46 protein-coding genes, 1 tRNA gene, 3 rRNA genes and 1 other annotated feature (2 of these 51 cut by a window edge) are annotated in these 57,671 nt (G+C 52.6%); of the genes, 23 read left to right on the top strand and 27 right to left on the bottom strand.

The features are described 5' to 3' along the window. The 6 genes from lepA to rseD all read right to left on the bottom strand — a co-directional run. Positions 1-1,740: the 5' portion of a translation elongation factor 4 gene (gene lepA / locus WHR59_RS06105; RefSeq protein WP_043017221.1), read on the bottom strand. 60 nt of this gene lie to the left of the window's left edge; only the first 1,740 of its 1,800 coding nucleotides appear in the window; the start codon lies at positions 1,738-1,740; the stop codon falls past the left edge of the window. Positions 1,741-2,010: 270 nt separating this feature from the next. Beyond that, complete coding sequence (gene rseC, locus WHR59_RS06100) at positions 2,011-2,475, bottom strand: SoxR-reducing system protein RseC (protein WP_043017222.1); 465 nt, start codon at positions 2,473-2,475, stop codon at positions 2,011-2,013. Then, a complete protein-coding gene (rseB, locus tag WHR59_RS06095; RefSeq protein ID WP_043017223.1) occupies positions 2,472-3,428 on the bottom strand; it encodes a sigma-E factor regulatory protein RseB in 957 nt (318 codons plus the stop codon). Before rseB ends, rseC begins: the two co-directional genes overlap by 4 nt. After that, positions 3,428-4,078 (bottom strand): anti-sigma-E factor RseA, encoded by a 651-nt coding sequence (gene rseA, locus WHR59_RS06090; protein WP_003037574.1) that lies wholly within the window; start codon positions 4,076-4,078, stop codon positions 3,428-3,430. The genes rseB and rseA overlap by 1 nt, the downstream gene beginning before the upstream one ends. 31 nt (positions 4,079-4,109) lie before the next feature. Further along, positions 4,110-4,685: an RNA polymerase sigma factor RpoE gene (rpoE, locus tag WHR59_RS06085; protein ID WP_003037573.1), complete on the bottom strand. Its 576-nt coding sequence runs from the start codon at positions 4,683-4,685 to the stop codon at positions 4,110-4,112. Continuing rightward, entirely contained in the window at positions 4,682-4,804 is a 123-nt protein-coding gene (rseD, locus tag WHR59_RS06080; RefSeq protein WP_223306697.1) for a rpoE leader peptide RseD, read from the bottom strand. The genes rpoE and rseD overlap by 4 nt, the downstream gene beginning before the upstream one ends. A gap of 305 nt (positions 4,805-5,109) precedes the next feature. Here rseD and nadB point away from each other — a divergent pair, with 305 nt between their 5' ends. Further along, positions 5,110-6,732 (top strand): L-aspartate oxidase, encoded by a 1,623-nt coding sequence (gene nadB / locus WHR59_RS06075; protein WP_047409429.1) that lies wholly within the window; start codon positions 5,110-5,112, stop codon positions 6,730-6,732. On the opposite strand, the gene trmN is transcribed toward nadB, so the two are convergent. Beyond that, positions 6,717-7,454 carry a tRNA(1)(Val) (adenine(37)-N(6))-methyltransferase TrmN gene (gene trmN, locus WHR59_RS06070; RefSeq protein ID WP_213733267.1) on the bottom strand — a complete coding sequence of 246 codons (738 nt, stop codon included), beginning with the start codon at positions 7,452-7,454 and terminating at the stop codon, positions 6,717-6,719. The two genes, nadB and trmN, sit on opposite strands and share 16 nt — an antisense overlap. A 130-nt stretch (positions 7,455-7,584) precedes the next feature. On the opposite strand from trmN, the gene srmB reads away from it, so the two are divergent. After that, positions 7,585-8,913 carry an ATP-dependent RNA helicase SrmB gene (gene srmB, locus WHR59_RS06065; RefSeq protein WP_003835340.1) on the top strand — a complete coding sequence of 443 codons (1,329 nt, stop codon included), beginning with the start codon at positions 7,585-7,587 and terminating at the stop codon, positions 8,911-8,913. 113 nt (positions 8,914-9,026) lie between these two features. On the opposite strand, the gene grcA is transcribed toward srmB, so the two are convergent. Then, entirely contained in the window at positions 9,027-9,410 is a 384-nt protein-coding gene (grcA, locus tag WHR59_RS06060) for an autonomous glycyl radical cofactor GrcA (protein WP_003037563.1), read from the bottom strand. 317 nt (positions 9,411-9,727) lie between these two features. On the opposite strand from grcA, the gene ung reads away from it, so the two are divergent. Continuing rightward, a complete protein-coding gene (gene ung, locus WHR59_RS06055) occupies positions 9,728-10,417 on the top strand; it encodes a uracil-DNA glycosylase (RefSeq protein WP_080626221.1) in 690 nt (229 codons plus the stop codon). A 33-nt stretch (positions 10,418-10,450) separates the two neighbouring features. On the opposite strand, the gene WHR59_RS06050 is transcribed toward ung, so the two are convergent. After that, positions 10,451-11,530, bottom strand: coding sequence for a tRNA/rRNA methyltransferase (locus WHR59_RS06050; RefSeq protein ID WP_043017227.1), 1,080 nt, complete (start codon positions 11,528-11,530; stop codon positions 10,451-10,453). A gap of 207 nt (positions 11,531-11,737) precedes the next feature. On the opposite strand from WHR59_RS06050, the gene trxC reads away from it, so the two are divergent. The 5 genes from trxC (at position 11,738) to WHR59_RS06020 (ending at position 17,460) form a co-directional block, all read left to right on the top strand. Further along, positions 11,738-12,157, top strand: coding sequence for a thioredoxin TrxC (trxC, locus tag WHR59_RS06045; RefSeq protein WP_003037559.1), 420 nt, complete (start codon positions 11,738-11,740; stop codon positions 12,155-12,157). Between the two features lie 69 nt (positions 12,158-12,226). Continuing rightward, positions 12,227-12,925 (top strand): tRNA-uridine aminocarboxypropyltransferase, encoded by a 699-nt coding sequence (gene tapT / locus WHR59_RS06040; RefSeq protein WP_043017228.1) that lies wholly within the window; start codon positions 12,227-12,229, stop codon positions 12,923-12,925. 36 nt (positions 12,926-12,961) lie between these two features. Beyond that, a complete protein-coding gene (locus WHR59_RS06035) occupies positions 12,962-15,622 on the top strand; it encodes a bifunctional acetate--CoA ligase family protein/GNAT family N-acetyltransferase (protein ID WP_075145817.1) in 2,661 nt (886 codons plus the stop codon). Positions 15,623-15,736: 114 nt separating this feature from the next. Then, positions 15,737-17,092 carry a CDP-diacylglycerol--serine O-phosphatidyltransferase gene (gene pssA, locus WHR59_RS06025; RefSeq protein WP_003835350.1) on the top strand — a complete coding sequence of 452 codons (1,356 nt, stop codon included), beginning with the start codon at positions 15,737-15,739 and terminating at the stop codon, positions 17,090-17,092. A 32-nt stretch (positions 17,093-17,124) separates the two neighbouring features. Further along, positions 17,125-17,460, top strand: coding sequence for a YfiM family lipoprotein (locus tag WHR59_RS06020; RefSeq protein ID WP_226791943.1), 336 nt, complete (start codon positions 17,125-17,127; stop codon positions 17,458-17,460). Here the strand turns inward: WHR59_RS06020 and WHR59_RS06015 are convergent. The 8 genes from WHR59_RS06015 to rluD form a co-directional block, all read right to left on the bottom strand. Next, positions 17,457-18,755 carry an MFS transporter gene (locus WHR59_RS06015; RefSeq protein WP_043017230.1) on the bottom strand — a complete coding sequence of 433 codons (1,299 nt, stop codon included), beginning with the start codon at positions 18,753-18,755 and terminating at the stop codon, positions 17,457-17,459. The genes WHR59_RS06020 and WHR59_RS06015 overlap by 4 nt on opposite strands. A 457-nt stretch (positions 18,756-19,212) precedes the next feature. Further along, a 5S ribosomal RNA gene (rrf, locus tag WHR59_RS06010) occupies positions 19,213-19,328 on the bottom strand. Between the two features lie 98 nt (positions 19,329-19,426). After that, positions 19,427-22,333: ribosomal RNA gene (locus tag WHR59_RS06005) — 23S ribosomal RNA — on the bottom strand. A 221-nt stretch (positions 22,334-22,554) separates the two neighbouring features. After that, positions 22,555-22,630, bottom strand: a tRNA-Glu gene (locus WHR59_RS06000). An 85-nt stretch (positions 22,631-22,715) separates the two neighbouring features. Then, a 16S ribosomal RNA gene (locus tag WHR59_RS05995) occupies positions 22,716-24,255 on the bottom strand. Together the 16S, 23S and 5S rRNA genes with 1 tRNA gene alongside form the textbook arrangement of a ribosomal RNA operon. A 440-nt stretch (positions 24,256-24,695) precedes the next feature. Next, on the bottom strand, positions 24,696-27,269 hold the full coding sequence (gene clpB, locus WHR59_RS05990; RefSeq protein WP_043017231.1) for an ATP-dependent chaperone ClpB: 2,574 nt from the start codon (positions 27,267-27,269) through the stop codon (positions 24,696-24,698). Positions 27,270-27,398: 129 nt separating this feature from the next. Next, positions 27,399-28,130, bottom strand: coding sequence for a purine nucleoside phosphorylase YfiH (gene yfiH / locus WHR59_RS05985; RefSeq protein ID WP_100194673.1), 732 nt, complete (start codon positions 28,128-28,130; stop codon positions 27,399-27,401). After that, positions 28,127-29,107 (bottom strand): 23S rRNA pseudouridine(1911/1915/1917) synthase RluD, encoded by a 981-nt coding sequence (gene rluD / locus WHR59_RS05980; protein WP_043017233.1) that lies wholly within the window; start codon positions 29,105-29,107, stop codon positions 28,127-28,129. Before rluD ends, yfiH begins: the two co-directional genes overlap by 4 nt. 131 nt (positions 29,108-29,238) lie before the next feature. On the opposite strand from rluD, the gene bamD reads away from it, so the two are divergent. The 4 genes from bamD (at position 29,239) to pheA (ending at position 31,995) form a co-directional block, all read left to right on the top strand. Next, positions 29,239-29,976 (top strand): outer membrane protein assembly factor BamD, encoded by a 738-nt coding sequence (gene bamD / locus WHR59_RS05975; RefSeq protein ID WP_043017234.1) that lies wholly within the window; start codon positions 29,239-29,241, stop codon positions 29,974-29,976. A gap of 269 nt (positions 29,977-30,245) precedes the next feature. Beyond that, a complete protein-coding gene (gene raiA, locus WHR59_RS05970; protein ID WP_003031244.1) occupies positions 30,246-30,584 on the top strand; it encodes a ribosome-associated translation inhibitor RaiA in 339 nt (112 codons plus the stop codon). Between the two features lie 102 nt (positions 30,585-30,686). Beyond that, positions 30,687-30,812: a sequence feature (Phe leader region), on the top strand. Continuing rightward, positions 30,688-30,735: a pheA operon leader peptide PheL gene (gene pheL, locus WHR59_RS05965; RefSeq protein WP_101706155.1), complete on the top strand. Its 48-nt coding sequence runs from the start codon at positions 30,688-30,690 to the stop codon at positions 30,733-30,735. Its footprint overlaps the feature before it by 48 nt. Positions 30,813-30,834: 22 nt before the next feature. After that, the gene (gene pheA, locus WHR59_RS05960; RefSeq protein WP_075145815.1) at positions 30,835-31,995 is read left to right on the top strand and encodes a bifunctional chorismate mutase/prephenate dehydratase; all 1,161 of its coding nucleotides are present in this window, start codon (positions 30,835-30,837) and stop codon (positions 31,993-31,995) included. Between the two features lie 97 nt (positions 31,996-32,092). On the opposite strand, the gene tyrA is transcribed toward pheA, so the two are convergent. Continuing rightward, positions 32,093-33,214, bottom strand: coding sequence for a bifunctional chorismate mutase/prephenate dehydrogenase (gene tyrA / locus WHR59_RS05955; protein ID WP_003826456.1), 1,122 nt, complete (start codon positions 33,212-33,214; stop codon positions 32,093-32,095). Between the two features lie 10 nt (positions 33,215-33,224). Beyond that, positions 33,225-34,295, bottom strand: coding sequence for a 3-deoxy-7-phosphoheptulonate synthase AroF (gene aroF, locus WHR59_RS05950; RefSeq protein ID WP_016154067.1), 1,071 nt, complete (start codon positions 34,293-34,295; stop codon positions 33,225-33,227). Between the two features lie 215 nt (positions 34,296-34,510). Here aroF and WHR59_RS05945 point away from each other — a divergent pair, with 215 nt between their 5' ends. From WHR59_RS05945 to WHR59_RS05930, 4 genes are all read left to right on the top strand, one after another. Further along, positions 34,511-34,885 (top strand): DUF2799 domain-containing protein, encoded by a 375-nt coding sequence (locus WHR59_RS05945; protein ID WP_043017971.1) that lies wholly within the window; start codon positions 34,511-34,513, stop codon positions 34,883-34,885. 158 nt (positions 34,886-35,043) lie between these two features. Beyond that, complete coding sequence (locus tag WHR59_RS05940; protein ID WP_043017236.1) at positions 35,044-35,562, top strand: YfiR family protein; 519 nt, start codon at positions 35,044-35,046, stop codon at positions 35,560-35,562. Next, on the top strand, positions 35,555-36,781 hold the full coding sequence (gene dgcN / locus WHR59_RS05935; protein ID WP_043017237.1) for a diguanylate cyclase DgcN: 1,227 nt from the start codon (positions 35,555-35,557) through the stop codon (positions 36,779-36,781). The genes WHR59_RS05940 and dgcN overlap by 8 nt, the downstream gene beginning before the upstream one ends. 12 nt (positions 36,782-36,793) lie before the next feature. Then, positions 36,794-37,276, top strand: a complete 483-nt coding sequence (locus tag WHR59_RS05930) for an OmpA family protein (RefSeq protein ID WP_043017238.1) — start codon at positions 36,794-36,796, stop codon at positions 37,274-37,276. A gap of 131 nt (positions 37,277-37,407) precedes the next feature. On the opposite strand, the gene rplS is transcribed toward WHR59_RS05930, so the two are convergent. The 5 genes from rplS to ffh all read right to left on the bottom strand — a co-directional run bounded on the left by rplS (position 37,408) and on the right by ffh (position 41,037). Further along, positions 37,408-37,755, bottom strand: coding sequence for a 50S ribosomal protein L19 (gene rplS / locus WHR59_RS05925; protein WP_002914145.1), 348 nt, complete (start codon positions 37,753-37,755; stop codon positions 37,408-37,410). A 39-nt stretch (positions 37,756-37,794) separates the two neighbouring features. After that, the gene (gene trmD, locus WHR59_RS05920) at positions 37,795-38,562 is read right to left on the bottom strand and encodes a tRNA (guanosine(37)-N1)-methyltransferase TrmD (protein WP_003031232.1); all 768 of its coding nucleotides are present in this window, start codon (positions 38,560-38,562) and stop codon (positions 37,795-37,797) included. Between the two features lie 44 nt (positions 38,563-38,606). Beyond that, positions 38,607-39,155 carry a ribosome maturation factor RimM gene (rimM, locus tag WHR59_RS05915; protein WP_003031230.1) on the bottom strand — a complete coding sequence of 183 codons (549 nt, stop codon included), beginning with the start codon at positions 39,153-39,155 and terminating at the stop codon, positions 38,607-38,609. An 18-nt stretch (positions 39,156-39,173) separates the two neighbouring features. Next, positions 39,174-39,422, bottom strand: a complete 249-nt coding sequence (rpsP, locus tag WHR59_RS05910) for a 30S ribosomal protein S16 (RefSeq protein WP_003031228.1) — start codon at positions 39,420-39,422, stop codon at positions 39,174-39,176. A gap of 253 nt (positions 39,423-39,675) precedes the next feature. Then, positions 39,676-41,037 carry a signal recognition particle protein gene (gene ffh, locus WHR59_RS05905; protein ID WP_003031226.1) on the bottom strand — a complete coding sequence of 454 codons (1,362 nt, stop codon included), beginning with the start codon at positions 41,035-41,037 and terminating at the stop codon, positions 39,676-39,678. Between the two features lie 165 nt (positions 41,038-41,202). Here ffh and WHR59_RS05900 point away from each other — a divergent pair, with 165 nt between their 5' ends. Both WHR59_RS05900 and WHR59_RS05895 read left to right on the top strand, forming a co-directional pair. After that, complete coding sequence (locus WHR59_RS05900) at positions 41,203-41,994, top strand: cytochrome C assembly family protein (RefSeq protein WP_043017239.1); 792 nt, start codon at positions 41,203-41,205, stop codon at positions 41,992-41,994. Positions 41,995-42,012: 18 nt separating this feature from the next. After that, the gene (locus WHR59_RS05895) at positions 42,013-43,302 is read left to right on the top strand and encodes an HlyC/CorC family transporter (RefSeq protein WP_008324538.1); all 1,290 of its coding nucleotides are present in this window, start codon (positions 42,013-42,015) and stop codon (positions 43,300-43,302) included. Between the two features lie 50 nt (positions 43,303-43,352). On the opposite strand, the gene grpE is transcribed toward WHR59_RS05895, so the two are convergent. Next, positions 43,353-43,946 carry a nucleotide exchange factor GrpE gene (grpE, locus tag WHR59_RS05890; protein ID WP_043017972.1) on the bottom strand — a complete coding sequence of 198 codons (594 nt, stop codon included), beginning with the start codon at positions 43,944-43,946 and terminating at the stop codon, positions 43,353-43,355. Positions 43,947-44,069: 123 nt separating this feature from the next. Between grpE and nadK the strand changes: the two genes are divergently transcribed. The 3 genes from nadK (at position 44,070) to bamE (ending at position 47,189) form a co-directional block, all read left to right on the top strand. Further along, positions 44,070-44,948, top strand: a complete 879-nt coding sequence (nadK, locus tag WHR59_RS05885; RefSeq protein ID WP_032944608.1) for an NAD(+) kinase — start codon at positions 44,070-44,072, stop codon at positions 44,946-44,948. Between the two features lie 85 nt (positions 44,949-45,033). Continuing rightward, complete coding sequence (gene recN, locus WHR59_RS05880) at positions 45,034-46,695, top strand: DNA repair protein RecN (protein ID WP_043017240.1); 1,662 nt, start codon at positions 45,034-45,036, stop codon at positions 46,693-46,695. Between the two features lie 149 nt (positions 46,696-46,844). Then, a complete protein-coding gene (gene bamE, locus WHR59_RS05875; RefSeq protein WP_003826401.1) occupies positions 46,845-47,189 on the top strand; it encodes an outer membrane protein assembly factor BamE in 345 nt (114 codons plus the stop codon). A gap of 49 nt (positions 47,190-47,238) precedes the next feature. On the opposite strand, the gene WHR59_RS05870 is transcribed toward bamE, so the two are convergent. Together WHR59_RS05870 and ratA are read right to left on the bottom strand one after the other, a co-directional pair. Beyond that, positions 47,239-47,535: an RnfH family protein gene (locus WHR59_RS05870; RefSeq protein ID WP_200008525.1), complete on the bottom strand. Its 297-nt coding sequence runs from the start codon at positions 47,533-47,535 to the stop codon at positions 47,239-47,241. After that, positions 47,519-47,962: a type II toxin-antitoxin system toxin RatA gene (gene ratA / locus WHR59_RS05865; RefSeq protein WP_003031213.1), complete on the bottom strand. Its 444-nt coding sequence runs from the start codon at positions 47,960-47,962 to the stop codon at positions 47,519-47,521. Before ratA ends, WHR59_RS05870 begins: the two co-directional genes overlap by 17 nt. 154 nt (positions 47,963-48,116) lie before the next feature. Here ratA and smpB point away from each other — a divergent pair, with 154 nt between their 5' ends. Both smpB and WHR59_RS05855 read left to right on the top strand, forming a co-directional pair. Continuing rightward, positions 48,117-48,599, top strand: coding sequence for an SsrA-binding protein SmpB (smpB, locus tag WHR59_RS05860; protein ID WP_043017973.1), 483 nt, complete (start codon positions 48,117-48,119; stop codon positions 48,597-48,599). Between the two features lie 581 nt (positions 48,600-49,180). Then, positions 49,181-57,671, top strand: the 5' portion of a protein-coding gene (locus WHR59_RS05855) for a BapA/Bap/LapF family large adhesin (protein WP_338843725.1). The gene runs 2,750 nt beyond the window's last position; the window shows 8,491 of its 11,241 coding nt (coding positions 1-8,491); the start codon lies at positions 49,181-49,183; its stop codon lies beyond the right edge, outside the window.

The raw sequence follows: 57,671 nt of genomic DNA, 5'->3' as shown, positions 1-57,671 counted from the left end.
GTTACCGATCTGCTTCATGCGCTTTTTACCCTCTTTCTGTTTTTGCAGCAGCTTTTTCTTACGGCTGATATCGCCACCGTAGCATTTCGCCAGAACGTTTTTACGCAGCTGCTTAACCGTTGAACGCGCGATGATGTGCGTGCCGATGGCCGCCTGAATCGCGATATCAAACTGCTGACGAGGGATCAGATCTTTCATCTTCTCGACCAGCTCACGGCCACGGCTCTGGGAGTTGTCGCGGTGAGTGATCAGCGCCAGCGCATCGACACGTTCGTTGTTGATGAGGACATCAACGCGTACCATGTCAGACGCCTGGAAGCGTTTGAAGTTATAGTCCAGCGACGCATAGCCGCGAGAGGTTGACTTCAGACGGTCGAAGAAGTCGAGTACCACTTCCGCCATCGGAATTTCATAGGTCAGCGCCACCTGGTTACCGTGGTAAACCATGTTGGTCTGGACGCCACGCTTCTCGATACACAGGGTGATGACGTTACCAAGGTAAGCCTGCGGCAGCAGCATGTGACACTCAGCGATCGGCTCACGCAGTTCGTAGATGTTATTCAACGGCGGCAGCTTGGACGGGCTATCGACGTAAATAGTCTCCTTCGCCGTGGTTTCTACTTCGTAGACTACGGTCGGCGCGGTAGTGATCAGATCCAGATCGTATTCACGTTCCAGACGTTCCTGAATGATCTCCATGTGCAGCAGGCCGAGGAAGCCGCAGCGGAAGCCAAAGCCAAGCGCGGTTGAGCTTTCCGGCTCGTAGAACAGGGAGGCGTCGTTGAGGCTCAACTTACCAAGCGCGTCACGGAAGTTTTCGTAGTCGTCAGAGCTCACCGGGAACAGACCGGCGTAAACCTGCGGCTTCACTTTTTTAAAGCCTGGCAGCGGTTTGTCCGCCGGGTTACGCGCCTGCGTCAGGGTATCGCCAACCGGTGCGCCGAGAATGTCTTTAATCGCGCAAACCAACCAACCTACCTCGCCGCATTTCAGCTCGGTACGGTCAACCTGTTTTGGCGTGAAGATGCCCAGACGGTCGGCGTTATAGACCTGACCGGTGCTCATCACTTTAATTTTGTCGCCTTTACGCATGGTGCCATTTTTAATACGCACCAGTGACACCACGCCCAGGTAGTTATCGAACCAGGAGTCGATGATCAGCGCCTGCAATGGACCTTCCGGGTCGCCTTCCGGCGCCGGGATATCGCGCACCAGACGTTCAAGTACGTCAGTGACGCCAACACCGGTTTTCGCCGAACAGCGAACAGCATCAGTTGCATCAATACCGACGATATCTTCGATCTCTTCCGCTACGCGCTCAGGATCGGCGGCTGGCAGGTCAATTTTGTTCAGTACCGGCACCACTTCCAGATCCATTTCCATGGCGGTATAGCAGTTAGCCAGGGTCTGCGCTTCTACGCCCTGTCCGGCATCAACCACCAGCAATGCGCCTTCACAGGCAGCAAGCGAGCGGGAAACTTCATACGAGAAGTCAACGTGACCCGGGGTGTCGATAAAGTTAAGCTGATAGGTTTCACCATCAGATGCTTTGAAATCGAGCGTCACGCTCTGCGCTTTGATAGTAATACCGCGCTCACGCTCCAGATCCATCGAGTCGAGAACCTGCGCTTCCATTTCACGGTCAGACAGGCCACCGCAGATCTGGATAATACGGTCAGACAGCGTCGATTTACCGTGGTCGATGTGAGCTATGATTGAAAAGTTACGTATGTTCTTCATATAGTGTAATTATTGTGCCTTACGCCCGCCGGAGCAGGCTCTGAGAAGTCGCTGATCTGAGCTTAACGTCTGTTTAAGTGAAACGCCGCATTCTACACTACAACGCTGAGGCGAGGAAATGTTCATAGAGCAAGGATAGCGGGAACTGGAAACGACCATGCAAAGCCGGTGAAACTTTTGCAGGGTGACGGCATAAACGCCTTATCCGGCCTACGCCTGCATCTGATGACGCCGTAGGCCTGATAAGCGCAGCGCCATCAGGCAAAGATATCACTGCTGGGTTTCGACGCGAATAAGATCGGGTGGGAGAGCAACGTTCAGAATGACCGGCTGCCAGGCCTCACGCTCAGCAAGCTTACGAGAGAATCCACGAGCAATCAGGAATCCGCCCACGCCCCCCAGCACGGCGCCGCTTAATGCCGCAAGATCGGAACCAAACAGCACCTGGAAAAGCGCCGCGAAAAGAAACAGTCCCGCCAACGGAGACATATAGACCAGCATCGCCGAACCCAACAGGCTACCCTCGGCAATGCCCAGTTCAACTTTTTGACCAGGCGCTAAGGGTTCGTCGCAGGGTACCACGATGGTGTGCGTGGTCTGCGGCCCAAGTTTGTTCAGCACGCGACTCCCGCATCCGGCCCTGGAAGCACAGCTGCTACATGATGCTTTTACATCGCAGCTGACCGTCGCCAGACCATTTTGCCAGGAGACGACCGTCGCCCACTCTTTAATCATTGCGCAGCCCTGAACTTAATATTATCCGCGATACGCTTCGCCGTTTGCGGTGGGAGTTCGCCCACTATCGTAATTTCCGCGTTATCACGTACGCTGGTGCTGACCGTTCTACGCCCGGTTCGTAACAGTTGATCGGCGCTGTTTTGCATCGCACGGTTTACGTTCACGGAGAAACTAAACAGGCCATCAGAATAAAGGCGCGATTCGATCGGCATGTTATCCATTGTCGGCAGCGGACGTCGACTGCTGGAGACTTCGCTGAAGCCTTGCGGCAACCACGACGGACTCCAGTTAAAGTTGGTTTTCTCACCTGCAGGAACCGACAGCAGCGGCGGCAGATTGGCTTTCGCCAGCGCCTGCATACTGTCGCTGACGCCGTTGTTTACGGTAAAGGCGATGACGCGGAACTGTTCCAGCGTTTCGCCATCACGGTCGAGAAGATCGACACGCATCGGCAGCTTGGTCTCCGTGTCCATCCAGACGATATAGCTGTAACGCGTCCCGTCACGGGCGACAACGCGGATCACTTCACAGAGCCGATCGGCAATGCGGGTGCGACCTACTGAGATAAAATCATAGTAGGGAGCAAGGCGTTTAAAGTCGGTATAAATCAGAGATGGCAGAGAGTCAACGATATAGTCGCCGTTTAGCGTGAACGGTTCGAGACCAGGCTCAAAATAGCTGATTTCGTTGCCACGTTGCACCACTTCCCGGCGCGGTCCATCCATTTGCAACAGTTGCGCTAGCGGACGGTTATCCTGGCGGGCATGGCGATAACGTAGGGATTCAACACCCTGCTTATTGATGCTGACAAATGACAGCTCATAGGTTAGCGACTGGCTGGCCAGATTCATCTGCTGCAACAACGCCCCGGACGCAGGATTGGCCGAGGCGTTTACAGAGAAGAACAGGCTACCAGCCACAAGTGACATGGCAAACCAAAGTTGCTTCATTACTGCGATTGCGTTCCTAAAGTTTGAATTCCTGGCACCTGCACAGCGGCTTGCTGTGTTTGGGCCTGCTCAAACTGAAGCTGTTCAGAGTGCAGTCGACGTTGCAGTTCGTAGTCCTGCAACATGGCATTAATACGACGACGCTGCTCCTGTACCTGCTGTTGCTGACCGCCGCTGGCCGTCGCGTCAGAAGGTACACCCAAGCTAACCGGACTGGCTTTACCCATCATCGGTAATGTATTAAATACCGGCGTTTCGGGCTGCTGGGACGTTTCAGATTGCCCATTATAGTGCTGGACGCCAACAATAACTGCAAGTGATACACACGCGGCGACCCCCATTTGGGTAAGCTGCGCGGCCCACGGACGCATTTTCTTCCAGAATGGCATTTTCTGCCACTGGTGCGGTGCTGGCTGGGCCTCAGGAATCAATGGCGCCGTCTGACGTACTGGCTCATCCTGGATGGCAGCCATTACGCGGGCGGAAATATCGAAATGGAGAACGTCGGCGGTATCACCTCGCATGGAATCGCGAATCAGGTGATAACTCTCCCAGGTTTTTTGCATTTCCGGGTCGTGAGCCAGCTCTTTGAGTAACTCAGTATCCAGCGTTTCGCCATCCATTAAAGCGGAAAGTTTTTCTTTCTGCATGCCTAATACCTTTTCCAGTATCCCGCTATCGTCAACGCCTGATAAGCGGTTGAACTTTATTATCAATAGCTTCCCTCGCTCGGAAGATACGTGAACGCACCGTACCTACCGGACAATCCATGATAGCGGCTATCTCTTCATAGCTCAGGCCATCCAGCTCCCGCAAGGTTATTGCCATGCGTAAATCTTCCGGGAGGGACTCAATAGTTCGGAAAACTATCTGTCTCAGTTCTTCTGACAACATTAAGTTCTCAGGGTTCGAAATTTCTTTCAGCGCACCGCCACTTTCGTAATTTTCTGCTTCAATCGCATCAATATCACTGGAAGGTGGACGACGCCCCTGAGCGACCAGGTAATTCTTCGCTGTATTGACTGCAATACGATACAGCCAGGTATAAAAAGCACTATCTCCCCGGAACGAGTCCAGCGCACGATAGGCCTTGATAAATGCTTCTTGTACTACATCGGGTACATCGCCCGACGGTACATAGCGAGAAACCAGACTCGCCACCTTATGCTGATAGCGCACTACCAGTAGGTTAAAGGCTTTCTGATCTCCCTTCTGGACCCGTTCTACCAGGACCTGGTCCGTTAACTGCTCGCTCATCCGAGGTAAAGTCTCCCCAAACCAAATTTCCACGCGCCTTCGAAACGCCACTCCATCAGCTTCACTATGAGCAAGCAAATGCTTAGAGTGCTCAAGTTTCGTAAAGTTCCGTTACGCATTGTTTTTTGTTTGTCATGTTGTAGACAGGTCTTATCTCTCATTATAAGTCTACATAACCCGATCAACGCACTATCTGTTTAGAAATGCCCATTTCACCGCTTGCAGAGTAACCCAACGGCTACTTTATTTCACCACATAATCTGATGCTAACGGTCTGCTTCACAAAATATTTTTGCTCTTTTCACCCTCGTTATGCTTTTCTTTCTTGTTTAGTCATTGCAACACATTTAAAAATAAAACGTGCAGTATCGCGCAATGTGGTGCTATGGTGACCAAACACTGTTTAGTAAATTAAACAAAAATCATGAATACGACTCCTGAATTATCCTGTGACGTGCTGATCATTGGCAGCGGGGCTGCCGGACTTTCACTGGCGCTGCGCCTGGCTGAAAAACATCAGGTTATTGTCCTGAGCAAAGGCCCGGTCAGCGAAGGGTCGACATTTTATGCCCAGGGCGGTATTGCCGCGGTATTTGATGAAACCGACAGTATCGACTCTCACGTTGAAGATACCCTGATTGCCGGGGCCGGTTTGTGCGATCGCCATGCGGTTGAGTTTGTCGCCAGCAATGCCCGCACCTGCGTTCAGTGGCTAATCGATCAGGGCGTCTTGTTTGATACGCAGGTTCAGCCCAACGGTGAAGAAAGCTATCACCTGACCCGTGAAGGCGGTCATAGCCATCGACGTATCCTGCACGCTGCGGATGCTACCGGCAAAGAAGTCGAAACCACCCTCGTCAGCCAGGCGCAAAATCACCCCAACATCCGGGTTCTCGAGCGGAGTAATGCCGTCGATCTGATTGTCTCTGACAAAATCGGTCTGCCGGGAACGCGTCGGGTTGTTGGTGCCTGGATCTGGAATCGTAATAAAGAAGCCGTCGAAACCTGCCATGCGAAATCAGTCGTGTTGGCCACCGGCGGCGCATCAAAGGTCTATCAATACACCACTAATCCGGATATTTCCTCGGGCGACGGGATTGCGATGGCCTGGCGCGCGGGATGCCGCGTCGCCAACCTGGAGTTTAACCAGTTTCACCCGACGGCGCTGTATCACCCTCAGGCGCGCAATTTTCTGCTGACCGAGGCGCTGCGTGGCGAAGGCGCGCACCTGAAGCGCCCGGACGGCTCGCGCTTTATGCCCGATTTTGACGAGCGTGGCGAACTGGCTCCCCGCGATATTGTCGCCCGCGCCATTGACCACGAGATGAAACGCCTGGGCGCTGACTGCATGTTCCTCGACATCAGCCATAAACCAGAAGAATTTGTTCGTCAGCATTTTCCGATGATTTATGAAAAATTACTGGGACTGGGCATCGATCTGACTAAAGAGCCGGTTCCTATCGTTCCTGCCGCACACTATACCTGTGGCGGCGTGATGGTTGATGACTTTGGCCGCACCGATGTCGACGGGCTGTATGCGATCGGCGAAGTGAGTTACACCGGCCTGCATGGCGCCAACCGGATGGCATCGAACTCATTGCTGGAATGCCTGGTTTACGGCTGGTCCGCGGCTGAAGATATCGACAGGCGCATGCCTTATGCTCGCGGCGTTAGCACGCTCCCGGACTGGGATGAAAGCCGGGTAGAAAACCCGGATGAACTGGTTGTCATTCAGCATAACTGGCATGAGCTGCGGCTGTTTATGTGGGATTACGTCGGCATTGTGCGCACAACCAAGCGTCTGGAGCGCGCCCTGCGCCGTATCACCATGCTACAACAGGAAATCGACGAGTATTACGCCCATTTCCGTGTTTCGAACAACCTACTGGAACTGCGCAATCTGGTGCAGGTTGCTGAACTGATTGTCCGCTGCGCAATGATGCGCAAAGAGAGTCGGGGCCTGCACTACACGCTGGATTACCCGGAACAGCTTCCAGAGGCGGGCCCATCCATTCTCTCGCCGCTAAGTCATCACATAAACAGATAAAACGCCTGGGTCAGCGCCGTGTAACCTTCAGAGTAACGTTGGTCTGGCCCACGGATCACCAGCCTGTCGCTAAAGCACTCCCCGGCCTGCGGGGAGAATGCCAGCAATACCCGATGAGGTAGTCGGGCTTCCGTTTCTGCAACATCCGTGCGCAATCGCAGATGCCAGCCCATACTGAGTGCCTGCTGGGTAAATGCATTGCCGATCTGTTCCGGCAGCACCACACAGAAAAAACCTTCTTCCGTTATGCTGTCCGCTGCCAGCGTAAGTAATACCTGATGATCGAGCGTAGTGGTGTAGCGTGCCTGCTCGCGCTGCGGCGTGGCGCATTCCACCCCTTGTTCATAATAGGGAGGGTTGCTGATAATCAAATCAAAACGCACGGTCTGGCGCGGTACCCACTGCTGCGCATCTTCCGTATGGACGCTCACGCGATGCATCCACGGAGATTGCTCGATGTTCTCCTGCGCCTGCTGCGCGGCGTCAACATCAAGCTCCACGGCGTCAATGATGACGTTTTCATCAGTGCGTTGGGCCAGCATCAGCGCCAACAGGCCGCTTCCGGTACCAATATCCAGGATCCGTTTTACGCCCGCAACAGGGGCCCAGGCCCCCAATAAAATGCCGTCTGTTCCGACTTTCATTGCACAACGATCGTGTGCCACAAAAAACTGCTTAAAAGTAAATCCATTACGTCTAAGTACGGATGTAGACTGGGGCATGAAGAACAACCTTCCTGGAAAAAAAACGATAACATAGGATAAAAACAATACCTGAGAAGGTATATCCATACAAACAGATGAAGATTGCAGCCGTAACGTCTATAATCAGCGCCCCACTCAGAGGTAGAACATGACTGTAACGACTTTTTCCGAACTTGAACTCGATGAAAGCCTTCTGGATGCCCTCCAGGAAAAAGGTTTCACTCGCCCGACCGCCATTCAGGCTGCCGCCATTCCGCCTGCGCTCGATGGCCGTGATGTACTCGGTTCTGCGCCGACAGGCACCGGTAAAACGGCGGCATATTTGCTGCCAGCGTTGCAGCACCTGCTCGACTTCCCGCGCAAGAAATCTGGTCCGCCGCGCATTTTAATTTTGACACCGACGCGCGAACTGGCGATGCAGGTTGCCGAACACGCCCGTGAGCTGGCGAAGAATACGCATCTGGATATCGCAACGATTACCGGCGGCGTGGCTTACATGAACCACATGGAAGTCTTTAGCGAAAACCAGGACATCGTGGTCGCCACTACCGGTCGTCTGCTGCAGTACATTAAAGAAGAGAACTTCGACTGTCATGCAGTTGAGACGTTGATCCTCGATGAAGCAGACCGCATGCTGGACATGGGCTTTGCCCAGGACATCGAGCATATCGCCGGTGAAACCCGGTGGCGTAAGCAAACCATGCTGTTCTCCGCCACGCTGGAAGGCGATGCGATTAAAGATTTTGCCGAGCGTCTGCTGGAAGATCCGGTCGAAGTCTCAGCGGATCCGTCCACCCGTGAACGCAAGAAGATCCATCAATTTTACTACCGTGCCGATGATATCGAGCACAAAACTGCCATGCTGATCCATCTGTTAAAACAGCCGGAAGCGACCCGCTCAATTGTCTTTGTACGCAAACGCGAGCGTGTACACGAGCTGGCAGGCTGGCTGCGCCAGGCAGGCATTAATAACTGCTATCTCGAAGGCGAGATGGTGCAGAACAAACGTAACGAAGCGATCAAACGTCTGACCGATGGTCGCGTGAACGTACTGGTAGCAACCGACGTTGCCGCACGCGGGATCGATATTCCTGACGTTAGCCACGTGTTTAACTTCGACATGCCACGCAGTGGCGATGCCTATCTGCACCGCATTGGTCGCACCGGTCGCGCAGGCCGTAAAGGTACAGCGATCTCTTTGGTTGAAGCGCACGACCATCTGCTGCTCGGTAAAGCGAGCCGCTATATTGACGAGCCACTGAAAGCACGCGTCATCGACGAACTGCGTCCAACCACGCGCGCGCCAAGTGAGAAATCTAACGGTAAGCCATCCAAGAAAGTGCTGGCAAAGCGCGCCGAGAAAAAAGCCAAAGAGAAAGAGAAGCCGCGGGTGAAAAAACGTCACCGCGACGCCAAAAATATCGGCAAACGTCGTAAGCCGAGCGGAGCTGCGACTCAGCAGTCCGACAAAGAGTAAACCGAATGCCGGGCCGTCTAGCCCGGCATTTTTTGTGCACAGAAAAGCGGAAGACGCACTGGCATCTTCCGCTTTCAGATTCTCAGCTGAACGGGGGTTATTCCCCGGTAGCCTTACAGGCTCTCAGTAAAGGTACGAGCAATAACGTCGCGCTGCTGTTCTGGGGTCAGAGAGTTGAAACGCACGGCATAACCAGAAACACGGATGGTCAGCTGCGGATATTTCTCCGGATGCTTAACCGCATCTTCCAGCGTTTCGCGACGCAGAACGTTTACGTTCAGGTGTTGACCACCTTCCACGCGGACTTCCGGCTGTACGTCTACCGGCACTTCACGGTATTCGATTTCACCCAGTTTGCTGACGGCAACGACTTCATCAGCATTGAAACCTGCTTTCGCAACGATGCAGCGTGCTTCGCCTTTTTCGCTGTCCAGCAGCCAGAAAGAGTTCAGCAAGTCGTCGTTTGCAGCTTTAGTAATCTGGATACCTGTAATCATTTGATGCCTCCCCGGCAAAATTATTTGATCTCGGTTGGCCGTCATCCGGCCAATTGGTAAAACCATTGTTGCTTGAGTGTATATATACCCCTCACACACCCTTGAATCTTTGATTTAAATCAATAAAAACCATACATGGAAAGTGGTGATAGATGGATTTTATTGTTTTACATCAACTTACGCCATACATGCAGCTAAACTTTTTACATAAATTTTCAACTATCTTTAAGGGGTAGTCCCTTGAGAAACGTACAGAATTTTGCGACGCCGAAAGAAGCAGTTAAGCTAGGGGGATTGAAAATTCGCAGGAGAGCGAAATGGCTACCGAATTAACCTGGCACGATGTGCTGGCAGAAGAGAAACAGCAGCCTTATTTTGTTAACACGCTGCATACTGTGGCGGGCGAGCGTCAGTCGGGTATGACAATTTACCCGCCGCAAAAAGATGTATTCAATGCTTTTCGCTTTACCGAGCTTGGCGACGTGAAAGTCGTCATCCTGGGTCAGGACCCTTACCACGGTCCAGGCCAGGCACATGGTCTCGCGTTCTCTGTCCGCCCCGGCATTGCCACTCCGCCTTCGTTGCTGAACATGTACAAAGAGCTGGAAGCGACGATTCCAGGCTTCACGCGCCCAACCCACGGGTATCTGGAAAGTTGGGCACGCCAGGGCGTGCTGTTACTCAACACCGTACTCACCGTCCGCGCCGGTCAGGCACATTCGCACGCCAGCCTGGGGTGGGAAACATTTACTGATAAAGTTATCAGCCTGATTAACCAACATCGGGAAGGCGTGGTTTTCCTGCTCTGGGGTTCTCACGCACAGAAGAAAGGCGCGATTATTGATACGCAGCGTCACCATGTGTTGAAAGCGCCCCACCCATCACCGCTCTCTGCGCATCGCGGTTTCTTTGGCTGCAATCACTTTGTACTGGCGAATGAGTGGCTGGAACAACGAGGTGAAAAGCCAATTGACTGGACGCCGGTATTACCTGCGGAAAGCGAGTAAAAAAATGCCAGCGATTCGCTGGCATTTTTATGATCAGGCTTTGTTCTGACGCCACCACTCCGCGAGCAGCACGCCGGTCGCGACAGAAACGTTGAGCGTTTCTACCTTGCCCGTACCGTCAATCGCTACGCACAGATCGTCGGCTGAGCATGCTGCTTCTGGCAGAGCTTCACGCTCACGCCCTAATACCAGCACCATTTTTTCCGGCAACGTGGTAGTAAACAACGGTTTGCCTTTCACGCTTGAGGTCATCACTACCGTGTAACCCGCGTTACGGAAGTCGTCCAGCACATCGACAATGCTGTCACCGGTGATCGGCTGAACGTGCTCAGCTCCGCCTTCAGCTGTACGGATAGCCGCACCCGATTCCAGCAGCGCCGCATCCTGAACTACCACGCCTTTCACACCAAAGTGGGCGCAGCTACGCATCATGCCGCCCAGGTTGTGCGGGTTAGCAATATCTTCCAGGGCCAGCACGCAATCCTGCGCGCCTGCCTGACCAACCCACTGCTTAACGGTGGTGCCGTTACGCTTTTTGATCAGGAAGCAAACGCCGCCATGGTGTTCAGTGCCGGAGGCTTTCGCCAGCTCGGCTTCGTCAACCACGTGGTAGGCTTTGCGGTTTGCCGCCATCCAACGCAATGCTTCTTTAAAGCGCGGGGTTACGCTCTGAACAAACCAGGCGCGAACAATAGCGTCCGGACGACTCTGGAACAGAGCCTGACAGGCATTCTCACCGTAAACGCGAGTTTCTTCCGCGCGCTGACGGCGTAATACTTCAGGATCGATAAAGCTTTTGCCGCTAATACCGCCGTGATCTGCTTTGTCCGCTGCGTCATCACTCGGTGCGCGGGACACGGTACGCCATGGTGAATCTTCACGTCTGCGGTCGCGTTCTACATCGCGGTCACGACCACGTTCACGGCCACGTTCGCTGTTCGGACCCTTTCTGTCATCACGGGCAGGGCGACGACCGCCTTCGGCTCGGGAGGTACCGGGGCGACCGCCGCCTTTACCAGTACGTGGATTTTGGGTGCGTTTGTCCGAGTCATCGTCACTGCGGACGTACATCACTTTGACCTTGCCGTTTTTATTCTTCAGTTCGTCGCTCATGTTTTTCTCCACCTGCTCTGCGCGAAGCGCGCAGATTACCCGATGTGCACGTCGTTAGCCATTATTTCATTTAAAAGCTAAGGACTATTGTACTCATTGAATAAAACGCATTGTTGTTTAGAACAGACTCCCCGATAATATGTAACATAATAGAAACATACTGGCGTTACTGCCGTGAAGTCCACTCCACTCATCCAGAGGTTAGTTATGAATACCGTTTGTACCAGCTGCCAGGCTATCAACCGTATCCCCGACGATCGTGTCCAGGAAGCGGCTAAATGCGGACGCTGTGGTCACGACCTGTTTGATGGGGAGGTGATCAATGCGACCGGTGAAACACTGGATAAACTGTTAAAAGACGATCTCCCGGTGGTGGTTGATTTTTGGGCCCCCTGGTGTGGTCCATGTCGTAACTTCGCCCCGATTTTTGAAGATGTCGCGGAAGAGCGTAGCGGTAAAGTGCGTTTTGTTAAAGTGAATACGGAAGCCGAGCGTGAACTCAGCGCCCGTTTCGGTATCCGCAGCATTCCGACCATCATGATCTTCAGAAAAGGTGAAATCGTCGACATGCTTAACGGCGCTGTACCAAAAGCCCCGTTTGATAGCTGGCTTAACGAATCATTATAATCTCTACGGGGCGCATCTTGTGCCCCGTTTTCACCTCTGCGACAATAGCGTTTTTCAACGTGTTTCCCCATGACCGATAACGCTGTTCTTCTGTTACGCGCTGAGCGCCTTGCGCGCGCCACGCGCCCTTTCCTTGCCCGAGGTAATCGCATTCGCCGCTGTCAGCGCTGCCTGCTGCCGCTGAAGCTCTGCTTGTGCGCAACGCTAATGCCCTCTGAGGCAAAAAGTCGCTTTTGTCTGGTTATGTTTGACACCGAGCCGATGAAGCCCAGTAACACGGGACGTTTGATTGCCGATATTCTGCCCGATACCACGGCTTTTCAGTGGTCACGCACCGAACCGCCTCAGGCGCTGCTCGAACTGGTGAAAAATCCGGATTACCAGCCGATGGTTGTATTCCCGGCCTCTTATGCAGGCGAAGAGCGTGAAGTGATTTTCACGCCACCAGCCGGTAAACCACCGTTGTTTATTATGCTTGATGGTACCTGGCCTGAGGCGCGTAAAATGTTCCGCAAAAGCCCGTACCTTGATAACCTGCCGGTAATCTCCGTTGATTTATCGCGTCTTTCTGCTTACCACCTGCGCGGCGTTCACGCCGAAGGGCAATACTGTACCGCCGAAGTGGCCATCGCCTTATTGGATCTGGCGGGTGATACGCAAGCCGCGGAAGGGTTAAGCGATCATTTCACTCGCTTTAAAACCCGCTATCTGGCAGGAAAAACCCAACATCAGGGAAGCGTCACAGCAGACTCGCCAGAAAGCGTTTAAAATCATTCGGTCACTGGTGTCATTAAGGAAGCCGATATGAGTCAGCGTGGTCTGGAAGCACTACTGCGACCGAAATCCATTGCAGTGATTGGGGCGTCAATGAAACCTAATCGCGCGGGTTACCTGATGATGCGTAACCTGCTTGCCGGGGGATTCAATGGACCTGTTTTACCGGTGACGCCCGCATGGAAAGCGGTGTTGGGCGTACTGGCCTGGCCCAATATCAATAGCCTGCCTTTTAGCCCGGACCTCGCCGTATTGTGCACCAATGCCAGCCGTAACCTGGCGTTACTCGAAGCGCTTGGCGAGAAAGGCTGTAAAACCTGCATTATTCTCTCGGCTCCCGCGGCACAGCACGCAGAACTGCTGGCCTGCGCATCACGCTACAACATACGTTTGCTGGGCCCCAACAGCCTGGGACTTCTCGCCCCCTGGCAGGGACTTAACGCCAGCTTTTCCCCTGTCCCGATTAAGCGCGGCAAGCTGGCTTTTATCTCTCAATCCGCTGCCGTATCCAATACCATACTCGACTGGGCACAGCAGAGAGAAATGGGCTTTTCTTACTTTATTGCGCTGGGTGACAGCCTGGATATCGACGTTGATGAACTGCTGGATTACCTGGCGCGTGACAGCAAAACCAGCGCAATATTGCTGTATCTCGAACATTTAAGCGATGCCCGGCGCTTTGTTTCCGCCGCCCGTAGCGCCTCGCGCAATAAACCCATTCTGGTGATTAAGAGCGGTCGCAGTCCAGCGGCGCAGCGTTTACTGCATACCAGCGCAGGGATGGACCCAGCCTGGGACGCGGCTATCCAGCGCGCCGGTTTATTACGCGTGCAAGATACTCACGAACTGTTCTCGGCGGTCGAAACCCTGAGCCACATGCGTCCGCTGCGTGGCGACAGACTGATGATCATCAGCAATGGGGCCGCGCCAGCCGCACTGGCATTAGATGAACTGTGGTCAAAAAATGGCAAGCTGGCGACGCTGAGCGAAGATACCAGCCAGAAATTACGCGATACCTTGCCTGAGCATGTTGATATCGCCAACCCGCTGGATCTGCGTGATGATGCCAGCAGCGAACACTACGTTAAAACGCTGGATATTTTGCTCGCCAGCCAGGATTTCGACGCGCTGATGGTAATTCACTCCCCCAGCGCGGCCGCTCCCGGCACCGAAAGCGCGCAAGCATTAATCGAAGCGGTAAAGCGACATCCACGCGGTAAGTTCGTCTCGTTGCTGACCAACTGGTGCGGAGAGTTTTCCTCTCAGGAGGCCCGTAGGCTGTTTAGCGAAGCCGGATTACCTACCTACCGTACGCCGGAAGGCACCATCACTGCGTTTATGCATATGGTGGAGTATCGGCGTAACCAGAAGCAGTTGCGGGAAACGCCTGCGCTGCCGGATTACCTGACCACCAACACCGCCGAAGCGCACAATCTGTTACAGCAGGCGATTGCTGAAGGAGCAACGTCGCTGGATACCCATGAAGTGCAGCCGATTTTACAGGCCTATGGCTTACACACTCTGCCAACGTGGATCGCCAGCGACAGCGCAGAAGCCGTACACATCGCGGAGCAAATCGGCTACCCGGTGGCGCTAAAGCTGCGTTCTCCTGATATCCCGCATAAATCAGAAGTTCAGGGGGTAATGCTCTACCTGCGTACGGCAACAGAAGTGCAGCAGGCCGCCAATGCGATTTTTGATCGGGTAAAAATGGCCTGGCCGCAGGCACGCATTCACGGTTTATTAGTACAAAGTATGGCGAATCGCGCTGGCGCTCAGGAGCTTCGCGTCGTTGTTGAACACGACCCGGTATTTGGCCCATTGATTATGCTGGGTGAAGGTGGGGTTGAGTGGCGACCGGAAGAGCAAGCCGTAGTGGCATTGCCGCCATTGAATATGAATCTGGCGCGTTATCTGGTGATCCAGGGGATCAAAAATAAGAAGATCCGCGCTCGTAGCGCACTACGCCCACTGGATATCGCCGGGTTAAGTCAGCTTCTGGTGCAGGTCTCCAACCTAATCGTCGATTGTCCGGAAATTCAGCGTCTGGATATTCATCCGCTGCTGGCCTCCGCCGGTGAATTTACCGCACTGGATGTCACGCTGGACATTGCCCCATTCACGGGCGATAACGAAAGCAGACTGGCGGTACGTCCCTACCCCCATCAGCTAGAAGAATGGGTAGAGTTGAAAAACGGCGAGCGCTGCCTGTTCCGCCCCATTTTGCCAGAGGATGAGCCTCATCTGCAGCAGTTCATTTCTCAGGTAACCAAAGAAGATCTTTATTATCGCTATTTCAGTGAGATCAACGAATTTACCCACGAAGATTTAGCCAATATGACGCAGATCGACTACGATCGGGAAATGGCCTTTGTTGCGGTACGGTGTAAAGATAATCAGCAAGAGATCCTCGGCGTAACGAGGGCAATCTCGGATCCTGATAACGTTGACGCCGAGTTTGCCGTGCTGGTACGTTCAGATCTCAAAGGGCTCGGACTGGGCCGTCGGTTGATGGAAAAGTTAATTGCATATACCCGAGATCACGGACTTATGCGTTTGAATGGTATTACGATGCCAAACAATCGTGGGATGGTCGCCCTGGCCCGAAAACTCGGGTTTGTTGTTGACGTCCAGCTCGAAGAGGGAATTGTTGGGCTAACGCTTAATCTGGCCCAATTTGAGGAATCGTGAGTAAGGTACTGGAAATGTTGACCACATTAATGGGTACTGGTGGTATCATTGCCCGCTTATGTCGTCTGCATAGCACAGAGGACCCTTCAATGAACAGAGAAGAAATGCACTGTGATGTTGTCAAAATTTAAGCGTAATAAACATCAACAACACCTTGCCCAACTACCCAAGATTTCTCAGTCAGTTGATGATGTAGATTTCTTTTATGCTCCCGCTAATTTCAGGGAGACTCTGCTGGAAAAAATAGCCAGCGCGACGCGACGGATCTGCATTATTGCGCTGTACCTGGAACAGGATGACGGTGGCAAAGGCATACTCGACGCGCTCTATGCGGCAAAACGGCAGCGTCCTGAGCTGGATGTCCGGGTGCTTGTGGACTGGCACCGAGCCCAGCGCGGACGTATTGGTGCTGCGGCTTCGAATACCAACGCTGACTGGTATTGCCGAATGGCGCAAGAAAACCCTGGTATCGATATTCCTGTCTACGGCGTTCCGATTAACACCCGAGAAGCACTTGGCGTCCTGCATTTTAAAGGCTTTATCATCGATGACAGCGTCCTGTACAGCGGGGCCAGTCTGAACGATGTTTATCTGCATCAGCATGATAAATATCGCTATGACCGCTATCAGTTGATTCGCAACGCGCAAATGGCCGATATCATGTTCGATTGGGTTACACAGAACCTGATGAATGGTCGCGGCGTTAATCGCCTTGATGATATCAATCGCCCTAAAAGCCCGGAAATTAAAAATGACATCCGCCTGTATCGTCAGGAACTGCGCGATGCGTCATTCCATTTTCAGGGTGATGCGGATAATGAACAGCTTTCGGTTACGCCTCTGGTGGGACTTGGTAAATCCAGTCTGTTAAATAAGACCATTTTTCACCTCATGCCCTGCGCGGAGCACAAGCTCACAATCTGCACCCCTTATTTCAACCTGCCTGCCATACTGGTGCGCAATATCATTCAGCTGCTGCGTGAAGGGAAAAAGGTCGAAATCATTGTCGGTGATAAAACCGCCAACGACTTTTTCATTCCGGAAGATGAGCCATTCAAGATCATCGGTGCGCTGCCATATCTGTATGAAATCAATCTGCGCCGTTTCCTGAGCAGATTGCAGTATTACGTGAATACCGACCAGCTGGTCGTGCGCTTATGGAAAGATGATGACAATACCTATCATCTGAAAGGTATGTGGGTTGATGATAAATGGATGCTGCTCACCGGCAACAACCTTAACCCTCGCGCCTGGCGTCTGGATCTGGAAAACGCCATCCTTATCCACGATCCTAAGCAAGAGCTGACTCCCCAGCGCGATAAAGAGCTGGAGCTTATCCGCACGCATACCACAGTGGTTAAGCACTATCGCGACCTGCAAAGCATTGCTGACTATCCAGTCAAAGTGCGTAAGCTCATCCGTCGACTACGCCGTATTCGTATCGACAGATTAATTAGCCGTATTCTGTAACCAAGACCCCGTCCAGTGACGGGGTTTTTCATATGGAGGTAACGGTGCGCCTGTTTATTCTTACCAGTATCCTGGCCATTTCTGGCTGCAGCCACATGGCAAATGACCGCTGGAGCGGACAAGACAAAGCTCAACACTTCATCGCCTCCGCCATGCTTGCCGCAGCCGGAAATGAATATGCCCAACATCAGGGTAACAGCCGCGATCGCAGTGCGGCTATCGGCCTGATGTTCTCAGTCAGCCTGGGCGCGTCAAAAGAGTTGTGGGACAGCCGCCCCGCAGGGAGCGGCTGGAGCTGGAAGGACTTCGCCTGGGATGTTGCAGGCGCGTCTACCGGCTATGCGGTCTGGCAACTGGCACATTACTAGAGGCGCAGACCTTTCCCCTTCCCATGCAGCATCAGCGATACTAAAAACGCGACGACTGCCAGCGCTGTAACGTACCAGAAGAATGTCGTTTCCATACCGACAGACTTCAGGGATAACGCCACATATTCGGCTGAGCCACCAAACAGGGCATTAGCTACCGCATAAGATAAGCCAACTCCCAAAGCGCGCACCTGCGCCGGGAACATTTCAGCCTTCAGAATACCGCTGATTGACGTATAGAAACTCACGATCAACAAAGCGCACATCACCAGAGCAAACGCCATATACGGGGACGTTACGCTTTGCAATGCTGTCAGAATGGGAACGGTGAAAATCGCGGCCAACGCGCCAAAACACAACATTGAAGTACGTCGGCCAATTTTATCTGACAAGGCACCAAACAGCGGCTGTACCAGCATGAACACACACAGTGCCGCTGTCATAATCCCGCTGGCTACGTTGGCATGCATACCGGCGGTGTTAACCAGATACTTCTGCATATAGGTTGTGAAGGTATAAAAACACAGCGAGCCTGCAGCGGTAAAGCCAAGCACCATGATAAAGGCTTTACGATTACGCCACAGCCCTTTCAGAGAACCTGCTTCTTTCAGCGCGCGAACGTCCTGTTTCGAGGTTTCATCTAACTGGCGACGTAGCCATAGCGCAACAATAGCCAGTACGGCACCCAACGCAAATGGAATACGCCACCCCCACGATCTTAGCGCTGAGTCTTCTAACGTTTGCTGTAATATGACCACAACCAGCAATGCCAGTAACTGCCCACCAATTAACGTCACATACTGGAATGAAGCATAAAAACCTTTCTTACCTTCAACGGCTACTTCACTCATATAGGTAGCGCTGGTTCCGTATTCGCCACCAACAGACAGCCCCTGAAATAGTCTGGCCAGCAGCAATAGCGCAGGAGCCCAGGTACCGATGGTCTCATACCCCGGTAGACAAGCGATCACCAACGATCCCATACACATCATACAAACTGACAGCAGCATAGACTTTTTACGCCCATGCTTATCTGCGATGCGACCAAACAACCAGCCGCCAATCGGTCGCATCAGAAAGCCTGCAGCAAAAACGCCTGCAGTTTGTAAGAGTTGTGTGGTGGTGTTTCCGGAGGGAAAAAAGATGTGAGCGAAATAGAGGGAGCAGAAAGAGTAGATATAGAAATCAAACCATTCGACCAGATTCCCTGATGATGCTCCGACAATCGCCCATATACGACGACGGGTATCGCCGTCTGCCAGCATCCCGTTCTCAGTTACACTGCTATCAGCCATTAGAATTGTACCCCTGCCAACGATCGCGTTAATTTATCAACGAAGGTTATGTCTATTTTGGTGAACCAAATGTTATATAATTGTTATAACTCATTATGCGAGAAAGATCACGGTTTTAATTAGCAGGAAAATGATTCAGATATGTTCGAGGGAGAGAGTCGAGTTATCGGCCAGAAATAGTGTGAGTTTTGTAGGACGGATAAGGCGGGACGCCGCATCCGGCGGTTTTCTCTCCGTACAGACGCAAAAAAGCCCATCCGTCAGGATGGGCTTCTTCACTTGTTTGATGCCTGGCAGTTTATGGCGGGCGTCCTGCCCGCCACCCTCCGGGCCGTTGCTGCGCAACGTTCAAATCCGCTCCCGGCGGATTTGTCCTCCTCAGGAGAGCGCTCACCGACAGACCACACATAAAACAAAAGGCCCGGTCTTTCGACCGGGCCTTTCGCTTTTATTTGATGCCTGGCAGTTCCCTACTCTCGCATGGGGAGACCCCACACTACCATCGGCGCTACGGCGTTTCACTTCTGAGTTCGGCATGGGGTCAGGTGGGACCACCGCGCTACAGCCGCCAGGCAAATTCTGTTTATCAACACACCTCTTGGGCATGTCGATGTAATCTGTATCAGGCTGAAAATATCTTCTCAAATCCGCCAAAACATCTTCGGCGTTGTAAGGTTAAGCCTCACGGTTCATTAGTATCGGTTAGCTCAATGTATCGCTACACTTACACACCCGACCTATCAACGTCATAGTCTTTAACGTTCCTTCAGGAGACTTAAAGTCTCAGGGAGAACTCATCTCGGGGCAAGTTTCGTGCTTAGATGCTTTCAGCACTTATCTCTTCCGCATTTAGCTACCGGGCAATGCCATTGGCATGACAACCCGAACACCAGTGATGCGTCCACTCCGGTCCTCTCGTACTAGGAGCAGCCCCCCTCAATTCTCCAGCGCCCACGGCAGATAGGGACCGAACTGTCTCACGACGTTCTAAACCCAGCTCGCGTACCACTTTAAATGGCGAACAGCCATACCCTTGGGACCTACTTCAGCCCCAGGATGTGATGAGCCGACATCGAGGTGCCAAACACCGCCGTCGATATGAACTCTTGGGCGGTATCAGCCTGTTATCCCCGGAGTACCTTTTATCCGTTGAGCGATGGCCCTTCCATTCAGAACCACCGGATCACTAAGACCTGCTTTCGCACCTGCTCGAGCCGTCACTCTCGCAGTCAAGCTAGCTTATGCCTTTGCACTAACCTCCTGATGTCCGACCAGGATTAGCTAACCTTCGTGCTCCTCCGTTACTCTTTAGGAGGAGACCGCCCCAGTCAAACTACCCACCAGACACTGTCCGCAACCCGGGTAACGGGTCTACGTTAGAACACCAGCCATTAAAGGGTGGTATTTCAAGGTTGGCTCCACGCAGACTGGCGTCCACGCTTCAAAGCCTCCCACCTATCCTACACATCAAGGACCAGTGTTCAGTGTCAAGCTATAGTAAAGGTTCACGGGGTCTTTCCGTCTTGCCGCGGGTACACTGCATCTTCACAGCGAGTTCAATTTCACTGAGTCTCGGGTGGAGACAGCCTGGCCATCATTACGCCATTCGTGCAGGTCGGAACTTACCCGACAAGGAATTTCGCTACCTTAGGACCGTTATAGTTACGGCCGCCGTTTACCGGGGCTTCGATCAAGAGCTTCTCCTTACGGATAACCCCATCAATTAACCTTCCGGCACCGGGCAGGCGTCACACCGTATACGTCCACTTTCGTGTTTGCACAGTGCTGTGTTTTTAATAAACAGTTGCAGCCAGCTGGTATCTTCGACTGATTTCAGCTCCATGGGTAAACCACTTCACCTACATATCAGCGTGCCTTCTCCCGAAGTTACGGCACCATTTTGCCTAGTTCCTTCACCCGAGTTCTCTCAAGCGCCTTGGTATTCTCTACCTGACCACCTGTGTCGGTTTGGGGTACGATTTCGTGTTACCTGATGCTTAGAGGCTTTTCCTGGAAGCAGGGCATTTGTTACTTCAGCACCGTAGTGCCTCGTCATCACACCTCAGCGTTAATAAGGTACCGGATTTACCTGGAACCTCCGCCTACATGCTTAAACCGGGACAACCGTCGCCCGGCTAACATAGCCTTCTCCGTCCCCCCTTCGCAGTAACACCAAGTACAGGAATATTAACCTGTTTCCCATCGACTACGCCTTTCGGCCTCGCCTTAGGGGTCGACTCACCCTGCCCCGATTAACGTTGGACAGGAACCCTTGGTCTTCCGGCGTGCGGGTTTTTCACCCGCATTATCGTTACTTATGTCAGCATTCGCACTTCTGATACCTCCAGCATGCCTCACGACACACCTTCAACGGCTTACAGAACGCTCCCCTACCCAACAACACATAGTGTCGCTGCCGCAGCTTCGGTGCATGGTTTAGCCCCGTTACATCTTCCGCGCAGGCCGACTCGACCAGTGAGCTATTACGCTTTCTTTAAATGATGGCTGCTTCTAAGCCAACATCCTGGCTGTCTGTGCCTTCCCACATCGTTTCCCACTTAACCATGACTTTGGGACCTTAGCTGGCGGTCTGGGTTGTTTCCCTCTTCACGACGGACGTTAGCACCCGCCGTGTGTCTCCCGTGATAACATTCTTCGGTATTCGCAGTTTGCATCGGGTTGGTAAGTCGGGATGACCCCCTAGCCGAAACAGTGCTCTACCCCCGAAGATGAATTCACGAGGCGCTACCTAAATAGCTTTCGGGGAGAACCAGCTATCTCCCGGTTTGATTGGCCTTTCACCCCCAGCCACAAGTCATCCGCTAATTTTTCAACATTAGTCGGTTCGGTCCTCCAGTTAGTGTTACCCAACCTTCAACCTGCCCATGGCTAGATCACCGGGTTTCGGGTCTATACCCTGCAACTTAACGCCCAGTTAAGACTCGGTTTCCCTTCGGCTCCCCTATTCGGTTAACCTTGCTACAGAATATAAGTCGCTGACCCATTATACAAAAGGTACGCAGTCACCCCATAAAGAGGCTCCCACTGCTTGTACGTACACGGTTTCAGGTTCTTTTTCACTCCCCTCGCCGGGGTTCTTTTCGCCTTTCCCTCACGGTACTGGTTCACTATCGGTCAGTCAGGAGTATTTAGCCTTGGAGGATGGTCCCCCCATATTCAGACAGGATACCACGTGTCCCGCCCTACTCTTCGAGTTCACAACATATGCACTTTTGTGTACGGGACTATCACCCTGTACCGTCGGACTTTCCAGACCGTTCCACTAACACACATGCTGATTCAGACTCTGGGCTGCTCCCCGTTCGCTCGCCGCTACTGGGGGAATCTCGGTTGATTTCTTTTCCTCGGGGTACTTAGATGTTTCAGTTCCCCCGGTTCGCTTCATTACGCTATGTATTCACGTAATGATAGTGTGACGAATCACACTGGGTTTCCCCATTCGGAAATCGCCGGTTATAACGGTTCATATCACCTTACCGACGCTTATCGCAGATTAGCACGTCCTTCATCGCCTCTGACTGCCAGGGCATCCACCGTGTACGCTTAGTCGCTTAACCTCACAACCCGAAGATGTTTCTTTCGATTCATCATCGTGCTGCAAAAATTTGAGAGACTCGAACACACCATTTTTCATTTCTTATTACGGAGAAATGAAACAGTGTGTCGTTTCAATTTTCAGCTTGATCCAGATTTTTAAAGAGCAAATATCTCAAACATGACTCGGAAGTCAGTTTTGAGATATTAAGGTCGGCGACTTTCACTCACACATACCAGCAAGTGGCGTCCCCTAGGGGATTCGAACCCCTGTTACCGCCGTGAAAGGGCGGTGTCCTGGGCCTCTAGACGAAGGGGACACTGAAGTCTCAATCGCAAGACGCCTTGCTATTTACTTTTCATCAGACAATCTGTGTGAGCACTACAAAGAACGTTTCTTTAAGGTAAGGAGGTGATCCAACCGCAGGTTCCCCTACGGTTACCTTGTTACGACTTCACCCCAGTCATGAATCACAAAGTGGTAAGCGCCCTCCCGAAGGTTAAGCTACCTACTTCTTTTGCAACCCACTCCCATGGTGTGACGGGCGGTGTGTACAAGGCCCGGGAACGTATTCACCGTGGCATTCTGATCCACGATTACTAGCGATTCCGACTTCATGGAGTCGAGTTGCAGACTCCAATCCGGACTACGACATACTTTATGAGGTCCGCTTGCTCTCGCGAGGTCGCTTCTCTTTGTATATGCCATTGTAGCACGTGTGTAGCCCTACTCGTAAGGGCCATGATGACTTGACGTCATCCCCACCTTCCTCCAGTTTATCACTGGCAGTCTCCTTTGAGTTCCCGGCCTAACCGCTGGCAACAAAGGATAAGGGTTGCGCTCGTTGCGGGACTTAACCCAACATTTCACAACACGAGCTGACGACAGCCATGCAGCACCTGTCTCAGAGTTCCCGAAGGCACCAAAGCATCTCTGCTAAGTTCTCTGGATGTCAAGAGTAGGTAAGGTTCTTCGCGTTGCATCGAATTAAACCACATGCTCCACCGCTTGTGCGGGCCCCCGTCAATTCATTTGAGTTTTAACCTTGCGGCCGTACTCCCCAGGCGGTCGACTTAACGCGTTAGCTCCGGAAGCCACGCCTCAAGGGCACAACCTCCAAGTCGACATCGTTTACGGCGTGGACTACCAGGGTATCTAATCCTGTTTGCTCCCCACGCTTTCGCACCTGAGCGTCAGTCTTTGTCCAGGGGGCCGCCTTCGCCACCGGTATTCCTCCAGATCTCTACGCATTTCACCGCTACACCTGGAATTCTACCCCCCTCTACAAGACTCTAGCCTGCCAGTTTCGGATGCAGTTCCCAGGTTGAGCCCGGGGATTTCACATCCGACTTGACAGACCGCCTGCGTGCGCTTTACGCCCAGTAATTCCGATTAACGCTTGCACCCTCCGTATTACCGCGGCTGCTGGCACGGAGTTAGCCGGTGCTTCTTCTGCGAGTAACGTCAATCACCAAGGTTATTAACCTTAATGCCTTCCTCCTCGCTGAAAGTACTTTACAACCCGAAGGCCTTCTTCATACACGCGGCATGGCTGCATCAGGCTTGCGCCCATTGTGCAATATTCCCCACTGCTGCCTCCCGTAGGAGTCTGGACCGTGTCTCAGTTCCAGTGTGGCTGGTCATCCTCTCAGACCAGCTAGGGATCGTCGCCTAGGTGAGCCGTTACCCCACCTACTAGCTAATCCCATCTGGGCACATCCGATGGCAAGAGGCCCGAAGGTCCCCCTCTTTGGTCTTGCGACGTTATGCGGTATTAGCTACCGTTTCCAGTAGTTATCCCCCTCCATCGGGCAGTTTCCCAGACATTACTCACCCGTCCGCCACTCGTCACCCGAGAGCAAGCTCTCTGTGCTACCGTTCGACTTGCATGTGTTAGGCCTGCCGCCAGCGTTCAATCTGAGCCATGATCAAACTCTTCAATTTAAGTTTGATGCTCGTGAATTAAACTTCGTAATGAATTACGTATGTTCACTCAGAGACTTGGTATTCATTTTTCGTCTTGCGACGTTAAGAATCCGTATCTTCGAGTGCCCACACAGATTGTCTGATAAATTGTTAAAGAGCAGTGCCGCTTCGCCTTTTCTCAGCGGCGCGGGGTGTGCATAATACGCCATCCCGCTACGAAGTCAAGCATTTAATTTCGCTTCCTTCGCCGGAGTTCTTAGTGTAACCCCGCTGACCCGGCGGCTTGTAGCCCGTTGTTCCGTGTCAGTGGAGGCGCATTATAGGGAGTTATTTCAGGCTGACAAGTTAAAAATACAAAAAACTTATCAAGCGATTACTTTTCAACCAATGGTTCAATTTTCGCCTGGTTTTTAAACAAAAACGAGCCCCGTAGGGCTCGTTTATTGTCGTTTTGTGACTTACTGCACTGCCACAATACGATCGTCATTCACTTCCAGGCGAATCGTTTTGCCTGGAATCAGCTCACCAGACAGGATTTGCTGCGCCAGAGGGTTTTCGATCTGTTGTTGGATAGCGCGTTTTAATGGACGTGCGCCATACACCGGATCGTAACCATTCGCACTCAGCAGCTTAAGCGCCTCGTCAGAGATATGGATTTCATAGCCACGCTCTTCCAGACGTTTGTACAGACGCTGCAGTTGGATCTGAGCAATAGAAGCAATGTGCTGCTCACCCAACGGATGGAATACAACAACCTCATCTATACGGTTGATGAATTCCGGGCGGAAGTTATGGCTCACGACGCCCAGCACCATATCCTTCATGTGGCCGTAATCCAGCTCACCAAAGCGTTCCTGAATCAGATCCGACCCCAGGTTCGAGGTCATGATGACAACCGTATTACGGAAATCGACCGTTCTCCCCTGTCCGTCAGTCAGACGACCATCGTCAAGCACCTGCAACAGAATGTTGAATACATCCGGGTGCGCTTTCTCCACTTCATCCAGCAGGATGACAGAGTAAGGACGACGACGTACCGCTTCCGTCAGGTAACCCCCCTCTTCATAACCGACATATCCCGGAGGCGCGCCAACCAGACGAGACACCGAGTGTTTCTCCATAAACTCGGACATATCGATACGCACCATTGCATCATCACTGTCGAACATAAAGTTTGCCAGCGCTTTGCACAGCTCAGTTTTACCGACACCGGTTGGGCCAAGGAACAGGAATGAGCCAATCGGACGATTCGGATCGGACAAGCCCGCGCGGCTACGACGGATGGCGTTAGAAACGGCTTCCACCGCTTCATTCTGGCCAATCACGCGGCTATGCAGCTCCTGCTCCATACGCAACAGTTTTTCCCGTTCGCCTTCCAGCATGCGAGCAACCGGGATCCCGGTCCAGCGCGCCAGCACTTCCGCAATTTCTGCGTCCGTGACTTTGTTACGCAGCAGACGCATGGTTTTGCCTTCAGACTGGGTGGCTGCTTCCAGCTGTTTTTCCAGTTCAGGAATTTTGCCGTACTGCAATTCAGACATCCGCGCCAGGTCGCCGACGCGACGCGCCTGTTCGATGGCAATTTTTGCCTGCTCCAGCTCAGCCTTGATAGTTTGCGTTCCCGAGAGGGATGCTTTTTCAGCTTTCCACTCTTCTTCCAACTCAGAATACTGGCGCTCTTTGTCGTCCAGCTCTTCATTGAGCATATCGAGACGTTTTTTACTCGCCTCATCAGACTCTTTCATTAATGCCTGCTGTTCCAGTTTGAGCTGGATAATACGGCGGTCGAGCCTGTCGAGTTCCTCCGGCTTGGAGTCAATCTGCATACGAATGCTGGATGCCGCCTCATCAATAAGGTCGATAGCTTTATCCGGCAACTGACGATCGGCAATATAGCGGTGAGACAGCGTTGCTGCCGCAACAATCGCCGGGTCAGTAATCTGCACATGGTGGTGCAGCTCATAACGCTCTTTCAGGCCGCGCAGAATCGCGATGGTATCTTCAACGCTTGGCTCAGCCACAAACACTTTCTGGAAACGACGTTCCAGCGCCGCATCTTTTTCGATGTACTGGCGATATTCATCAAGCGTTGTTGCGCCTACGCAGTGCAGTTCCCCACGCGCCAGCGCCGGTTTCAGCATGTTCCCGGCGTCCATGGCGCCATCGGCTTTACCTGCACCTACCATGGTATGCAGCTCATCAATAAACAGAATGACATTGCCTTCCTGTTTCGAGAGATCGTTCAGCACACCTTTTAAGCGTTCTTCAAACTCACCACGATATTTAGCCCCAGCCACCAGCGCGCCCATATCCAACGCCAGCACGCGGCGACCTTTTAAGCCTTCCGGCACTTCACCATTGATGATACGTTGGGCCAGACCTTCCACGATGGCGGTTTTACCGACACCGGGTTCCCCGATTAACACCGGGTTATTTTTAGTACGACGTTGCAGCACCTGAATGGTGCGGCGAATTTCTTCATCACGCCCGATTACCGGATCGAGTTTGCCCTGTTCGGCACGTTCGGTCAGATCGACGGTATATTTTTTCAAGGCCTGACGTTGGTCTTCAGCCCCCTGGTCATTCACGCTTTCACCTCCACGCATTTGTTCAATTGCCTGAGTGATATTGGCGGTCGAAGCACCTGCTGATTTTAATAAGTCGGTCAGCGTACCGCGTGACTCAAGCGCCGCCAGAACGAACAGTTCTGACGAAATAAAGTTGTCCCCACGTTTTTGCGCCAGCTTGTCGCAAAGATTCAGTACACGCACCAGATCCTGAGAAGGCTGAACGTCACCGCCGGTACCTTCTACCTGCGGCAACCGGCTCAACGCCTGGTCAATGGCTGTACGTAACTGGCCAGCATTAATGCCGGCAGACGTTAATAAAGGACGTACCGATCCCCCTTCCTGATTCAGCAAGGCGCTCATTAGATGAAGTGGTTCGATGAATTGATTGTCGTGCCCCAATGCGAGTGACTGGGCATCGGCAAGAGCAAGCTGGAATTTATTAGTAAGACGATCCAGACGCATAACTCCTCCCATAACAGGCCAAAATTGCTACTGGAGATTAAATGAGGTCATCCCTCAATTATTCAAGGTGAATGACCTGAATTATGTGAAAAGAAAATTACGCGTACCGGATCGTCTTGATTCTTTAGGTTATATCAGCCAAATAAAACTTGCCATACGACCCGTGGTATTGTCGCGACGATAAGAGAAGAACGTCTCACTTTCGCTGAAGGTGCAGCGGTCGCCGCCGTGGACGTTCTCTACGCCGACATTTGCCAGCCGCTGGCGCGCAAGCTGATAAATATTCGCCAGGTATTTGTCGCCATGCGGTACAAATGCAAGGTCCGCTTGCGGATCTTTCGCCATGAACGCTGCGCGAACTTCTGGCCCCACTTCAAACGCGTTCGGGCCAATCGCCGGGCCTAACCAGGCAATAATGTTTTCAGGTTTATCGGCAAAACACGCTACCGTCTCTTCCAGTACGCCGGCGCATAATCCGCGCCAACCCGCATGTGCCGCCGCGACTTCCGTTCCCGCGCGATTACAAAACAGCACCGGCAGACAATCGGCCGTCATCACCGCACAAACGGTGCCCGGCGTGTTGCTGTATGAAGCATCAGCACGTTTGGAGGCGTAAGGCCCGCCGGTCAGTTTCAGTACATCCTTACCGTGGACCTGCTCCAGCCAGACAGACTTTGACGGCAGATTGCCCGCAGCAAACAGTCGTTTGCGGTTCTCTTCAACATGCTCCGGGTTATCGCCGCAATGGGCGCCCAGATTCAGCGAATCGTAAGGCGGCATACTGACACCGCCAATACGGGTAGAACTACACGCCGCAACACCTTGCGGTATCGGCCACTGCGGGACAATTAGCTTACTCATAGCCAGGCAATATCATCCTTATGTTCTTCGAAATCAGCGCGCATCACTGCAATCAATTGCACCATATCTTGTGGTATAGGCGCGTGCCATTCCATTTCGATACCGGAAATTGGGTGATACAGGCGCAGCATAGTCGCGTGCAGCGCCTGGCGGTCAAATTTACGCAGCACGGAGATAAATTCGTCTGAAGCGCCTTTCGGTGGACGCGGACGGCCGCCGTAGACCTGATCGCCTACCAGCGGATGGGTGATATGCGCCATATGCACGCGGATCTGGTGCGTACGTCCGGTTTCCAGACGCAACCGCAGACGCGTGTGCACACGGAAGTGTTCCATAATGCGATAGTGCGTCACCGCCGGTTTACCCATTGGATGCACCGCCATGTGCGTACGTTTGGTCGGGTGACGGCTAATCGGTTCCTCAACGGTTCCGCCTGCCGTCATGTGACCAATCGCCACGGCTTCGTACTCACGAGTGATTTCACGCAGCTGCAGCGACTCCACCAGACGTGTTTGCGCCGGAACGGTCTTTGCCACCACCATTAATCCGGTCGTGTCTTTATCCAGGCGATGTACGATACCCGCACGAGGAACATCCGCGATTGGCGGATAGTAATGCAGCAACGCATTCAATACCGTACCATCAGGATTCCCGGCGCCCGGATGCACTACGAGGTCACGGGGTTTGTTGATGACAAGAATATCGTCATCTTCATAAACGATATCCAGTGGGATATCCTGAGGCTCAAAACGAACCTCTTCATCAATTTCTGCATTGATGGAGACGCGCTCTCCGCCCAACACTTTTTCTTTCGGTTTATCGCAAAGATTGCCATTTACCAGTACGCGCTGGTCGAGGATCCATTCTTTTATGCGCGATCGCGAATAATCAGGGAACAATTCGGCCAAAGCCTGATCTAAGCGTTGACCGAGCTGATTTTCGGAGACTGTTGCGGTGAGTTCTACTCGTTGTGCCATAAACTGCTTCTTCGTTTAACGTTGGGTTTTACGGCTTTGCCGTTTAATATAGTGTGCTATTGTAGCTGGTCTTAACCGGGAGCAGGAACAGAGAATCTCCCGTAAAACATTTTGAGGAAAGTCAAAACGTCATGACGCGCATGAAATATCTGGTGGCAGCAGCCACGTTGAGCCTGTTTTTGGCGGGTTGCTCTGGTTCAAAGGAAGAGGTGCCCGATAATCCGCCAAATGAAATCTACGCGACTGCTCAGCAAAAGCTGCAGGACGGTAACTGGAAACAGGCAATAACGCAATTGGAAGCGTTGGATAACCGTTATCCATTTGGACCGTATTCTCAGCAGGTGCAATTAGATCTCATCTACGCCTACTACAAAAACGCCGATCTGCCACTTGCTCAGGCTGCCATCGATCGTTTTATCCGTCTTAACCCGACACACCCTAACATTGATTATGTCATGTATATGCGTGGCCTGACCAATATGGCGTTGGATGATAGCGCACTGCAAGGATTCTTTGGTGTTGATCGCAGCGATCGCGATCCGCAACATGCCCGAGCTGCGTTTAATGACTTTTCCAAGCTGGTACGTGGCTATCCGAACAGCCAGTACACCACTGACGCCACTAAACGTCTGGTGTTCCTGAAAGATCGTCTGGCTAAGTATGAATATTCCGTTGCGGAATATTACACTGCCCGCGGTGCATGGGTTGCCGTGGTAAACCGTGTGGAAGGCATGCTGCGTGACTTCCCTGATACTCAGGCAACACGTAATGCTCTGCCGTTGATGGAAAACGCTTATCGCCAGATGCAGATGAATGCGCAGGCAGAAAAAGTAGCAAAAATTATTGCCGCCAACAGCAGCAACACCTGATTTACCTCAGAATGCAAAACGGCAGCCCAACGGCTGCCGTTTTTTTATCCATTAACGTCATCACTGAAGCGGTTTAGCTTCGACGCATCTCATCAAATATGGCCTGCTTTCAGGTATTCCTCAAGTAAAAAATCGCTTGTTCCTGCTATGCCTCACAAAAAGGTTTTCTTGACAAAAAGCGACAAAATAATGTGATTTAGATCACACATTTTGACATTAGGAACGGTATGCTGGAATCACCAAGACGGGAAAGACAAGAGGTAAAATTTATGACAATGAACATTACCAGTAAACAAATGGAAATTACTCCGGCAATTCGCCAGCATGTCGCAGACCGTCTCGCCAAACTAGAAAAATGGCAAACTCATCTGATTAATCCACATATCATTCTGTCTAAGGAGCCACAGGGTTTCATTGCTGATGCCACCATCAATACACCGAACGGACATCTGGTCGCCAGCGCAAAACACGAGGATATGTACACCGCAATTAACGATTTGATCAACAAGCTGGAACGGCAGCTCAATAAAGTGCAGCACAAAGGCGAAGCCCGTCGTGCCACAACTTCAGTCAAAGACGCCAACTTCGTCGAAGCAGAAGAAGAGTAGTCCCTTACATTGAGTGTATCGCCAACGCGCCTTCGGGCGCGTTTTTTGTTGACAGGGTGAAAACAGTACGGGTACTTTACTGACGTAGCCAAAGGAAAATTACATGAAACTTATCCCGTTCTTCTTCGCATTCTTTTTTACCTTCCCCTGAATGGGAGGCGTTTCGTCGTGTGATAAAGAATGCGAAGACGAACAATAAGGCCTCCCACAACGGGGGGCCTTTTTTATTGATAACAAGAAAGGCAACACTATGACATCGGAAAACCCATTGCTGGCGCTGCGCGATAAGATCAGCACGCTGGATGAAAAATTACTGGCCCTGCTGGCTGAGCGACGTGGACTGGCCGTAGAAGTTGGCAAAGCTAAACTGCTTTCTCATCGTCCGGTTCGTGATATCGACCGTGAACGTGATCTGTTGGACCGACTCATTCAGCTTGGCAAAGCACATCATCTCGATGCTCACTACATTACTCGCCTGTTCCAGCTCATCATCGAAGACTCCGTCCTGACTCAACAGGCACTGCTGCAGCAGCATCTGAACAAAATTAACCCGCACTCGGCGCGCGTAGCTTTCCTAGGACCAAAAGGGTCATATTCCCATCTCGCCGCACGTCAGTATGCTGCCCGTCATTTTGAGCAATTTATTGAAAGCGGCTGCGCGAAATTTGCCGATATCTTTAATCAGGTTGAAACCGGACAAGCTGACTACGCAGTGGTTCCGATTGAAAACACCAGTTCCGGTGGGATTAACGACGTTTACGACCTGCTACAGCACACCAGCCTGTCTATCGTTGGCGAAATGACCATTACGATAGACCACTGTGTCCTGGTGTCTGGCACGACGGATCTCGAGACCATTGAAACGGTATATAGCCATCCGCAGCCGTTCCAGCAGTGCAGTAAGTTCCTCGGTCGTTACCCACACTGGAAGATTGAGTACACCGAAAGCACCTCTGCGGCGATGGAAAAAGTTGCGCAGGCTAACTCACCCCGCGTGGCGGCGCTGGGGAGCGAAGCCGGAGGCGTACTGTATGGTTTGCAGGTGCTTGAACACATTGAAGCTAACCAGACGCAAAACATCACCCGCTTCGTGGTACTGGCGCGCAAAGCAATCAATGTTTCCGACCAGGTTCCGGCGAAAACAACGCTGCTGATGGCGACAGGACAACAAGCCGGTGCGCTGGTTGAAGCGCTGCTGGTACTGCGTAACCATAATCTGATTATGACTAAACTGGAGTCACGCCCAATTCACGGCAATCCGTGGGAAGAGATGTTTTATCTTGATATCCAGGCCAACCTGGAATCCCCGCAGATGCAAAAAGCGTTGAAGGAGTTGGGTGAGATTACGCGTTCGATGAAAGTACTGGGCTGCTATCCGAGCGAGAACGTGGTGCCAGTGGATCCGAGCTGACAATCTTAATTTTCCGGATGGCGCTACGCTTATCTGGCCTACAATTCATGCGACTTTTGTAGGCCAGATAAGGCGAAGCCGCCATCCGATATCTTACTTAAGGACGACTGTCATTCGCCTGGCGCAACAAAGTACGGCTTTCACTCTGGAAGCGTTTCGCATAATCGCCGAACCAATGCTCCACCTTACGGAAGCTGTCGATAAACGCTTGCTTATCGCCCTGCTCCAGTAAACCGATCGCCTCGCCAAAACGTTGGTAGTAGCGTTTGATCAGCGCAAGGTTGCTCTCAGACGACATAATGATATCGGCATAAAGCTGCGGATCCTGGGCAAACAAACGTCCGACCATCGCCAGCTCAAGGCGGTAAATCGGAGAAGATAGCGCCAGCAACTGCTCAAGCTGAACATTCTCTTCCGCTAAATGCAGACCATAAGCAAAGGTCGCAAAGTGACGCAATGCCTGAATAAACGCCATATTCTGGTCATGTTCAACGGCGCTGATCCGATGCAGACGCGCCCCCCACACCTGAATCTGTTCCAGAAACCACTGATAAGCTTCCGGCTGGCGTCCGTCACACCAGACAACGACCTGCTTGGCCAGACTGCCGCTGTCCGGACCAAACATTGGGTGTAATCCCACCACCGGGCCGTCGTGGGCCGCCAGCATCGCCTGCAAAGGACCGTTTTTCACCGAAGCCAGATCCACCAGAATACAGTCGGACGGCAGACGCGGTAATTTGGCGATCACCTGCTCGGTGACGTGGATCGGCACACTGACGATCACCATGCCGGCATCAGAGACAATCTCCGGCGCGCGATCCCAGTCCTGCTGTTCCAGGATCCGTACCTGATAACCTGACAGGGTGAGCATTTTTTCAAACAGACGCCCCATCTGACCGCCGCCGCCGACAATCACCACCGGTCGCAGAGAAGGACAGAGCGTTTTAAACCCTTTATCGTTCTCACTGGAATAAGATTCGCGCATAACACGGCGCAGCACATCTTCAATCAGGTCCGGCGGCACGCCAAGTGCTTCCGCTTCCGCCCGGCGGGAGGCCAGCATAGAGGCTTCCCGTTCCGGCACGTAGATTGGCAGTCCAAAGCGGCTTTTTACTTCACCGACTTCGGCAACCAGCTCCAGGCGGCGTGCCAGTAAATCCAGCAGCGCCTTGTCGACTTCATCAATTTGATCGCGTAATGCGGTCAATTCAGCAACCATAACCAACCTCTTATGCTACACGCGCCGACAGCTGGCCGTTTAAATCCTGGCTAATTTCACGCAGTAGCGCATCCGTCATTTCCCAGCTAATGCAGGCATCGGTTACGGACACGCCGTATTTCATTTCGCTGCGCGGCTGTTCAGAGGACTGGTTGCCTTCGTGAATATTACTTTCAATCATCAACCCAATGATCGAGCGATTGCCATCTTTGATTTGTGCAATCACGGATTCAGCCACGGCAGGCTGACGGCGGTAATCTTTATTGGAATTACCATGACTGCAATCTACCATCAGAGAAGGTCGTAGTCCCGCCTGCTCCATCTCTTTTTCGCACTGGGCGACATCTGCCGGGCTGTAGTTCGGCGCTTTACCCCCGCGCAGGATCACGTGACCGTCTGGATTTCCCTGAGTTTGCAGCAGCGCAACCTGCCCGGCCTGGTTAATACCAACAAAGCGGTGTGACTGTGCCGCCGCACGCATGGCGTTAATAGCGGTCGCCAGGCTACCGTCGGTACCGTTCTTAAAGCCAACCGGCATCGAAAGACCGGAAGCCATTTCGCGGTGGGTCTGCGATTCCGTGGTTCGGGCACCGATTGCGGACCAGCTAAACAGATCGCCCAGGTATTGCGGGCTATTTGGATCAAGCGCTTCAGTTGCCAGCGGTAGTCCCATATTCACCAGTTCAAGCAGCAGCTGACGCGCAATTTTCAGGCCTGCTTCAACATCAAAAGAGCCATCCATATGAGGATCGTTAATTAACCCTTTCCAGCCGACGGTGGTACGGGGTTTTTCAAAATAGACGCGCATCACCAGGTAGAGGCTATCGCTGACCTCTGCGGCAAGGGCTTTAAATCGACGAGCGTACTCAATAGCCATTTCAGGATCGTGAATGGAGCACGGGCCACATACCACCAACAGACGCGGATCGCGACCGGAGATAATATCTGAAATGGTTTTACGCGACTGGGAGATTTGCGCTTCTTGCGCCTGGCTCAACGGGAATTCAGCTTTCAGCTGCTCCGGAGTCATCAGAACCTGTTCGTCGGTAATATGTACGTTGTTCAGCGCGTCTTTTTGCATGATGGTGATCCTGTTTAGCTCGTTTGCGATAGTTGATCCTCAGCGAGGAGGAGATAACGATAACATAATGGGTAAAGATTTCAATCCACAATCCGTAAATTTTAATTTACAACATGCAATTTAAAGCCAAAATCAGCCATCATGAATGTACACTTAAATTTACACCAACCAATATTCAGATCCGCTATGCTTACAAAAACGAAGGAGTACAGGCAATGAAGCAATTCATCAGCACCTTATTTCTATTATTTATTAGCGGATGCCAGATAGATCCCTATACCCACGCCCCAACCTGGACGGGTACCGACTGGTACGATGCCGGGATACAAGATGCCATTTCGGGGTATGCCGTTAAAGATAATGAAACTCTTGCCGACAACTACAATGACCCTGAAGTCGATCGTACGAAATATCTTAAGGGTTACGCCGAGGGACAACGTAAAACCTGCCAGCAGGATTTTGTTTATGCCAGGGGTTTGACCGGGAAAACCTTTCCCGCAAGTTGTGATACGGTCGAAAATGTTGACCAGTTACACAGCGCCTGGCAAAAAGGGGCAACCGAAGGTGCTGCCTCAATAAGATTAAACTAAACAATAGGTTATATTTTATTAATCACTAAGATTTTACTTAAATCATCTGTTGCTTTATCCCTGGCATAATGACGGCTTAGGAAAATAATGTTATTTTGTCCTAAACAATCTTGAATGTATTTCGACGTTTTACGGCAAACGCTGGTAGGTAACTATTCATGAGCTATTCTTACCGACTCATACTTCTACTGGCACTGCTCCTGACCGGATTACCGCTGTACGCCCAAAGCGTTACGGAAGAAGCGAAATCTGTACGCGCTATGGTTTCCGGCATCGTCAGTTATACACGTTGGCCCGCACTGTCCGGGCCCCCCAAACTGTGTATTTTCTCTTCATCGCGTTTTTCCAGTGTTCTGAAAGATACCAGTGCTGGTGCATTACCCTATCTTCCCGTCATCATTCGTACGGAACAAGAAATATTAGTTTCGCAGTGTGACGGTTTTTATTTTGGAAAAGAATCCCCTACTTATCAGGTGGAATTAAAGAATAAATATCCGTCTAAGGCATTGCTATTAATTGCTGAACAGAATCCCGAATGCATTATTGGCAGCGCTTTTTGCCTCATAATTAAAGATGAAGATGTGAGATTTTCCGTAAATATGGATTCCCTTTCACGCAGCGGCGTAAGGGTCAGTCCAGACGTATTGATGCTTGCACGGAATAATAAGCATGGATAAGGACCATTCTCCCATAACACGCCCGACGTTTAAGCGGACATTGCGGCGTATCAGCATAATCAGCGTTCTGGTAACCATGACGCTGATCTGGCTGCTGCTCAGCATATCTTCCGTGCTGGCACTGAGGCAGTATGCGCAAAAGAACCTGGATCTGACCGCAGCAACCATGACCCGCACGCTTGAAGCAGCGCTCGTCTTTTCTGATGGTGTCGCGGCAACTGAAACGCTGGCGGCGCTGGGCCAACAGGGGCAATTTTCCGTTGCAGAAGTACGTAATAAAAACCAGAAGGTAATCGCCACCTGGCGCTATAACGCGCAGGATACGACCGAAAAAATCAGCGGTATGATCAGCCACTGGCTGTTCCCACAACCGGTTACTCAGCCGATCTTGCATAATGGCAACGTCATCGGCGAAGTACGATTGACTGCGCGCGATAGCGTTATCAGTCATTTCATTTATTTGTCACTGGCCGTTCTTACCGGGTGCATTCTGTTAGCATCTGGCATTGCATTAATGCTCACTCGCTATTTACATAATGGCGTCGTGGAAGCTCTGCAAAATATCACCGAGGTGGTACATGATGTTCGTACCAACCGTAATTTTTCACGACGCGTTTCAGAAGAGCGCATTGAAGAGTTTCATCTTTTTGCCCAGGACTTTAATAGTCTGCTGGACGAGATGGAAGAGTGGCAGCTGCGACTGCAGGCAAAAAACGCCCAGCTTTTGCGTACCGCTCTACACGATCCTTTGACGGGCCTGGCGAATCGCGCCGCATTTCGCAGCAGTATTAACGCCCTGATGAATGACGATGCCGCGCACAGCAGTTCCGCATTGTTATTTCTTGATGGTGATAATTTTAAATTTATAAATGATACCTGGGGCCACGCAGCGGGGGATCGGGTCCTGATTGAAGTGGCAAAAAGGCTGTCCGAGTTTGGTGGAACTCGACATCACCCATACAGGCTTGGCGGCGATGAGTTCGCTATGGTGCTGTACAGCGTTCACTCTGAATACGAAGTTCAGCGGATCTGCGCGGCACTGTCACAAGAGTTTAACCGACCTTTTGACCTGCATAATGGTCATCTGGCAAGCATGACACTCAGCATTGGTTTTGCGCTGACGTGGGAACACGCCTCTGCCGAGAAATTACAAGAACTTGCCGATCAAAATATGTATCAGGCCAAAAATTTGCGTGCTGAACGCATTATTAAAAAATAAGGAATTACACACATGCTAAAACGTCTATTGTCGCCGCTTCTTCTGCTTTTACTGATTTTGGCGGGCTGTCAGGCACCTCAGGGAAAATTTACCCCAGAGCAAATTGCAGCCATGAAATCATACGGATTTACCGAAGCTTCCGGAGACTGGTCTCTTGGCCTGTCTGACAACATTCTGTTTGACAAAAACGACTATAAGCTCCGTCCTGAAAGCGAAAAGCAGATCCAGGAAATGGCATCCAAACTGGCTGCTACCGGGCTTAACCATGCGCGCCTGGATGGTCATACCGATAACTACGGCGAAGACAGCTACAACGAAGCGCTGTCGCTCAAACGCGCGAATGTGGTTGCCGATGCCTGGGCAAAGGGCGCCAACATCCCCCGCACCAACCTGACAACCCAGGGCCTCGGGAAGAAATACCCGATCGCCAGTAACCAGACCTCAAAAGGTCGTGCTGAAAACCGCCGCGTTGCGGTCGTGATCGCGACACCATAATCACTCCCCAACTGGCTTCGCACCGCGCAGTCATTCCATTGCCATAAAGAACAAAAGAGTAAATGTCGGGATAAAAAAAGGGCCAGCCTTTCGGCCAGCCCTTTTCTAACAGGATGTCGCTTGCGCGAATCTTAGTTAAGACGCTCTTTGATACGAGCAGACTTACCAGTGCGCTCACGCAGGTAGTACAGTTTAGCTTTACGAACAGCACCACGACGTTTAACAGCAATGCTGTCAACTACCGGAGAGTGAGTCTGGAAGACACGCTCAACGCCTTCGCCGTTGGAAATTTTACGAACAGTGAATGCAGAGTGCAGACCGCGGTTACGAATAGCGATAACCACGCCCTCGAATGCCTGCAGACGTTTTTTGGAACCTTCAACAACCCATACTTTCACTTCCACGGTATCACCCGGACGGAAGGAAGGTACGTCCTGCTTCATCTGTTCTTGTTCAAGTTGCTTAATAATGTTGCTCATAATTTAATCTCTTATCCTGGGTAAACTGATATCGGGGGCTTACGCCTGCCCATCATGTTTATGTTGCTGTTGCGCGTGTTCCTTTTTGAACTCCGCCAGCAACCTTGCTTGCTCTTCAGTCAGAGCCAGGTTTTCCAGAAGTTCAGGTCTTCTAAGCCAGGTCCGGCCCAGCGACTGCTTCAAACGCCAGCGACGTATCTCAGCGTGGTTCCCCGACAGTAACACCGCCGGTACTTCCATCTGCTCTAACACTTCAGGTCGGGTATAGTGCGGGCAATCCAGCAACCCATCAGCAAACGAATCTTCGATTGCCGAAGCCTCATGACCCAGAACTCCCGGAATAAACCGGGAAACGGAGTCGATCAGCGTCATTGCCGGTAACTCACCACCGCTGAGTACGTAATCGCCGATTGACCATTCTTCGTCAATTTCGGTTTGAATCACGCGCTCATCTATTCCTTCATAGCGACCACATACCAGAATCAGCTTTTGATTCGTGGCCAGTTCGCTAACGCCCGCTTGATCAAGCTTGCGTCCCTGAGGTGACAGATAAATCACCTTTGCGCCTTCACCAGCCGCAGCTTTTGCTGCATGAATGGCGTCCCGTAAAGGTTGCACCATCATTAACATCCCCGGTCCGCCGCCGTAAGGACGATCGTCCACGGTACGGTGCCGGTCATGAGTAAAGTCACGAGGACTCCAGCTCTGGATGTTCAGCAGGCCATTTTTTACTGCCCGGCCAGTTACCCCGTAATCGGTAATTGCGCGGAACATTTCTGGAAACAGGCTAACGATACCTATAAACACAAGCCAATCCCCATAACGCCGACTTTTACCGTTTATCCGGTGGTTTAAAAACCAGGATCCCAATCTACTTCGATAGTACGAGTAGCGAGATCGACTTTCTTGATAACCTGCCCATCGAGGAACGGTACAAGACGTTCCTTGATACCAAACGCATCTTTCAGGTTTGCCTTGATGACGATGACGTCATTCGAACCGGTTTCCATCATATCGACAACTTTACCGAGATCGTAGCCTTCAGTGGTCACTACCTGGCAGCCCATAAGGTCTTTCCAGTAATAGGAACCATCTTCCAGCGCTGGCAACTGCGAGGAATCCACGACAATTTCGCAATTAGTCAGTAGATTCGCCGAATCACGATCGTCAACGCCTTTCAGCTTGATGATCAGATCCTGATTGTGGTGCTTCCAGCTTTCCAGCTGTACTTGCTGCCACTGACCCGCCTTCTGGATAAACCAGGGCTGATAGTCAAAAATGCTTTCGGCGTCTTCAGTGGAAGAAAACACTCTGAGCCAACCACGGATACCGTAAGAAGACCCCATTTTCCCCAAAACGATGGGTTCTACAGGAGCCTGTGCGGCGAGTTGCTTGCTCATCATGACCACCGTGACAGATTAAGCTGCTTTGTTTGCTGCTTTGATCAGCGTAGCTACGCGATCAGAAATAGTCGCGCCCTGGCCAACCCAGTGAGCGATGCGATCCAGATCCAGGCGAGTGCCTTCTTCTTTTTCGCTAGCGATTGGGTTAAAGAAGCCAACGCGCTCGATGAAGCGACCGTTGCGTGCATTACGGCTGTCGGTAACAACAACCTGGTAGAACGGACGCTTTTTAGCGCCGTGACGAGCTAAACGAATAGTAACCATAACATCCTCTTGTGTGAATAAAACACCCAGGCCCCATCGAGGAACGGAGCCCGGGTGTCATATTAAAAGCCCGAAAATTTTACTGATTTCTGGGAAAAAAGCAATCAACATGTGATGAAGCTTTATACCAGGGCGTTACCGTTGCAGCCAGTTTGGCGTCGGCGCGCGCGCAGAAAGCGGAGCGTACACACAGTACGTGAGCATTTCGAGCACACTCCGGCGTCAAAATGGCAAATAAGGTAGCCCGATATATTTATCTACCGGGGAAGCCTGGTGGCATCATCCCCTTCATACCACGCATCATCTTCGCCATTCCGCCTTTCTTCATTTTCTTCATCATGCGCTGCATGTCGTCGAACTGTTTCAGAAGGCGGTTTACGTCCTGTACCTGCATACCGCAACCAGCAGCAATACGGCGTTTACGGGAACCTTTGATGATTTCCGGCTTAGCGCGTTCTTTCATCGTCATCGAGTTGATGATGGCTTCCATACGCACCAACACTTTATCGTCCATCTGCGATTTCACGTTGTCAGGAATCTGACCCATGCCCGGCAGCTTGCCCATCAGGCTTGCCATGCCGCCCATGTTTTTCATCTGGTTGAGCTGCTCAAGGAAATCGTTGAGATCGAAGCCATCGCCTTTTTTCAGCTTGCTGGCTAATTTCTCTGCCTGCGCGCGGTCAACCTTGCTTTCGATATCTTCGATCAGCGACAGCACGTCGCCCATGCCGAGAATACGTGAAGCAATCCTGTCCGGGTGGAACGGCTCCAGCGCTTCGGTTTTCTCGCCGACGCCGAGGAATTTAATCGGCTTGCCGGTGATATGACGAATAGAGAGCGCCGCACCGCCACGGGCATCACCATCAACTTTAGTCAGCACCACACCGGTTAACGGCAGCGCTTCGTTAAAGGCTTTTGCCGTATTCGCGGCATCCTGACCGGTCATCGCGTCGACCACAAACAGCGTTTCTACCGGCTTGATCGAAGCGTGGACCTGTTTGATTTCGTCCATCATCGCTTCATCAACGTGCAGACGACCGGCGGTATCCACCAGCAGCACATCGTAGAATTTGAGTTTGGCTTCTTTCAGCGCGGCGTTAACGATATCGACCGGCTTCTGACCGACATCTGACGGAAAGAAGTCGACACCAACCTGCTCGGCCAGCGTTTCCAGCTGTTTGATCGCCGCCGGGCGATACACGTCCGCGGAGACCACCAGCACTTTCTTCTTGTGCTTCTCGCGCAGGAATTTACCCAGCTTACCGACGCTGGTCGTTTTACCCGCACCCTGCAGGCCCGCCATCAGTACCACGGCTGGTGGCTGCGCTGCCAGATTCAGGGTCTGGTTTTCTTCGCCCATTGCCGCAACCAGTTCGTTACGGACAATCTTGACGAACTCCTGACCCGGCGTCAGGCTTTTGTTAACTTCATGACCAACCGCTTTCTCTTTTACGCGATTGATAAACTCACGCACTACTGGCAGCGCTACGTCAGCCTCCAGCAGCGCCATGCGCACTTCGCGCAGCGTCTCTTTAACGTTGTCTTCAGTAAGGCGTCCACGGCCACTGATATTGCGCAGCGTGCGCGACAAACGATCGGTTAAATTATCAAACATTGTCTCTCGCCTGGGGTGGAAACGGTCGGTCGCGACAGCGACACATCAACAGAAATTTGTCGCAGTATAACATGAAGCCGCCTTTGTTGTTATGCAACGGTTGGAGCAGCGGTCACGTAACGCTATACTGCTTTTCTTTATCACTGGCCAACTGTCGACACCTATATGCCCGTTTTTGCTCTGCTTGCCCTTGTCGCCTACTCAGTCAGCCTCGCGCTGATTATTCCCGCTCTGCTGCAAAAAAACAGCGGCTGGCGGCGTATGGCTATTTTCTCTGCGGCCGTCGCGCTGGTAAGCCATGCTATCGCCCTGGAAGCGCGTATTCTGCCCGGCGGTGAAAGCGGACAAAACCTGAGTCTGTTGAACGTCGGCTCGCTGGTTAGCCTGATGATTTGTACGGTAATGACCATCGTCGCTTCCCGTAATCGTGGCTGGCTATTGCTGCCCATTGTCTACGCCTTTGCGCTGATAAACCTTGCCTTCGCCACGTTTATGCCTAACGAGTTCATCACTCATCTCGAGGCTACGCCGGGCATGATGATTCACATCGGGCTATCGTTGTTCGCTTACGCCACGCTGATTATCGCCGCGCTCTATGCACTACAGCTGGCATGGATCGATTACCAATTGAAAAACAAAAAACTGGCCTTCAGCAATGAGATGCCGCCGCTGATGAGTATTGAGCGGAAAATGTTTCATATCACCCAAATTGGCGTGGTTCTGCTGACGCTCACCCTGTGCACTGGCCTGTTTTACATGCATAACCTGTTCAGTACCGAGAACATTGATAAAGCCGTTCTCTCTATCGTGGCATGGTTTGTCTATATCGTTCTGTTGTGGGGGCATTACCATGAAGGCTGGCGCGGACGTCGCGTCGTATGGTTTAACGTCGCAGGCGCAGTCATTCTGACGCTGGCCTATTTCGGCAGCCGTATACTGCAGCAGTTCGTGAGTTAAATCTTTAAGGAACCCTACGTGGAACACATCTCCACCACCACGCTCATTGTCACGCTTCTCATCATGGTGGTTATTTCCGCCTATTTTTCCGGTTCTGAAACCGGAATGATGACCCTGAATCGCTACCGTCTACGTCATCGGGCCAAGCAGGGAAATCGTCAGGCAAAACGCGTTGAAAAGTTACTTCGCAAGCCGGATCGCCTGATAAGCCTGGTGCTCATCGGTAATAATCTGGTGAATATTCTGGCCTCCGCGCTCGGCACCATTGTCGGTATGCGCCTGTATGGCGATGCAGGCGTCGCCATTGCCACCGGGGTACTGACGTTTGTAGTACTGGTTTTTGCCGAAGTATTACCAAAGACCATCGCCGCGCTGTATCCGGAAAAAGTCGCCTATCCAAGCAGCGTCCTGCTGGCTCCCCTGCAAATTCTGATGATGCCCTTGGTATGGCTACTCAACACCATCACGCGGCTGCTGATGCGCATGATGGGCATCAAAACGGATATCGTAGTGAGCGGTTCGCTGAGTAAAGATGAGCTGCGAACGCTGGTGAATGAATCGCGCTCGCAAATCTCACGCCGTAACCAGGATATGCTGCTGTCAGTGCTGGATCTGGAAAAAGTCAGCGTCGATGACATCATGATCCCGCGTAACGAAATCATCGGCATTGATATTAACGATGACTGGAAGTCAATCGTGCGTCAGCTTTCGCACTCCCCGCACGGCCGTATTGTGCTTTATCGCGACTCGCTGGACGACGCCATCAGCATGCTGCGCGTACGTGAAGCCTGGCGATTGATGGCCGAGAAAAAAGAGTTCACTAAAGAGACCATGTTACGCGCCGCCGACGAGATATATTACGTACCGGAAGGCACGCCGCTCAGCACCCAGCTCATTAAGTTTCAGCGAAATAAGAAGAAAGTGGGATTGGTCGTCAATGAATATGGCGATATTCAGGGGCTGGTCACGGTCGAGGATATTCTGGAAGAAATTGTCGGCGATTTCACCACCTCAATGTCACCCACGCTTGCCGAAGAGGTAACGCCACAGAATGATGGCTCGGTGATCATTGACGGCAGCGCCAACGTTCGTGAAATCAATAAGGCGTTTAACTGGCATCTGCCGGAAGATGACGCTCGTACTGTGAACGGTATTATTCTTGAAGCGCTGGAAGAGATCCCAGTGGCCGGCACGCGTGTGCGTATTGGGCAGTACGATATCGATATACTCGACGTGCAGGACAATATGATTAAACAGGTGCAGGTATTGCCGGTCAAGCCGCTACGAGAAAGCGTGTCGGACCAGTGAGCGTAATTCAGGCCGGGTAGCGCGTGAGCATTACCCGACCTGAAGGCTGATTAGCCTTTGGCTTTCGCCACAGAGACCATCGCGGCGCGGATGGTACGTCCGTTCAGGGTATAGCCTTTTTGCATTACCATCAGCACATTACCGGCAGCAACTTCGTCAGACTCGACCATTGCAATTGCCTGGTGCACATTCGGGTCCATCGGCACATCGATATCCGCAACCACCTGTACGCCAAACTTCGCCACGACATCCAGCATTGACTTACGGGTCAGCTCAATTCCTTCAACCATCGCCGCCATAGCGTCATTATCTTTGTCCGCCACTTCCAGCGCACGGTCCAGACTATCCAGCACCGGCAGCAATTCGTTGACGAATTTTTCCAGCGCAAACTTATGCGCTTTTTCTACGTCAAGTTCGGTACGACGACGCAGGTTTTCCATTTCCGCTTTGATACGCAACACGCTGTCGCGCTCGCGAGTTTCGGCTTCAGCAAGCTGAGCTTCAAGATTCGCAATTTTTTCATCGCGCGGATCCACCTGCTCAGCAGAAGCGTCCGATTCAACCGCCTCAACTTCTTCGTGCTGATCCATGATAATTTCTTCCGGGGCTTGCCCCTCAGGCGTTTTCTGTTCTTTACTACTCATGAATTTCTCCGCGTTTTTTTTCGCATTCATCTCGCTAACTTGGCTTATTATGGGGATCAGATTCAGGGATTCAAGGGAAGTACTCACATTGTCACTAATCTTCGTTACAAGGACCTCGAGAAAATGAACAAACATTTCAAGTGTATTGGCATTGTGGGGCATCCACGTCACCCCACTGCACTGACCACACATGAAATGCTCTACCGCTGGCTGTGCGCCAAAGGTTATGAGGTTATCGTTGAGCAACAAATCGCCCACGAGCTACAGCTGAAAAATGTGAAAACCGGTACGCTCGCAGAGATTGGCCAGCAGGCAGACCTCGCCGTGGTCGTCGGCGGCGACGGCAATATGCTGGGCGCCGCACGCACTCTGGCACGTTATGACATCAAGGTTATTGGCATTAACCGCGGCAACCTTGGTTTCCTGACCGACCTTGACCCAGACAATGCCCAACAGCAGCTAGCTGACGTGCTGGAAGGCCACTACATCAGCGAAAAGCGCTTTTTACTCGAAGCCCAGGTATGCCAACAGGATTGCCAGAAGCGCATTAGCACTGCGATCAATGAAGTTGTGCTGCACCCCGGGAAAGTGGCGCACATGATTGAATTCGAAGTCTATATCGATGAAATCTTTGCCTTCTCTCAACGTTCAGATGGGTTGATTATCTCCACACCAACTGGTTCTACCGCCTACTCGCTCTCTGCCGGAGGCCCAATTCTGACACCTTCTCTGGATGCCATTACGCTGGTTCCGATGTTTCCGCATACGCTTTCCGCGCGACCGCTGGTGATCAACAGTAGCAGCACTATACGCCTGCGTTTTTCTCATCGCCGGAACGATCTCGAGATCAGCTGTGACAGCCAAATAGCCCTGCCTATACAGGAAGGTGAAGACGTATTGATTCGCCGCTGTGATTATCATCTGAACCTGATACATCCAAAAGATTACAGCTATTTCAACACATTAAGTACAAAACTAGGCTGGTCAAAAAAATTATTCTAATTTAACGCTAACCTCTTTACTGTATAAAAAACCAGTTTATACTGTATGTAATTACAGTTATGGTTTTTCATACAGGAAAACAGCTATGTTGGCACAACTGACCATCAGCAATTTCGCTATCGTTCGTGAACTTGAGATCGATTTCCAGAACGGAATGACCGTTATTACCGGTGAGACCGGTGCAGGTAAATCTATTGCCATTGATGCTCTCGGTTTATGTCTGGGCGGACGCGCAGACGCCGACATGGTGCGTGCAGGCGCCACGCGAGCCGACCTCTGCGCCCGTTTTGCCTTAAAAGATACCCCCGCAGCTCTGCGCTGGCTGGAAGAGAACCAGCTTGAGGAAGGCCGTGAGTGTCTACTGCGTCGCGTTATCAGCAGCGACGGCCGCTCTCGTGGCTTTATTAACGGTACCGCCGTTCCATTGTCGCAGTTGCGCGAACTGGGCCAGTTACTTATTCAAATCCACGGTCAGCATGCACATCAGCTCCTGACTAAATCAGAACACCAAAAATCCCTGCTGGACGGTTACGCCAATGAAGCGTCCCTGACTCAAGAAATGGCTGCGCGCTACCAGTTGTGGCACCAAAGCTGTCGTGACCTGGCGCATCATCAACAACAAAGTCAGGAACGCGCAGCCCGGGCGGAACTGTTGCAATACCAGTTAAAGGAACTGAACGAATTCAACCCGCAGCCGGGCGAATTTGAGCAAATTGATGAAGAGTACAAGCGTCTGGCTAACAGCGGGCAATTGCTCACCACCAGCCAGCAGGCGCTGGCTATCCTGGCGGATGGTGAAGACATCAATTTGCAAAGCCAACTGTACACCGCAAAGCACCTGGTTACTGAACTGGCAGGCATGGACGGCAAGCTTTCCGGTATTCTGGATATGCTGGAAGAGGCCACTATCCAGCTCAGCGAAGCCAGTGACGAGCTGCGCCACTACTGCGATCGTCTGGATTTAGACCCTAATCGTTTGTTCGAACTTGAGCAGCGCATTTCCAAACAAATCTCGCTGGCGCGTAAGCATCATGTTGCCCCTGAAGCGCTGCCACAGTTCTATCAGTCATTGCTGGATGAACAACAGCAACTGGACGATCAGGCCGACTCGCTCGAAACTTTAACCCTGGCGGTGAACAATCACCATTTGCAGGCGCTGGAAACGGCAAAAATGCTGCACCAGCAGCGCCAGCATTATGCTCAGGAGCTGGGACAACTTATTACAGAGAGCATGCATGCTCTCTCGATGCCGCACGGTGTCTTTTGCATTGATGTGAAATTTGAGGAGCACCATCTGAGCGCAGACGGAGCCGATCGCGTTGAGTTTAAAGTGACGACTAACCCGGGTCAGCCGTTACAGCCAATTGCGAAAGTGGCTTCCGGCGGGGAGCTGTCGCGTATTGCGCTGGCGATTCAGGTCATTACCGCACGTAAAATGGAAACTCCGGCGCTGATTTTCGATGAAGTGGACGTGGGTATCAGCGGCCCAACTGCTGCGGTGGTGGGCAAAATGCTGCGTCAGTTAGGCGAGTCAACTCAGGTAATGTGTGTGACTCACCTGCCGCAGGTTGCTGGCTGTGGTCACCAACACTTCTACGTCAGCAAAGAAACGGATGGCGCGATGACGGAAACACACATGCAGCCGCTTGATAAACGCGCTCGCCTGCAGGAATTAGCCCGTCTGCTTGGCGGTAGCGAAGTGACGCGCAATACCCTCGCAAATGCAAAAGAACTGCTGGCGGCATAAACTTTTTTACCTTGTGAAGGTCTGAGTTCAACATAAAATCGCCGACCGACCCGACAGCAAAAGGTTTTAAAGTGGTGAAAGGTCTATTATCATCGGCATATTACATATGAGCCGCGTACTGCTCGGGCCCGAAAAGGAATCAAATCACTATGCGCTGTAAAACGCTGACTGCTGCTGCAGCAGTACTACTGATGTTGACTGCAGGCTGTTCCACTCTGGAGCGAGTGGTTTACCGCCCTGACATCAACCAGGGGAATTATCTGACACCGACCGATGTCGCCAAAGTGCGCACGGGTATGACGCAACAACAGGTTGCTTATGCTCTGGGTACACCAATGATGTCCGATCCTTTTGGCACTAACACCTGGTTTTATGTGTTCCGTCAGCAGCCTGGACATGAAGGCGTAACCCAGCAAACGCTGACGCTGACCTTTAACAGCAGCGGCGTATTGACCAACATTGATAACAAACCCGCTCTGACCGACAACAAGTAGGTTTGAAGATCAAAAAAAGGTGCTCAATGAGCACCTTTTTTATTGTCTGTTATTTTTTAGCGGATTTCTCTGCTCGCTGTCTGCGCAGCTCTTTTGGATCAGCAATCAGTGGCCGGTAAATTTCCACCCGATCGCCGTCATGCAGAACATCAGCAAGCTTTACCGGACGGCTGTAAATGCCCACTTTATTTTTACTGAGATCGATATCGGTTCGTAACTCCAGCAGCCCGGAAGCGCGGATAGCCTCTTCCACTGTTGCACCCTGCTGCAGCGTTAAGCGCTGTAAATACTGTTTCTCAGGCAGCGCGTACGCCACTTCAACGACAATTTTAGCCGACGCTGACACTGTAAACCTCTTTCGCGCGAACCGTGAAGGCTTGCACCATATTTGAAGCCAGTTCTTTAAAGATACGGCCAAACGCCAGCTCGATTAACTTATTGGTAAACTCAAAATCGAGATGAAATTCAATACGACACGCTTCATGACTCAGTGGCGTAAACTTCCAGCCGCCAATCAGTTTCTTGAACGGTCCATCGACCAGATGCATCAGGATGCTCTGGTTACTGGTCAGTTGATTGCGCGTGGTGAATGTTTTGCTAATCCCAGCTTTCGAGACATCCACAGCGGCCGTCATTTGTCCCGGAGTCGACTCCAGGACGCGGCTACCGGTGCAACCCGGCAAAAACTGGGGATAGGATTTAACATCATTCACTAACTGATACATCTGTTCCGCACTGTAAGGTACTAAAGCGGTCCGGCTAATCTGAGGCATAACAATTCCCATCAATATCAATCACACAAATAATACCATTTATCACCTGCTAAAAAAAACGCTATAGCCTAACTCGTGCTAAGATAGCGCCTTGCGCCCCGCTGGATGAAATGGGGTGTTTTTCGATTCCAGATTACCTATACTGAGCGGCATTATGACGAAGAAAAAAGCACACAAACCTGGCTCAGCCACAATCGCGCTGAACAAGCGCGCACGACACGAATACTTTATTGAAGAAGAGTTCGAAGCTGGACTCGCCCTGCAAGGTTGGGAAGTCAAATCCCTGCGCGCGGGTAAAGCTAACATCGGCGACAGCTATGTCATTCTCAAAGACGGCGAAGCGTTCCTGTTTGGCGCCAACTTCACGCCGATGGCGGTGGCCTCAACACACGTGGTCTGCGATCCCACCCGTACCCGTAAGCTGTTGTTAAACCAGCGTGAGCTCGACTCTCTGTATGGTCGTATGAATCGTGATGGTTATACCGTCGTTGCGCTTTCGCTGTACTGGAAAAACGCCTGGTGCAAAGTGAAAATTGGCGTCGCGAAAGGTAAGAAACAGCACGATAAGCGTTCCGATGTGAAAGAACGCGAATGGCAGGTAGATAAAGCGCGTATTATGAAAAATGCTGGCCGCTAAACGAAACTTCCCGGTGACCAGTCTCTCATTCTGAGGCTGGTTCTTATTTTTTAGTTATTGAAACCCACCCAATACATTCACCAGGTTTATAGTTTATTTGTGCTGAATCGTTCAGGTATGAAATAAACCTCCCTGACGTTACGATAGCAGTCCATAGTCTAATAAAATAAAAGTTCAAGACCATTACGCTCATATTTTTACTTATTTAATAACACTATTATTACTGGTGTTTATTATATTAATGCGTATTCACGCCAAAATAAAAACCATAAAATACAATATGTTATAATAGCAGCGATCGTTAAAAGCATACTGGAAAGTATCCTTTTCAAATCACTAAATACTTTTTTAATATGGATAAGTTGCAGAATACTTTCTTTCTGACTATATCATCTAATACGAAAGAACTATTCAACCCAAAGGGCCCGAACGTAATTAATCAATAAAATAACATCTGCTTGACCTAATCAATGAAATTACATGTGTAAATTCATCTTTATGATGAACGGGCCCCTGTCTGCTCATTTTCCCAACGCGCTGTTGCGGATTAATACTCCCGGCATGCCATCAGGAGTGAACATATGCGTCTACTCGCCGTTGTATCAAAATTAACTGGCGTTTCCACAAATGTTGAATCCTCTGAAGTTACGCTCAGTTCGCCTTCTATCGTGAAACTGTCGGTGTCACGTGAGGAGGTGAGCCAACTGACACGCGTTAATCAGGACTTGGTTGTCACACTCCGCTCAGGTGAAACCATCACCATTAAAAACTTCTATGTCGGAAAAGGTGATGCGCAAAACCAGCTTGTTCTGGAAGACAGCAATGGCGCGCTATGGTGGGTTCAGGATACTGACGGGGCATTCCATTTCCAGCATCTGGACGATCTCACTCCGCTGATGACGGCCGAAGGTAGCCATGAAGGCGGCGCCGTCTGGCCGTGGGTTCTTGGCGGGATCGCGGTCGCGGGCGGAATTGGCCTTGCTGCGGGTGGTGGTGGCGGTGGCGGCGGTGGAGGAAGTGATAATAACGCCGGGAACGGTAGTGGTGGGAACGGCAATGGCAATGGCAATGGCAATGGCAATGGCAACGGTGAAGGTAACGGTGGGAACGGTAGTGGCGACGGCGATGGCGGCACACCGCCAACGACAACCCCTAACATGCCTGACGTACCCGTTATTACCAGCGTAATCGATAACCAGGAGCTGATTACTGGTCCTGTTAATCAGCAGGAATCCACCAACGATAATACGCCCACTCTGCAGGGCACCGGTCCCGCAAATGCCACATTGCATATTTTTGATAACGGCGTCGAAATAGGCCAGGTCACTATCGATGCCAACGGCAACTGGTCGTTTACGCCATCATCTCCGCTCGCAGACGGTACCCACCAGTTTACCGTCAGTGCATCAGACGGTACGGGCAGCAGCGGCATGTCGGACAGCTGGGAGATTATTGTCGATACGCTTGCCCCCGACGCCCCTGTGGTCACGCAGGAAATCGATAATGTTGGTTCCATCACCGGACTTATCGCCAATAACGGCATAACCGACGATGCCACGCCAACTCTCACAGGCACAGGCGAAGCAGGTAGTTTTATCAGCATTTCTGATAATGGCATTCTGATTGGCATGGTTCAGGTGGATGACAATGGTAACTGGACGTTTACACCGGACACGCCGCTCAGCGACGGCGTTCACAATCTGACGCTGACGCAAACTGACGCCGCGGGTAACGTCAGCGCGGAAACGAGCGTGCCGACATTCACAGTTGATACTACCCCGCCTGCCGCCGCGGTCATTACTTCCGTTAATCCGGAAGGTACAACGGTGACCGGGAGCGCGGAAGCGGGAAGCCTGGTCATTATTATCGGCAGCAATAATCAGGTTTTAGGTTCAACCACCGTTGATCAAACCGGTAATTTCTCGATCGCGATTTCTCCCTCACAGACGCACGGTGAAGCCCTGATCGCGAAGATTCAGGACCCGGCAGGCAACCTCGGGCCAGACACGTCCTTCAATGCCACCAACTCTGGCTACCCGGGCGTACCCGTTATCGTCAGCATTATGGATGATGTTGCCCCTTCAACCGGACCATTGAACAATAATCAGGCCACTAACGACCCAACGCCTACGCTCTCGGGTACTGCGGATGCCAACAGCACGGTTAATATTTATAACAACGGGGTGTTTGTTGTAAGCGTGCTTGCCGATACCAGCGGCAACTGGACCTGGACCTCCGCTACGCTCTTGCCTGACGGCCCACACGCCTTCAGCGCCACGGCGACAAACCAGTCAGGGACAGGAGGTATGTCGGCGGCATTTAATATCAGCATTGACACTCTGCCACCGCCAGCGCCGGACGATGTCAGCGTTTCCGCTGATGGTAGCGTCGTCACCGGGACAACTGAGCCGGGCAATACCGTGGTTATTACCGACGGCAATAATGTTCAGATCGGCAGCGGCGTCGCCGGAACGGATGGCGCATTTACCATTACCATTAACCCGCCACAGACCAATGGCGAAACCATTACCGCTATCGCCACCGATCCAGCCGGAAACCCAAGCCCACCGGAAACTGCACTTGCGCCAGACATCACGGCCCCGCAGCCGCCGGCTAACTTGCTGATAAATCCCACTGGCGATCAGGTTACCGGCACCGCAGAATCCAATAGCACGGTACATATTCTGGGCCCAGATGGCACAATTATTGGAACGACAACCGCCGGTCCGAACGGAAGTTTCACCGCCACGCTGCTTCCGCCGCAGACCAACGGAGAACATCTTGTCGCCAACGCGACGGATGCGGCTGGCAATACCAGCGGCAACAGCGCGATTACCGCACCGGATACCACGGCACCTGATGCGCCTGCTGGCGTTATCGTCGCCGGTGACGGCGGGTCTGTGAGTGGACAAGCTGAAGCGGGAAGCACCGTCACCGTCAAAGACAGCAACGGTAATCAGATTGGTGTAGGCCAGGCTGACAGCGGCGGCAACTTCGCCGTGTCGATTACGCCATCGCAAAAGAACGGCGAAACGGTAAACGTCACCGCAACGGACAGCAGCAATAATGAGAGTCAGCCGACTTCGGCGCTGGCGCCGGATATCACAGCCCCCGGAACGCCCATCATTACCGCCGTGACGGATGACCAGCCCATGTACCAGGGCCCTCTCGATAACGGCGACGTCACTAACGACAGCAAACCTAAACTGGAAGGCACCGCCGAAGCAGGTTCTCAGGTCAAAATTTACGATAACGGCACCCTGCTGACGACCGTTACCGCTGATATCAACGGTAACTGGAACTATACGCCAGCCTCGGCGCTGGGCGAGGGCGCTCACATCTTCACGGTGACAGCCACAGACGCCGCGAATAACGCCAGCAGCGCGGCAAGCTGGAAAATTATTGTCGATACCATTGCCCCAACAGTTCCAGTGATAACGTTGGTTAACGATGATGTTGGCAGCATTACGGGTAGTGTGGCAAACAACGGTTGGATCACCAACGACAATACGCCAACCATCTCGGGTACTGGTGAACCAGGTTCACTGGTGAGCCTGTACGATGGCATTCAGCTGTTGACGGTAATTCTTGTCGACAACTCGGGTACCTGGAGCTATACCGTTCCGGTAAATCAGGTGCTCAGCGATCGCACCCATCAGTTTACGGTATCGGCAACCGATGCCGCCGGTAATGTCACCACCTCACCCACAGTGGTCAGCGTTACCGTAGATACCCAACCGCCAGGCGATCCTGTCATTTTGGCTGTGACCGACGACGTTGGGAATGCGCCTATCGATCTACCTACCGGAAGCCGTTCAAACGATACCTTGCCAGTGCTGAAAGGTACCGGAACAGCCGGTTCTACAGTCACCATCTATGATGGGGCTACGCCAATTGGAAGCACGACTGTTTTACCCGGAGGCACCTGGAGTATTCAACTCAGCCAACCGCTCAGCGAAGGCTTACACAATTTATCCGCTATCGGAACGGACGTTGCAGGCAACGCCAGCAACGCCGGGAGCTTTACGTTAACCATCGATACCACGCCGCCAGCCGCACCGGTTATCGTCGCCGGGGAGGGACTGATAGGCAGCGCCACTCTCCCCCTGGCAAACGGCGGCAGTACGAAAAGTACCACCCCTGTTCTATCGGGGACTGGCGAGCCGGGGGCTACCATCACCATTGCAGATAACGGCACAACGTTGGGTAACACCATCGTCCAGCCTGATGGTACATGGACATTTACGCCGCCAAATGCGCTTCCTGAAGGACCGCATCAATTCACCGCCACAGCGACTGACGTTGCGGGCAACACCGGGATCCCGTCGGCAAGCTTTACCCTGACGGTAGACAATACGCCTCCCGCACAGCCTGGCGCGCCCATCATTACCGACGATGTGGCTCCGGTTACGGGTGTCGTGACGAATGGCAACACGAATGACACCACGCCAACCTTTAGCGGTACCGGTACAGCAGGTGATGTTATTTCGGTGTATCTCGATGGCAACGCTACGCCGCTGGGCACCACCAAGGTTGGTGCGGACGGCACATGGAGCTTTACGCCGACCACGGCTATTAACCCGGACAGTTATCAGGTCACCATCACCGCAACCGATCCGGCAGGCAACGTCAGCCAGCCGTCGACTGCCGTCACCCTGAACATTGATATTACGCCTCCTGCAACACCTACAATCTCTGCTGCAAATGACAACGCAGGCACTGTTCTGGGAGATATCCCAGCAAACGGCACAACCGATGACAGTACGCCAACCGTGCGCGGAACCGGGGAGAGCGGCTCGATCATTACGCTGTATAACGGCACTACCGTCATAGGCACTACTACCGTAGTAAATGGTTTGTGGAGCATCACACCGACGACGGCGCTGCCCAACGGCACCTACACGCTGACGGCAGTCGCCACCGATGCTGCAGGCAACCCCAGCGGCACCTCAAACAGCATTTCGTTTACGGTGAATTCGACACCGCTTACCGCCCCGCAGGTGACGGATATTGCAGATAACGTCGGCGTGATTACCGGTACACTCGGCAATGGAAGCGTGACGGACGATCTCTCCCCCACCGTCAGCGGAACGGGAACTCCGGGCAGTACGATCCTAATCTATGATAATGGCAATCTCATCCCGCTAAACATCACGGTAGGAGCCGATGGTAAATGGAGCGTGGACGTTCCGCTTTCTGCAAATGTGCAACATACGCTGACCTTTGGCGCACAGGATGCGGCAGGTAATAGCCTCCCGGCGGGCAACCCGGTAATTATAACAACCGATACGCAAGCGCCACCTGCCCCCATCGTAACCATCATAGATAATAACGGTACGCTGGTGAACGGGACAGCCGAACCGGGCAGCACCGTCATCATCAGAAATGGCACCACGGTCCTCGGCCAGGCCGTTGCTGACAGCATTACCGGCGCTTACACCGTCACGATTTCACCGGCTCAGACGGCGGGTGAAACATTGAACGCGATCGCTCAGGATCAGGCGGGCAACCAAAGCGGAGAAACATCGTTTACCGCCTCAATCTCGGGCCTTCCACACCCACCGACTCTGCAAATCATCGACGATGTTCCTTCCGGTTTAACTGAAATTGGTAACGGAAAAACGACCAATGACACGCAGCCAACCTTACAAGGCGTGGCAACAGCCGGCGCTGATGTAAATATCTACCAAAATGGAATCCTGCTGATCACCGTCCCGGCTGACGCGAGTACCGGTGCCTGGAGCTACACCATCCCCAGCGCGCTGGCGGACGGCACGACCTGGAACTACGCGGTCTCTCAAACGGTTGGACTCGACACCAGCGGCCTGTCGCCAAACTATGCCATTACCATCGATACCACCGCGCCGCTCGCGCCAGACATCACCGCCGTTACTGATGACGTGGCTCCGGTGACGGGCAATGTCGGCAGTGGACAAAGCACCAACGACACGCGTCCTACGTTGAGTGGTACTGGCGAAATTGGGGCGACCATTACGGTTTATGACGGCGGCGAGTCCATCGGAACCACGACCGTAAACAGCAGCGGAAACTGGAGCTTTACCCCGCAGAATGCCCTGAGCGACGGTATTCACACCTTTACCGTGCGCGCCACCGACGCCGCCGGAAACCAGGGAGTTGCATCTGCCCCATACCCGATTACGGTTGATACGGGCCTGCCTTCGGCGCCGATCATTGTGTCAGTAACCGATGATGTAGGTGTAACGTCCACGCTCATTTCCGGGCAGGCAACCAACGATAATACGCCAACCCTGGCAGGTACCACCGAAGCCAATAGCGTAGTCACCATCCGCGATAACGGCACGGTGATTGGCACAACCACCAGCGACGGAAGCGGCATCTGGAGCTTTACGCCTTCTCCGGCGCTCGGCGAGGGCAATCACGCGTTGACCGCCACGGTCACGGACGCTGCTGGTAACGTCAGTCCGGCAACAGCGCCATTCTCACTGTTGGTCGACACACTCCCACCAGTAGTGCCAACGATTGTGTCAGTTATCGACGATCAACCGGGAAGCACTCTGCTGACCAACGGCCAACTGACCAATGATGCCCAACCCACGCTGAATGGCACTACCGAACCCAATGCCATTGTCACTATTCGCAGTAATGGTACGATCATCGGCACCGCAAATGCCGATGGCTCCGGTAGCTGGAGCTTCACCCCTACCAGCGCGCTGGCTCAGGGCGAAAATATCTTTACCGTGACGGCGACGGACGCGGCTGGCAACACCAGCGGAGCCTCCGCCTCGTTCAGCGTTCTGGTCGATTCAATTGCCCCGTCGGCACCGGTAATTCTGACCGTTCAGGACAATACCGCGCCGACAACCGGGCCTATCTCCAACGGGCAAATCAGCAACGAAAGTCGCCCGGCGCTCAGCGGTACCGGTGAAATTGGCGCGACCATTACCGTGCTAAGCGATGGTCAGCCCATTGGCACCACCATCGTCGGCGCAGGCGGAACCTGGAGTTTTACGCCCTCCGCGGCATTAGGTAACGGCCTGCATACTCTGACCGTCACGGCTACAGATAGCGCTGGCAATACCAGTCTGCCTTCTGGCGGCTTTACCTACACCGTCGATACTCTGGCACCGACAGCACCGGTGATTACTCAGGTTGCAGATGATGTCGGTCCGCTGATCGGTAATCTGAATAACGGTCAGGCCACGAACGATCCACTTCCGACGCTTAGCGGTACGGCGGAAGCCAATTCCACGGTGAGAATTTACGATAACGGATCGTTAATCGGCTTTACTTCCGCGGATGGTACGGGCGCCTGGAGCTTCACGCCTGGAACCCAACTTGGCAACGGTAACCACGCGCTGACGGTAACAGCCACCGACGCGGCCGGAAATATCAGCCCAACGTCTGCAGGATTTAACATCGTTGTTGATACCGTCGCCCCGCTTGCGCCAACGATTATCCAGGCTTTTGATGACGTGTTGCCGGGAACCGGAACGCTGTCGAACGGAGCCTTTACCAACGACACCCGCCCCGTACTCAACGGCTCAGCGGAAGCCGGTGCCCGGGTAGCCATCTACGATAATGGCACGCTGCTGGCAACGGTGACTGCGACGATAGACGGCACCTGGGAATATCTGACCACCACACTTGGCAACGGCCAGCATGTGTTTACCGCCATCGCCACCGACGCTGCCGGGAACGTGAGTCCTGTCTCAGGCGGGTTTACTATTAATGTCGACACCATTGCGCCATCCGTCCCACTGCTGGTCTCTGTGGTGGATGATATCGCAGGCGGCGTGTTCAATGCGGCGCTCAGCAACGGACAGTTGACCAACGATGCGCGCCCGACGCTGAACGGCACCGCCGAGGCAGGCAGCACCGTCAGCATCTACGACGGAAGCACCCTGCTGGGTACCGCTGTGGTGCAAAGCAATAACAGTTGGTCGTTTACCCCAACCACACCGCTGGCGAATGGATCGCACACATTCACCGTCACCGCCACCGATGCGGCGGGCAACACCAGCGGCGCGACGCCAGGCTTTAGCGTGGTGGTCGACACCACGGCGCCGACGCAGCCTTCGATCAGCAGCATTATTGATGATATTGGGCCAAATACCGGGCCGATTGGCAGCAATCAGCCAACTAACGACGCGCGCCCAACGTTAAACGGCATCACGGAAGCCAACGCGCGGGTTGATATTTATGATAACGGCAGTTTTGTCACCAGCGTGACGGCGGATGGTAGCGGCAACTGGAACTACACCCCGGCTACCGCGCTGGCGCAAGGCACCCATTCCTTTACCATCACCGCAACGGACAGTGCGGGTAATACCAGTGGCATGTCGTCTGCGGCCGCGATCGTGGTCGATACCGTTGCCCCGGGGATCCCAACCGGGCTGGCGGTAAACGCCAACGGCACCGCGCTCACCGGCGTTGCCGAGCCAAACAGCACGGTCATTATTACCTCCAGCGGCGGAACGGTGCTCGGCACGGCAACCGCCAACGCCTCCGGTAATTTCACCTTCACGCTGAACCCACCGCAAATCAGTGGGCAAACGCTGCTGGTTAGCGCACAAGATGCTGCAGGCAACATCGGCACGGCGGGTAACGTGCTGGCACCGTTTACCGGCGTACCGCCTGCGCCTGTTATTGCCAGCGTGTTCGATGACGTCGGCACGATCACGGGGCCGGTCGCGACGGGCAAAACCACCAATGACACCCTGCCAACCCTTAGCGGAACGGCGCAGGCTAACGCCATCGTCAGCCTGTTCAACAACGGCGTACTAATGGGCACCACAACCGCAGACGGTAACGGGCTGTGGAGCTTTACCCCATCCGGCGCGCTCAGTGAAGGTAACCACGCGTTTACCGCCACTGCAACCAACGCTAACGGCGCAAGTGGGTTGTCCGGTTCGTTCAGCGTGATTGTGGACACCACGCCACCGCTCGCGCCAACAATACTGATCAGCGCCGATGGCGGTACCGTCAGCGGCGTCGCCGAAGCGGGAAGCACGGTCACCATTTCTCTGCTCGGCGGCACCAGCGTGACGGCAATCGCCAACAGCAGCGGTGTCTACAGCGTAAACCTGCCGG

Origin of the sequence: Citrobacter europaeus, assembly GCF_037482245.1 — a bacterium.
GTDB classification, from domain to species: Bacteria; Pseudomonadota; Gammaproteobacteria; order Enterobacterales; family Enterobacteriaceae; genus Citrobacter; species Citrobacter europaeus.
This window is presented reverse-complemented; position numbering and strand designations above follow the sequence as displayed.

Excerpts from the sequence above, each read along its gene's own strand:
- ffh (WP_003031226.1), bottom strand. The coding sequence starts at position 41,037 with ATGTTTGATAATTTAACCGATCGTTTGTCGCGCACGCTGCGCAATATC.
- rseC (WP_043017222.1), bottom strand. The coding sequence starts at position 2,475 with ATGATTAAAGAGTGGGCGACGGTCGTCTCCTGGCAAAATGGTCTGGCG.
- tyrA (WP_003826456.1), bottom strand. The coding sequence starts at position 33,214 with ATGGTTGCTGAATTGACCGCATTACGCGATCAAATTGATGAAGTCGAC.
- grpE (WP_043017972.1), bottom strand. The coding sequence starts at position 43,946 with ATGAGTAGTAAAGAACAGAAAACGCCTGAGGGGCAAGCCCCGGAAGAA.
- WHR59_RS05940 (WP_043017236.1), top strand. The coding sequence starts at position 35,044 with ATGAGCTATTCTTACCGACTCATACTTCTACTGGCACTGCTCCTGACC.
- rluD (WP_043017233.1), bottom strand. The coding sequence starts at position 29,107 with ATGGCACAACGAGTAGAACTCACCGCAACAGTCTCCGAAAATCAGCTC.
- tapT (WP_043017228.1), top strand. The coding sequence starts at position 12,227 with ATGACCGATAACGCTGTTCTTCTGTTACGCGCTGAGCGCCTTGCGCGC.
- WHR59_RS05900 (WP_043017239.1), top strand. The coding sequence starts at position 41,203 with ATGCCCGTTTTTGCTCTGCTTGCCCTTGTCGCCTACTCAGTCAGCCTC.
- grcA (WP_003037563.1), bottom strand. The coding sequence starts at position 9,410 with ATGATTACAGGTATCCAGATTACTAAAGCTGCAAACGACGACTTGCTG.
- rimM (WP_003031230.1), bottom strand. The coding sequence starts at position 39,155 with ATGAGCAAGCAACTCGCCGCACAGGCTCCTGTAGAACCCATCGTTTTG.
- smpB (WP_043017973.1), top strand. The coding sequence starts at position 48,117 with ATGACGAAGAAAAAAGCACACAAACCTGGCTCAGCCACAATCGCGCTG.
- raiA (WP_003031244.1), top strand. The coding sequence starts at position 30,246 with ATGACAATGAACATTACCAGTAAACAAATGGAAATTACTCCGGCAATT.
- rseA (WP_003037574.1), bottom strand. The coding sequence starts at position 4,078 with ATGCAGAAAGAAAAACTTTCCGCTTTAATGGATGGCGAAACGCTGGAT.
- nadB (WP_047409429.1), top strand. The coding sequence starts at position 5,110 with ATGAATACGACTCCTGAATTATCCTGTGACGTGCTGATCATTGGCAGC.
- pssA (WP_003835350.1), top strand. The coding sequence starts at position 15,737 with ATGTTGTCAAAATTTAAGCGTAATAAACATCAACAACACCTTGCCCAA.
- WHR59_RS06020 (WP_226791943.1), top strand. The coding sequence starts at position 17,125 with ATGGAGGTAACGGTGCGCCTGTTTATTCTTACCAGTATCCTGGCCATT.
- WHR59_RS06035 (WP_075145817.1), top strand. The coding sequence starts at position 12,962 with ATGAGTCAGCGTGGTCTGGAAGCACTACTGCGACCGAAATCCATTGCA.
- rseB (WP_043017223.1), bottom strand. The coding sequence starts at position 3,428 with ATGAAGCAACTTTGGTTTGCCATGTCACTTGTGGCTGGTAGCCTGTTC.
- srmB (WP_003835340.1), top strand. The coding sequence starts at position 7,585 with ATGACTGTAACGACTTTTTCCGAACTTGAACTCGATGAAAGCCTTCTG.
- rpoE (WP_003037573.1), bottom strand. The coding sequence starts at position 4,685 with ATGAGCGAGCAGTTAACGGACCAGGTCCTGGTAGAACGGGTCCAGAAG.
- trmN (WP_213733267.1), bottom strand. The coding sequence starts at position 7,454 with ATGCCCCAGTCTACATCCGTACTTAGACGTAATGGATTTACTTTTAAG.
- WHR59_RS06050 (WP_043017227.1), bottom strand. The coding sequence starts at position 11,530 with ATGAGCGACGAACTGAAGAATAAAAACGGCAAGGTCAAAGTGATGTAC.
- rseD (WP_223306697.1), bottom strand. The coding sequence starts at position 4,804 with ATGCGTAACGGAACTTTACGAAACTTGAGCACTCTAAGCATTTGCTTG.
- rpsP (WP_003031228.1), bottom strand. The coding sequence starts at position 39,422 with ATGGTTACTATTCGTTTAGCTCGTCACGGCGCTAAAAAGCGTCCGTTC.
- ung (WP_080626221.1), top strand. The coding sequence starts at position 9,728 with ATGGCTACCGAATTAACCTGGCACGATGTGCTGGCAGAAGAGAAACAG.
- aroF (WP_016154067.1), bottom strand. The coding sequence starts at position 34,295 with ATGCAAAAAGACGCGCTGAACAACGTACATATTACCGACGAACAGGTT.
- pheA (WP_075145815.1), top strand. The coding sequence starts at position 30,835 with ATGACATCGGAAAACCCATTGCTGGCGCTGCGCGATAAGATCAGCACG.
- recN (WP_043017240.1), top strand. The coding sequence starts at position 45,034 with ATGTTGGCACAACTGACCATCAGCAATTTCGCTATCGTTCGTGAACTT.
- rplS (WP_002914145.1), bottom strand. The coding sequence starts at position 37,755 with ATGAGCAACATTATTAAGCAACTTGAACAAGAACAGATGAAGCAGGAC.
- ratA (WP_003031213.1), bottom strand. The coding sequence starts at position 47,962 with ATGCCTCAGATTAGCCGGACCGCTTTAGTACCTTACAGTGCGGAACAG.
- trxC (WP_003037559.1), top strand. The coding sequence starts at position 11,738 with ATGAATACCGTTTGTACCAGCTGCCAGGCTATCAACCGTATCCCCGAC.
- WHR59_RS05945 (WP_043017971.1), top strand. The coding sequence starts at position 34,511 with ATGAAGCAATTCATCAGCACCTTATTTCTATTATTTATTAGCGGATGC.
- yfiH (WP_100194673.1), bottom strand. The coding sequence starts at position 28,130 with ATGAGTAAGCTAATTGTCCCGCAGTGGCCGATACCGCAAGGTGTTGCG.
- nadK (WP_032944608.1), top strand. The coding sequence starts at position 44,070 with ATGAACAAACATTTCAAGTGTATTGGCATTGTGGGGCATCCACGTCAC.
- bamE (WP_003826401.1), top strand. The coding sequence starts at position 46,845 with ATGCGCTGTAAAACGCTGACTGCTGCTGCAGCAGTACTACTGATGTTG.
- clpB (WP_043017231.1), bottom strand. The coding sequence starts at position 27,269 with ATGCGTCTGGATCGTCTTACTAATAAATTCCAGCTTGCTCTTGCCGAT.
- WHR59_RS06015 (WP_043017230.1), bottom strand. The coding sequence starts at position 18,755 with ATGGCTGATAGCAGTGTAACTGAGAACGGGATGCTGGCAGACGGCGAT.
- bamD (WP_043017234.1), top strand. The coding sequence starts at position 29,239 with ATGACGCGCATGAAATATCTGGTGGCAGCAGCCACGTTGAGCCTGTTT.
- dgcN (WP_043017237.1), top strand. The coding sequence starts at position 35,555 with ATGGATAAGGACCATTCTCCCATAACACGCCCGACGTTTAAGCGGACA.
- WHR59_RS05930 (WP_043017238.1), top strand. The coding sequence starts at position 36,794 with ATGCTAAAACGTCTATTGTCGCCGCTTCTTCTGCTTTTACTGATTTTG.